Genomic DNA, 53,457 nt, shown 5'->3' with positions numbered 1-53,457 from the left:
CTCCAGATGCTCCAGGGCTGCCGGCAGATCGGCCAGCGCGTATTCGCTGTCGATCACAGGTTGCAGCTTCAGCCAGTCCACGGCACGCACCAGATCCTGCAGCGCACGCCGGTGTGCCACGCCGATGCCCTGAACGGTGGCGCGCCCCAGCAGCAGCGGATAGACCGAGCCGCGCAGCTCGTCACCCTGCAGATTGCCGATCACCGACACGCGGCCTCCCTGTGCCAGGGCCGATAGTGAGCGGCCGAAGTTATCCCCCCCGGCCAGTTCCAGCACATGGTCGGCGCCGCGTCCTCCCGTGAGGGCGCGCACCTCGGCGGCCCAGTCCGGCGTGCGGTGGCGGTGGATGCCGTTGTCTGCACCCAGCTGCGCAGCCCGCGCCAGCTTGTCGTCGCTGCCCGAAACCACCACCACGCGCGCACCCTGGGCATGGGCGATCTGCATGGCGAACAGCGCCACGCCGCCCGTGCCCATGATGACCACGGTGTCCCCGGGCCGCGTGGGCGCGGACTCGGCCAGCGCGAACCAGGCCGTTGCGCCCGCGCACGTCAGGGTGCTGGCCTGCGCAAAGTCCAGCTGCCGGGGCGCGGCGACCAGGTTGTCTTCGCCCAGCACCACGTATTCCGACAGCATGCCCGGCCCGGGCGAGCCCAGCGGCAGGCTGGTGCGCGGCTGCACGCCGTCCTGCCAGCCGCAGAAGAAGGTGCTGATCACGGCGTCGCCAACCGCGAACTCCGCGACGCCCGGGCCGATGGCGACCACCTCGCCAGCCATGTCCGAGCCGGGCACCAGGGGCAGGGCCGGCCCCATGCCCATGCCGTCGCGCAGGATCAGCAGATCGCGGTAGTTCAGCGATGCCGCATGCACGCGCACCAGTATCTGGCCCTGCCCGGGCTCGGGAATGGGGACTTGCACCAGCTGCAGGTTTTCATGGCCCAGGGCGGGCAGTTGCCATTGCTGCATGAATGGGGAAGACGCAGGCACGGTCATGGAAGGCGGTCCTTTCGAGGCAGATATCAAACAGGACTTCAGTCTATTGATTCCTCCATAATTGCATTGATTCAATTGAGGCTATGGTTTGTAGAATTTATGGAACCAATTGCAAATGACAGGCTGGCAGGCGTCAGCGCATTCGTCGCCTCGGCCGAGGCCGGCAGCTTCGCCCAGGCGGCCGAGCGCCTGGGCCTTACGCGCTCGGCTGTTGGCAAGGCCGTGGCGCGGCTGGAAGAACGCCTGGGCGCGCGGCTGTTCGTGCGCACCACGCGCAGCCTGGGGCTGACCGAGGACGGCCAGATGTTCTACGAGCGCTGCGCGCAGGCGCTAGAGGACCTGGATGCCGCCCGGCACATGCTGGAAGCCGGGCGGCGGGAAGTGGTGGGCCGGCTGCGCATCAGCGCACCCGTGGTCTTCGGCCGCCACCACGTGGCTCCCTTGCTGCTGGAGCTGGCGCAGCTGCATCCGCGCCTGCGCATCGAGGCCAGCTTCACCGACCGCCAGCTGGACTTCGCCGATGACGGCATCGACCTGGCCATACGCAGCGGGGAACTGTCTGACAGCGACTGGCTGGTTGCGCGGCGCCTTGGCATGCAAACCATGGTGCTGTGCGCATCACCCGCCTATCTGCAGGCCCATGGCGCGCCGCGCAGCGTGGCCGACCTGGCCGGGCATCGCTGTATTGCCTATATGCGCAGCGGCCGCGCCGCCCCCTGGAGGCTGGCCGGTGAGGATGGATCGCTGGCCGCGCCCGTGCTGGAGCCGGCGCTGGGCTTTGACGACATAGAAACCATCGCCACGGCCACGCTGCAGGGCGCGGGCCTGGCCCACATGCCGCTGTGGCGGGTGCGCAGCGCGCTGGACAGCGGGGCGCTGGTGCGCCTGCTGCCCGACGTGCCGGCTGCGCGCATTCCCCTGCATGTGCTGTGGCCGCGCACGCGCTTTCTGCCCTACCGGCTGCGCGTGACCATCGATGCGCTGCTGGCGGCGATCCCGCCGCTGCTGCAGGAGCAGTCCTAGGCGGCCAGCGCAACGGCCGGTTCCGTGCTCTGCCGTGCCGGCTCCTGGCCCCGGCCCTGCCTGTCCGCAAGAATCCAGCCGGCGGCCTTCTCCGCCATCATCAGCGTCGGGCTGTTGGTGTTGCCGCTGGTGATGCGCGGCATGGCGCCTGCATCGATCACGCGCAGGCCCTGTACGCCGCGCACGCGCAGGCGACTGTCGAGCACGGCCATGGGGTCGTCGGCACGGCCCATTCGCGTGGTCCCCACCGGGTGGAAGATGGTGGTGGCAATGTCGCCGGCCAGGCGGGCCAGGTCCTCGTCGCTCTGGTATTGCACGCCGGGCTTCCATTCCTCGGGGGCAAAGCGCGCCAGCGCGCTCTGGCTGACGATGCGCCGCGTCACGCGCAGGCTGTCGGCGGCCACCTGCCGGTCCTCGGGCGTGGACAGGTAGTGCGGCGCAATGGCAGGCGCCTGGCGGAAGTCCCCGCTGCGGATGCGTACCGTGCCCCGGCTGGTGGGGTTGAGGTTGCAGACGCTGGCCGTGAAGGCCGGAAAACCGTGCAGCGGCTCGCCGAAGGCGTCCAGCGACAGCGGCTGCACGTGGTACTGGATATTGGGGTGCGCCTGCTGGGGGCTGCTGCGCGTGAAGGCGCCCAGCTGCGAGGGCGCCATGCTCATGGGGCCGCTGCGGCGCAGCAGGTACTCCAGGCCGATGCCGGCCTTGCCCCACAGCGAATTGGCCATGGTGTTGAGCGTGCGCGCGCCCTTGATCTTGTAGACCGAGCGGATCTGCAGATGGTCCTGCAGGTTCTCGCCCACGCCGGGCAGGTCGTGGCGCACGGCGATGCCGTGGCCTTGCAGCAGCGCCCCCGGGCCTATGCCCGACAGCTGCAGGATCTGCGGGGAGTTCACGGCGCCCGCGCACAGCAGGACCTCCTGGCTGGCCTGCACATCGACCATTTCCGAGCCGGTCCAGACCTGTGCGCCGCTGCAGCGCAGGCCGCCGGCGGGCAGCGGCTCGAACAGCAGCCGGCTGACCTGGGCATGGGTCCACAGCTCGAAGTTGGGGCGGCCATAGCAGGTGGGCCGCAGGAAGGCCTTGGCGGTGTTCCAGCGCAGGCCGCCCTTCTGGTTGACCTCGAAGTAGCCCACCCCCTCGTTGCTGCCGCCGTTGAAGTCCTCGGTGGCCGGAATGCCGGCCTGCTGGGCGGCTTCGGCAAAGGCATCCAGGATGTCCCAGCGCAGGCGCTGCCGCTCCACGCGCCATTCGCCGCTGCCGCCTGTGCCCGTGCCGCCGTGCAGGGCGCGAAAGCGCGCATCGGCGTTGCCCCCGGCGTCCAGCCGCCAATGGCTTTCATGCTGGCGAAAGGCCGGCAGCACCTGGTCCCAGCGCCAGGCGTCGTCGCCGGTCAGCTCGGCCCAGCCGTCGTAGTCGCGGGCCTGGCCGCGCATGTAGATCATGCCGTTGATGCTGGAGCAGCCGCCCAGCGTCTTGCCGCGCGGATAGCGCAGGCTGCGGCCGTTGAGCCCTTCGTCGGGTTCGGTCTGGTACAGCCAGTCGGTGCGCGGATTGCCGATGCAGTACAGGTAGCCCACGGGGATGTGGATCCAGTGGTAGTCGTCCTTGGCGCCCGCCTCGATCAGCAGCACGCGGCTGCGGCCGTCGCGCGAGAGCCTGTTGGCCAAGAGGGCGCCTGCCGTGCCGGCGCCGATGACGATGTAGTCGAAGGTGGTATTGCTCATGGAGATGGGCGGGCGTCCGCTGCGGGCCGGAACGTCCTTGGGAGCCGGGGTTGGTGCTTCGGCCCATTGTGCGGACGGCATGCGCACTGTCGAGAGGGAAAGCGCGCTGGACTCCTTTTTTCGCAGCAGCGCATGCAGCAGCGATAGCGGTCCCGCTGGTTTTTTGATAAAAATTGCACGCGTAGGGCAAAGCCGTCGCGCACACGGCGTTGCGGGGCAATCTGCGGGCCGCGCCGCTCGGTTATCCTGCGGTCTTGGCGGGCGTGCCGCCTTGCCTGCCCACGCGCCTCGGCCTCGCCTTCGCAACCCCCAAGGACTTCCTGCACTTGTCTGCCCTCAACAATCCCCCCCAATGCAGCCTGCGCCGTGACAACGACGGCCAATGGGCGTTGCTGACCGGCTCCTGGGGCGCGGCCGAGCTGGGCCGGCGGGCGCAATGGCGCAGGCTGCGTGCACAGCTGGCTGACGCCAAGGGCGATGACCTGGGCTGGAACCTGCAAGGGCTGGACTGGCTGGACCACGTGGGCGCGCAACTGCTGTGGAACCACTGGGGCCGTCGCCTGCCCGCGCGCCTGGCGGCCAGCGACGCGCAGCGCGCCATGCTCGACCGCGTGGCCCGTTTTTCCAAGGAGCCTGCACCGCCGGCCCCGCGCCTGAGCCTGCTGGAGCACATCGACAGCCTGGGCTGCCTGGTCATCAACGCCTGTGGCCATTTCGCACAGCTGACGCGGCTCATCGGCCAGTTGCTGATCGACCTGGTGCGCTTTGCGCGTGCCCCGCACCGGGGGCCCTGGCGCGACATTTCCGGCCATCTCTACTCCATGGGCGCCACGGCCCTGCCCATCACGGCCCTGGTGGGCTTTCTGATCGGCGTGGTGCTGGCCTACCTGATGGCGCTGCAGCTGCGCCAGTTCGGGGCGGAATCCTTCATCGTCAACATCCTGGGCATCTCGCTGATCCGCGAGCTGGGCCCGCTGCTGGCGGCCATCTTGGTGGCGGGCCGCACGGGCTCGGCCATCACCGCCCAGATCGGCGTGATGCGCGTCACCGAAGAGCTGGACGCCATGCAGGTCATGGGCATACCGCACGGCTTTCGCCTGGTGCTGCCGCGTGCGCTGGCGCTGGCCATTGCCATGCCGCTGGTCTCGCTGTGGACCACGCTGGCCGCGCTGGCCGGCGGCATGCTGGCCGCCGACCTGACCATGGGCGTCACGGGCGCCTACTTTGCCGAGGCGCTGCCTGCCGCCGTGAAGATCGGCAACCTCTGGATCGCCATGGGCAAGTCCGTGGTCTTCGGCGCCCTCATCGCCTTGATCGGCTGCCACTGGGGCCTGCGCGTGGAGCCCAATACGCAGAGCCTGGGCAAGGGCACGACGGCCTCGGTGGTGTCGGCCATCACCATGGTCATCGTGGTGGATGCGATCTTCGCAATCCTTTTCAAAGATGTCGGAATCTGATGGCCATGGACACCGAAACCTCCTCCACGCCCGCAGCCGACGAGCCCATCGTGCGCATCGCCGGGCTGTGGAGCGTGTTTGGCGAAGGCGAGAACGCCTTTGCCGTGCACCAGGACCTGGACCTGGATGTGCAGCGCGGCGAGATGCTGTCCATCGTCGGCGGCTCGGGCACGGGCAAGACCGTGCTGCTGCGCCAGATGCTGGGGCTGCTGGAGCCCACCAAGGGGCGTGTCGAAGTGCTGGGCCGCCCGGCCAGCGAAATGGGCCGCGAGGGCGCCGCCAGCCGCGTGGGCATGCTGTTCCAGCACGGGGCGCTGTACTCGGCCTTCAGCGTGCTGGACAACGTGGCCTTCGCGCTGCGCGAGCAGGGCACGCTGCCCGACGAACTGGTGCGCGACGCGGCCCTGGTCAAGCTGCAGATGGTGGGCCTCAAGCCCGAGCATGCCTCGCGCATGCCGGCCGATCTCTCGGGCGGCATGATCAAGCGCGTGGCGCTGGCGCGGGCGCTGATCATGGACCCGCCCCTGCTGCTGCTCGACGAGCCCACGGCCGGCCTGGACCCCACCAGCTCCGACGAATTCTGCGAACTGCTGCGCGAGCTGCGTGCCGAGCTGGGCCTGACCGTCATCATGGTCACGCACGATCTGGACACGCTGTTCGCACTGTCCTCGCGCGTGGCCGTGCTGGCCGAGAAGAAGGTGCTGGTCAGCGGCCCGCCGCGCGAGGTGGCCGAGTTCAAGCATCCGTTCATCGAGCATTTCTTCCAGGGCGAGCGCGGCAGGCGCGCGATGAGCACGGTATGAGAAGCCCCCCTGAGTCGCTTCGCGCCTTCCCCCCTCTCGCTTTGCGGGGGGGAACGACACCCTCGCGGCGGGGCGGCCCTTGCCCGGTGTCCCTTGCCTTGGGGTGCGCCGGTTTTGAAGGCCGCGCTCTGAGTGCTGGCCCTGGGGGCTGTGGCCCCATGCCTTGTTTTGCTGGGCTCAACGTTATGGACCATTGATATGGAAAACAAATCACATGCCATGGCGGCCGGCATTTTCGTGCTGGTCGTGGCGGCCCTGCTGGCGGGGCTGGCGATCTGGCTGACGCGCGATACGCGGCAGTACAACGAGTACGAGCTGTCCACCAAGGACGGCATCAGCGGCCTGCAGGCCCAGGCTGCCGTGCGCTACAAGGGCGTGGCGGTGGGCAAGGTCACGCGGATCGGGTTCGATCCGCAGACCAATGGCAACGTGCTGATCCGCATCGCCATCGGTGTGAACACGCCCATCACGCCCACCACGTTCGCCGTGCTGGGCTACCAGGGCGTCACGGGCCTGGCCCATGTGCAGCTGGACGACGCGGACCAGCCGCAGCCCCAACTGCCACCGGGCCCCAGCGGTCTGCCGCGCCTGCCGCTGCGCTCTTCGCCCCTGAGCATGCTGGCCGACCAGGGGCAGGTGCTGCTGGAGCGCGCCGATGAAATCTCGCGCCGCCTCAGCGACATGCTGGACACCGACAACCAAAAGCGCGTGAGCCAGGCGCTGGAGAACATTGCGGCCGCTGCCGCAGGCGTGCAGCAGCTCACGCAGAACCTGGACCGCACGCTGTCCACCCAGGTGCCGCAGCTCGCCGCCGACGCCCACAACACCCTGCAGTCGCTGGAGAAGGCCAGCAACGGAGCCGCCGCCGTGGCGTCCGAGCTGCAGCAGACCGTGCGCCGCGTGAACGCGCAGGACGGGCCGCTGGAGCAGATCGCCCAGAGCACGCGCGCACTGACCCGCATGGCCGATTCGCTGGGCCGCAGCACGGTGCCGCACGCCAACCGAGCGGCCGATGATGTCTCGCGCGCCGCGCGCCAGATGGGCACGGCGGCCAGCCGCTTCAGCGACAACCCGCAGGCCGTGATCTACGGGCCGGGCCAGGCCCGTCCGGGGCCGGGCGAGCCCGGCTTCGTCGCCCCGTCTGCAGCCACCCAGCCCTGACCGAGGAACCCGCATGTCCCCATCTCGCAAGACCGCCGTGGCCAGCGCTGGACTGGCCGCCGCCCTGATCCTGCTGGCCGGCTGCTCGGCCCTGCCGCAGCCCCCCGCCCAGCCCGCGCGCTATGACTTCGGCCTGGCGCCGCTGTCCACGCCCGCGCAGTCCGCCACATCCGCCGCCCCGCAGGCACGCACGCCGCTGGCGCTGGCCGATGTGGAGGCCCCCGCCCTGTCCGACGGCAGCACGGCCATGTTCTACCGCCTGGCCTATGCCAACGGCCAGGAACTGCGCCCCTACCAGCTGGCGCGCTGGAGCCAGCCCCCTGCACTGCTGCTGCAGCAGCGCCTGCGCAGCCAACTGGGCCTGCAGCGCCCCGTGCTGGCCAGCAGCGAAAGCGTGGCCCAGCCGCGCCTGCAAGGCGCCGTGCCCACGCTGCTGCGCGTGGACATCGAAGAGTTCAGCCAGGTCTTTGATGCGCCCGGCTCCAGTGCCGGCGTGGTGCGCCTGCGCGCCACCCTGGTCGAGCAAAGCGGTGCCGTGGACCGCCTGCTCGGACAGAAGGTGTTCGAGGTGCGCAGTCCTGCAGCTTCGGGCGATGCGGCGGGCGGCGCCCAGGCCCTGGCCAAGGCCACGGATGCGGCCATTGCGCAGATCGATGCGTGGCTGGGGCAGCAGGGGCACTGAGCTGCTGCTGGATTTCCAGCCCATCCATTCTCTTGAGAACGGCTGGTGGGTGCATTGCATCCGCTGGCCGTTTTTTGTTTTCGGCAACTGGCTCTGCAAGCAAGTGGACTTTTTCTGCCCCTGCCGGATGGTTGCTTTTCGAGGCCGGGTCTCGGCCCGGCAGCCGACTGCCCTTTTCTTGATTCGCCAAGAAAGGTCAGATCACGAAGCAAGCCTGTCCTTCGGCAGGCTTGCAACCCCGCAACCGCCACGGCGCAGGTGCGGACATACGGGGAAAAGGCTGGGTACTCAGGGCAGGGGCGGGCCGCGCCTGACCCAGCGCTTCCCGCGCGTCCGTCAGGGGCTGTAGTCCCGATCCCACCGTCTCGGCTGCCCCTGGGACGACCGTCAACACTAGGTCCAGACTACGGCGCGCGGCGCGCAGGTTTTTTACAGTGGAACCGTCGCTGATGCAGATCGCGGCTTTGAAAAAACAAGGCCTGATTGCACGGCACGACTTCAACATCACTGAAAGGAACAAGCCATGAATGAAGACCGCATCAAGGGCAACTGGAAGCAATTCACCGGCAAGATCCGTGAGCAATGGGGCAAGCTCACCGATGACGATCTGGACGTGATCGCCGGCAAGCGCGAGCAATTCCTGGGCAAGCTGCAGGAGCGCCAGGGCCTGGCCCGCGACGCTGCCGAAAAGCAGCTGACCGACTGGCAAAAGCGCAACCCCGACTTCCGCTTCGAAGACTGACGAGGGTGGACTGCGGATGGGCTGGTCGCCCTGGCCGGCGCCCCCATCCGCTCCTCGACAGCCGGCATGCCCCCAGGGCATGCACCCAAGGCCCGCCGCCGCAGGCACCAAGGGCCACCTCAGTACAAATACAAGGAGTTCCATCATGCAAACACCGCAACGCTTTCGCCACATGCTGTCCGCCGTCGCCCTGGGCCTGATGGCCTCCGGCGCCATGGCCATGACCAATGCCGAGCACACGGCCGCCAAGAACCAGATCGAGGCCGACTACAAGGCTGCCAAGGAACAGTGCAAGCCGCTCAAGGACAACGCCAAGGACGTCTGCGAGAAGCAGGCCAAGGGCCAGGAAAACGTCGCCAAGGCTGAACTGGAATCGCGCCGCAATCCTTCGCCCAAGAACAGCGAAAAGGCACTCAAGGCCAAGGCTGATGCGGACTACGACATCGCCAAGGAAAAGTGCGATGACCTCAAGGGCGACGCCAAGGATGTCTGCGTGAAGGATGCCAAGGCTGCTCATGTGCGTGCCGTCGAAGCCGCCAAGGTGAACAAGGCCCAGGCCGAACCTGCCGCCAACTCTGCCGCCAAGGCCGCCAACGTGGCCGAGACCCGCAAGGACGCTGCCGAGGAAACCCGCGAAGCCGACTACAAGGCTGCCAAGGCCCGTTGCGACACCATGAGCGGTGACGCCAAGGATGCCTGCGTGGCTGATGCCAAGCGTAAATATGGACAGTAAGCTCCCCCTGAGCGGCTGACGCCGCTTCCCCCTCTCTACCCGCTTCGCGGGGGAGGGGGACGACGCCCTCGCCGCGAGGCGGCTCTTGCTTGGCGTCCCTGATGTTGGGGCGTGCCAGTTTTATCCGCCTTGACCAAGCCCCGCTCGCGGGGCTTTGCTGTTTTCGGGTTGGCTGATGTGGGTCAAACGGGTTGGGCGGTGCTGTTCCTAAGCTGCAGGCTTTCACGATGAAGGCAGGAGAAGCATATGGCCGTGCTGGAATGGAGCGGAGCGCTGGCATTGGAGTTGCCGGCCATGGACGAGGTGCACCAGGAGTTCGTGCTGCTGCTGGCCGAGGTGGAGGCGGCCGATGATGCGCAGCTGTGCGTGCGCTGGGACGAGCTGATCGCGCATACGCAAGTGCACTTCGACCAGGAAGACCGCTGGATGCAGTCCACGCGGTTCACCAGCACCAACTGCCACAGCCTGCAGCACAAGGTGGTGCTGCAGGTGATGCGAGAGGGGGCGGCCAAGGCGGCAGCGGGGGATCTGGCCGTGATCCGCAGCATGGCGGGCGAGCTGGCGGCCTGGTTCGTGCACCATGCGCAGACCATGGATGCGGCGCTGGCCCTGCATCTGCGCAGCGCGGGCTTCGATCCCGCCACGGGCTCGCTGGCCCACCCCGAGGCCTTGCCCGAGCAGCCCATCACGGGCTGCGGCGGTGCCTGCGACGGCAGCGCCGACCGCGCGCGGGCCGTGCCGGCCTGATCCGGCGGGCCTTCAATCGGCCAGCCAGCCCGCTCAGGGCACGATCGCGGGCGAGGCCAGGATGGGGAAGATCTTCACCAGCCCGCCCGCCATCACCTCCACGGCCAGGGCCGCGAGGATCAGGCCCATGAGCCGCGTCATCACGTTGATGCCGGTCTTGCCCAGCACGCGCGCAATCGGGTCGGCCAGCGAAAAGCAGACCATCACCACCAGCGCCACCACCACGCCATAGCCCACCAGCGCCAGGTGCTGCCAGATGGTGCGTGCCTGGTCGGCATAGATCACCACGGTGGACATGGAGGCCGGCCCCGTCAGCAGCGGAATCGTCAGCGGCACCACGGCAATGCTGTTGCCCATGGCGGCCTTTTCCGCGCCTGCCGCCAGCGTGGGCGCGTTGGGCCGTTCCTCGGCCGGGCGGGCGTTGAGCATGTTCATCGCGCTGATCAGCAGCAGCAGGCCTCCGCCCACCTGGAAGCTCTGCAGCGAGATGTTGAAGAAGTCCAGCACCTGCAGCCCGATGATGGCGCAGGCCGCAATCACGCAGAACGAGGCCAGCGCCGCCGTGCGAATGGTCTGCTGGCGCTGCTGGGCGCTGAATCCCTCGGTGTAGTGGATGAAGAAGGGGACGATGGCCAGCGGGTTGATGATGGCCACCAAAGTGATCAGCGGTTTGAGGTCCATGGTTGCCTTGGAGCTAGAGGTTGCCGCCCGAGATATCGACCAGGCTGCCCGTGGTGTAGTGCGAGCCGTCGGACATCAGCCAGAGGATGGCGTCGGCCACCTCCTCGGCCCTGCCGCCGCGCTGCATGGGCACGTTGGGCGCCAGGCGCTCGACGCGGTCGGGCTGTCCGCCGCTGGCGTGGATGTCGGTCTCTATCAAGCCGGGCCGCACGGCGTTCACGCGTATGCCCTGGGCGGCGACTTCCTTGGCCAGGCCCAGCGTCATCACGTCCAACGCGCCCTTGGCGGCCGCATAGTCCACGTACTGGCCCGGTGCGCCCAGCCGCGAAGCGATGCTGGAGACGTTCACGATGGCGCCTCCCCTTCCGCCATGGCGGGTGCTCATGCACCGCACGGCCTCGCGCGCGCAGATGAAGCTGCCGATGGTATTGACGCGGAACATGCGCTCCAGCCGCTGCACGCTCATCTCGGCCACGGTCTGCGCGCGGTCCACCACACCGGCGTTGTTGACCAGGGCATCCAGCCGGCCGAACTGCGCATCCACCGCACCGAACAGGGCCAGCACCTCGGCTTCGTCGCCCACATCGGCCTGCACGGCCAGCGCGCGGGTGCCGGCCAGTTGCACGTCGGCCACCACGGCCTCGGCCGCATCGCGCTGGTGCTGGTAGCTGATCACCACGTCCCAGCCCCGGTGCGCTGCCATGCGTGCCGTTGCGGCGCCTATGCCGCGGCTGCCGCCGGTGATGAGCACGACTTTTCGTTCCATCGAATGTCTCCTGTGAAAGAATTGCCGCACGGGCCGGCCCGCCGCCATTACAGCATTGCGGGGCGCGTCCGCCCACCGGGAAATCACAACAGGTTCTCAGACAGAAAGGAACGCGGACATGGGCAGTTTTGTGCAGTTGACTTCATTGGATGGCACGTCTTCGCCGGCCTGGGTGGCCCGCCCCGACGTGCCCGCGCGCGGTGCCATCGTCGTGCTGCAGGAGATCTTCGGCGTCAACGCCCATATCCGCGCCGTGACCGACCGGCTTGCGGCGCGGGGCTATGTGGCCGTGGCGCCGTCACTGTTCACGCGTGTGGAGCCGGGTGTGGACCTGGGCTACGGCGACGCCGACCGTGCCAAGGGCATGGCGCTGAAATCCGCCGCCGAGGCGCTGCCCCAGCCCGGCGTGCTGCCCGAGATCGAGGCCGCCATCGCCCATGCCGCCACGCTGGTGCCCGGCGGCAAGGTGGGCATCGTGGGGTTTTGCTGGGGCGGCCTGTGGGCCTGGCGCGCGGCCTGCAACCTGCCCAGCCTGTCGGCTGCAGCCTGCTACTACGGCGGCGGCATGACCACGCCGCTGGAGATGGGCCGCGAGCCGCTGTGCCCCGTCATCGCCCACTTCGGCCGGCGCGATGCGCACATTCCCATGGACGCCGTGCAGGCCTTCGCCCAGGCGCAAAAGCATGTGCAGGTGCACCTGTACGACGCAGACCACGGCTTCAACTGCGACCAGCGCAGCGCCTACGACGAGGCCAGCGCCCTGCAGGCGCGCGATCGCACGCTGGCCTTCTTCGACCAGCACCTGGCCTGATCTGCCGTGCCGGGCGTGGCCCGGCATGGAAAATCCAGGCATCGGGATTTCCGGGAGTGCTGCTTGAAACCCGGTGCCTGATGCAATAGGCTTTCCAGAAGTCTCAACAGGAAAGGATGTCCATGCGACCGTCCGTGGTACTCGACATGAATCGCAGCGCAGTGCGTGAAATGGCCAGCCGTTTCCGCACTGCGAACCCGCGCGTCTTCGGCTCCGTGCTGCATGGCACCGACCGGGACGGCAGCGACCTCGACCTGCTGGTCGATGCATTGCCGGGCGCGACGCTGTTCGACCTGGGCGGCCTGCAGGACGAGCTGGAATCGCTGCTCGGCCTTCGCGTTGATCTGCTGACGCCCGGAGACCTGCCGCTGAAGTTCCGTGCCCAGGTGCTTGCGGAGGCGCAGCCGATATGAACGGGCATCGCCTTCCCGATTACCTCGATCACATACAGCAGGCCGCAACGGATGCCTGTAGCTTCGTGGAGGGCTTGGCCAAGGAGGATTTCCTGGAGGACAAGCGCACCCAGCAGGCCGTCATCATGAGCCTCGTCATCATCGGCGAGGCTGTCACGAAGGTCATGGATGGCTATGCCGAGTTCGCCCAGACACACGGGCAAGTGCCATGGCGCAACATGCGCGGCATGCGCAACCGCATCGCCCATGGCTATTTCGACATCAACCTCGATCTGGTGTGGGACACCGTGCAGACGGCCTTGCCTGAATTGCTCAGGCAATGGCCATCCATTCGCCGGGATGCGGACGGCGCCAGGCCGGGCTGACCGGTGCTGCGCGAGTGTCCGCAACTGGCCTGATCAACCCCCGGGGTCCGGATCACAGGCCGGCCCCGGCGTCGCCTTGCGCGCCTGCACGGTCTGCAGCGTGCCCCGCAGCGCGCGCTGCTGCGCGGTCAGGAAGCTCATCAGCCCGCCCAGGTCGCTCAGTTGTTGGTCTGGGCCAGCCATGCAGCACAGGTCGATCACCAGGCCCATCTGGTGCATGCAGTCCTTGAGGCGATAGACCTCGTATTCGGAAATGGGGTAGTACAGGCTGGTTTCTTGACCGGGCGTGCACACAGGGGCGAAGGGAAAGGCCGGGGTGATTGTTTCGCCGGGGACGGTGGTGTCAGCCATGGCGGCTCCTTTGCGACAGGTGTAGAACCTGCCTCCCCCCCGCCAAGAGGGGTGGCAGGACTGTGCAGGTTGGCGGACCGGGCAAAGGAGCCGGCACCCCCTTGCGGAGGTCCCGCACAGCCCCGCCAAAACGGAACTGTGCCCAGCGCAGCACACTGGGAAGATGGAAAAGCCGCTGTCTCGTTGTAAAGACAAACGGCTGCTGCTCCTTTGCTTTCGGGCCGCCAAGCCCGTATCCCCCGAGGGGATCGCGAAATGGTACTCCAAATGCGCGTCCTGCCGCGCTCTGAAGCCAGGTTCAACCTTGGGGTTGCTGCGCGTGCAGCCCCATGTGGTACAGCCCCCAGGGCGCCTGCGCAAAACGTTCCTTGAGCGGCTTGCCTGCCAGATCGGCAATGCGGTCGGCGTCATACATGGCCCATTGCGGGCCCAGGCCGCCCAGGCCCAGGCGCCGGCCGTCCATGTGCGTGGCCAGCAGCATGCGCCATTGCAGGGCCTGCGCCAGCGGCAGCTGGGCGCGGTAGCCGTCGATGGCCTGCAGGGTGATCCACTGGCCCTTGGCCGCTGCGGCGGCGGTGTCCACGCCGGCCGCCTGCAGCACGGTGGCCAGCAGCGGGCCGCGCAGCCGGTGGGGCTGGCCGTCGTATTCGATATGGGGCGTGATCTCCACCGTGGGCAGGCGCTCCAGCGCACCGGCCCCTGTGGTCCAGGCCGTGTCGAAGGCCAGGCCATGGTTTTTCAGCAGCAGATCGGCTACCGGGTCCAGCGGCCCCCGGTTGCCGCGCACGCCGGGGCCGCTGATGGTGAGCACGGCGGCTTCGGTGCTTTTTCCGGGGGCGGCGGGGGCGGCCAGGGCGCTTTCGCACAGGGCCAGGCCGGTGGCTGCGCTGGCGGCCAGCAGGCTGCGGCGTGAAAGCGGGCTCCGGCTTGCGGATGCGGTCATGGGGAACTCCTGGGGGTGCGTGGCGATGTGCCATCGCCGATTTTCCGTGAAGTGCCCATCCTGCGCGACAACGCTGCGCCCGCTGCGGTCAGCAGGCCCAGCAGCGCAAGCCCCCCGGCGCCCAGCGCTGGAATGGGCGCCGCAGATGGTGCAGGGGCCGCCGTGACGGTCACGGTGTTGCTGTCCGAGCCGGAGGTATTGCCATCACCGGGCACATAGCGCGCCTGCACCGTGGCCGTGCCCGGTGGCAGCCGGGGCACGCTGCAGCTGGCCTGCCCGCCGGTCACCGGAACGCTGGCGCACAGCACCTGCGTTCCGTTCAAGAAATCCACCGTGCCGCTGGCGCCGGCAGGCAGCGTGACCTGGGCGCTGAAAGTCACGCTCTGGCCATGGCCTGGCGCAGCGGGGGAGGCCGACAGGTGGGCGCTGGTGGCTGCCGGGCCGATCACCACGGTCACGGCTGCGGGTTCGGTGGTGGCGCCGTTGGCATCGGTGGCGGTCAGCGTGAAGCTGTAGCTGCCTGCCGCCTGCGTGGCTGGAGCCGAGAGGGTGCCGGCGGCCTGGCTGAAGCCTGCGGGCAAACCGCCCACGCTGTAGCTGAACGGCCCCACGCCGCCGCCGGGCACGGGCGCCAGCGGCTGGCTGTAGGCCGTGCCGTAGGTGCCGGAGGGCAGGCTTGCCGTGACGCTGAAGGCCGTGAAGCTGGCCTGTGCGCTCCTGGCTGCATCGATGGTGACGCTGCACGTGGACGTGCTGCCGCTGCAGGCATCACCCCAGGTGGCAAAGGCATGGCCAGCGTCGGGCGTGGCGGCCAGGGTCACCAGGGTGGGCGCGCCTTCGAAGTAGCCATAGCCGGCCTGGCACAGGCCGCCTGGGCGGCCGCAGTCCTGTATGGCACCCGTGGCTGCAGGCGGGGAGGCCTGCGCCGATACGCCGCCCGCGCCGCTGGTCAGAACGGTCAATGCCGCCTGGAAGACGTTCGCCTCCACGGCGCCGATGTCGCACCGCGCACCCTGGGGCCTGACCACGCCGCGCTGGTCCGTGCCAGGTGCGGCAGTGCAGGCCACCCCGTCCAGTGCCGGGCTGCCGGTGGTGTTCAACATGGTCTGGGTGGGGCCGCCGTGGCTGGCCAGGGGGCCGAGCTGCGGGTTGCCCGTGGTGAAGGCCAGGGCGCTGATGTCGGCATTGTTCAGGGCCTGCGCCAGGCCCAGCAGATTGTTGCTGCCGCTGGCATCGCTGGTGCCGCCATTGCGCAGGTCCAGCACCACGTCCCTGCCAGCGGGCTGTTTGGTGGCCGGCTCGAACACGCTGTCCTGGACAATGCTGGCCTGCATCTGCAGCGAGGCACCGCTGCGGGTGCAGCTGATGTTGCCACCCGCACTGCAGGCGGCCTGGGAATCGCCCAGGCTATAGATGGCGCCGCCTTGCGCGGCCGGGTTGTCGTCGCCATTGGCCTGCACGGTATTGCCGGCCAGGGTGGAGAAACGGATGGTGAGCACGCCGTTGTAGTTGAAAACGGCGCCACCCAGGCCGGCGCCGCCGCCGCTGCTGTTGCCCAGCCCGCCGTGTGCACCGTTGCCAGCCAGGGTGACCTGGTTCAGCGTCAAGGTGCCTGCGTTGTTGAAAATGGCCCCTCCCATGCCGCCTGCGCCACCGCCAGCGTCGAAGGGGCCGCCCCCACCGTTGCCGGCGCCGAAGCCGCCACCGCTGCCACGACGGCCACCACCACCGCCAAATCCGCCACCGCCGGAGCCGCCGCCGCCACCACCGAAGCCGCCGTTCTTGCCGCTGGCGCTGCCACTGCCACCGCCCAGGCCGCCATCGTTCGGGCCGCCAGCGTTCGGCCCTCCCCCCGGGGACAAAGTCCCATCCTCGCCCACGCCGGCACCTGCAAAGGAGTTCAAGGAAAGCCTGCCTCCTTGCCCCCCTTGTGCGTGATTGCGCGTGAGCGTGCTGCGTTCGATGGTGAGCTGGCCCCGATTGAAGATGGCACCGCCCGCACCCAGCGCGCCGCCGCCAAAGCGGCTGGAGCCGCCTGTGGCCTGCCCCCCGGCCAGGGTCAGGCCGCGCAGGACCAGGCCACCCTGCGCATCGATGTCGAACAGCCGGAAACCGGGTGCGGTACCGAGGCGCTGCACGCTCACGCCCTGGGGCGTCAGGCCATTGGCGGTGGCATCGATGGTGATGTGCTTGCCGCTGATGAAGAAGGCGCTGGGGCCGAACTGCGAGACGTAGCCGGGCCAGCTGGCCAGCGGCAGGCAGGTGGCGCCGGCGGCCTGCCCGGTGTCCAGGCAGTTGGTAAAGCGGGTCAGCGAGATGGTTTGTCCATCCAGGGCCGCGCCGAAGACGATGGTGTCGCCATCGGCGGCATGGTTGATGGCGTCGCGCAGGGTGTCGCAGTTGCGGTCGCCTGCGGCAGGCGAGCATTGCGCACGAGACAGCGGCTCGGTGTCTGCAATCTCGCCGGCGGTGGTGACGGTGAGTGTGGCGGCCTGGGCCGCGGCGCCGGCAAGGGCCAGTGCCAACCCGACCGTCAGGCCCGGCAATGTCCGGACCCAGGGGCTTGGCGTGGGTATGGGTGGTACGTCGGCTGCAGCAGACGGGTGGATGATGGACATGGCGGACCCCCTCGGTAGGCACAGCATCTCGGTGATGTGCTGAAGAGGGCAAATCTATGGGGTGTCCGGCTTTCTGTATGTCCCCCGTTCGGGCTACATGGCCGATGAGAGGGGCGGGGTCGCCATGCCGCTCATGTCGCCCATGTCGCCTATCCGGGCGACATGACAGCGGTCTTGTTCCATGTGAACATGCGGCCCTCGCCACGCACTCCACCTCCATGGACACGCACACAGACCCTTCCTCTGCCGCCGCGACGGGTGGCGCCACACCCATCCGCGTGGCCGTGGTGGAGGACGACGCCGCCTGCCGCCACGCCCTGGTGGGCGTGATCAATGCCGCGAAGGACATGGTCCTGTGCTGGGCGGCAGCCAGCCGCACGGAGGCCCTGCACCAGCTCGGCCGGGCCGATGGGGCCGGTGCCATGGACGTGATGCTGGTGGACCTGGGCCTGCCCGACGGCAGCGGCCTGGAGGTGATTGCTGCCGTGCGTGCCCGCCATCCCGGGGCGGCGGTGATGGTCAGCACCATCTTTGGCGACGAGCAGCATGTGCTGGCCGCCATCGAGGCCGGCGCCATGGGCTATCTGCTCAAGGACCTGGCCGCCGACGCGGTGCTGGAGGAAGTGCGCAGCCTGCACGCGGGCGGCAGCCCCATCAATCCCATGGTGGCGCGCAAGCTGCTGCTGCGCCAGCAGCGGGCCGGGGCGGTGGCAGGGCTGGAACGGCCTGTGGAGCCGCAGGCCGCCGCGCAGGCGCTGTCTGCGCGCGAGCTGGAAGTGCTGCGCCTGGTGGCGCGCGGCCATACGCTGGACGAGGTGGCGCGCCAGCTGGGCGTGTCGCGCCATACGGTGCGCACCTTCGTGCGGCGCATCTACGGCAAGCTGCAGGTGTCCAGCCGCACGCAGATGATGCATGTGGCGTTGCAGCGCGGCTGGCTGGCCGAGGGGCGGCAATGAGCGCCGCCAGGGTGGGCAGATGACGCAGCCGCTGCTGCGGGGGAGGGTCTTGCTGGTTTCGGCGGGACTGGTGGCGCTGGCGATGCTGCTGGCGGGGGCGTTCGGGCTGCGTGGCCCCGCCGCAGGCGAAGCGGTGCAACTGCGCCAGGCGCAGCTGTGGCGGTCAGACAGCCCGCACTGGGCGCCGCCTGCGGCGCTTGCGTCGGCCGACGACGCGGTGCTGGATGCATCGACGCCGTGGAGCGATGTGGACCTGCCCTATGGGGGCGACAGGGCCGTGTCGGGCAGCGGCGACCTGGCCGCGGCGCCGCCCGAGGTGCGCTGGTTCCGCGCCGTGGTGCCGCCCGAGGCGCTGGCGCCCACGCCCCAGGGCGCGCGCCTGTACATCCCGCGTTGGCAGACGGTGGGTACGGTGGCGGTGTATGTGGACGGGGCGCTGGCCTGGCAGACGCGCGGCAGCCGGGTGTGGAACAGTTTCAACCGGCCGGTGTGGCTGGACCTGGGCGGGCTGGCGCAGCCGGGCAGGCCGCTGCAGGTGCATGTGCGCATGGCCAGCCAGCAGGGCGTGGGCGGGGCGCTGTCCAGCCTGTGGGCGGGGCCGGCCGAGTCGCTGCGCCTGTCCTGGCGGCTGCGCAGCCTGCTCCAGGCCGATCTGGTGGTCTACACAGCGGGCTCCTACCTGGTGCTGGGCCTGTTCGCGCTGGCGCTGTGGACGCTGCAGCGGCGGCGCGGGGATGTGGTGTTCCTGCTGTTCTTCCTGATGTCGCTGTGCCAGTTGCTGGGCTCGCTGCAGTTCATGGTGGACGGCGAGGGGCTGGCCCTGTCGGACGGCTGGTTCTCCTGGCTGACGCTGGCCGGCCTCATGGGCGCCACGGTGGCGGCCTTCCATTTCCTGTGCCTGATGCAGCGCAGGCGCCGGCCCTGGCTGGCCCGGGTGCTGCAGGGCTATGTGGGGACGGTGCTGCTGGTGGCGGTGCCGCTGTGGGGGCCGGCGCACGAGACCATCCTGCCGCTGCTGCGGCTGCTGATGGTGCCGCCGGAGATCCTGGTGCTGTGCATGGCCGTGGCGGGCGCCTGGCGCATGCGCGATGGCGGCAGCACCATGCTGGCGGTGTGGATGCTGCTGTCGTTTCCCATCGGCTTCCATGACCTGGCGCTGCAAAGCTACCTGATCAGCATAGAGAGCATCTACCTCACGCCCTATGTGTACCTGGGGCTGTTCACGCTGTTCCTGCTGGTGGCCTACCGGCGCTACAACGGCGCGCTGGCCGTGGCCGAGAACGCCAACCTGCATCTGGCGGAACGGCTCAAGGCCCAGGAGGCGGAGCTGGCCCAGGCCCATGAGCGCCTGCTGGCCGTGGAGCGCGAGCAGACGCTGATGCAGGAGCGCCAGCGCCTGATGCGCGAGATGCACGACGGCGTGGGCTCCTCGCTGATGAGCGCGCTGCGCGTGGTGGAGTTCAACCAGGCCGGCACGGTGGACATGGTGCAGCTGCTGCAGGAGTGCATCGATGACCTGAAGCTGTCCATCGACTCGCTGGAGCCGCTGGACTGCGACCTGCTGGCGCTGCTGGCCGGGCTGCGCTACCGGCTGGGGCCGCGCCTGGAGGGGGCGGGGCTGCGGCTGCACTGGGAGGTGAGCGACCTGCCCGCGCTGCCCTGGCTGGATGCGCAGGCCGCCCTGCATGTGCTGCGCATCCTGCAGGAGGTGCTGACCAACATCATCAAGCACAGCGGCGCGCGCGAGATTACGGTGCGCACGGCCCAGGCCCCCCTGGACGGCCGGGCCGGCGTGCAGGTGCTGGTGGAGGACGACGGCCACCCCTTCGACCGCGCCCAGGCACCCACCGAGGGCCGCAAGGGACTGGCGAACATGCGCACGCGCGCGCTGGCGCTGCAGGCGCGGCTGGACTGGGCGCCGCTGGCCGGCGGCAATCGCTTCACGCTGTGGATGCCGCTGGAGCGGGCGGGGTCCTAGTCCTGCGCCGTGCGCGCCATGTAGCGCTTGCGCCAGAAGAACACGGTCAGGCCCACGGCAATCGTCGTCATCGAGCCCATGGCCCACCAGAAGCCGTCCTGCTTGTGCACCAGGGGGATGAATTCGAAGTTCATGCCGAAGATGCCGGCAATCAGGTTCAGCGGCAGGAAGACGGCCGTCAGCGCGGTCAGCGTGCGCATGATGTCGTTGGTGCGGTTGCTCTGCACCGAAAAATGCATCTGCACCACGGTCTCGGTGCTTTGCTCCAGCCGCCGCACATGGTGGACCACGCGCTCTATGTGTTCCAGCACGTCGCGGCTGCGCACCTTGAGCAGGTCCAGCTCGCGCAGCGCCGCCGCGCCCTCGGGAGGCGCCCAGGTCTCCAGCGCGTCCGTCCAGTCCTGCACGGCGGCGCGCTGGTCTTCGCAGACTTCGTCCAGCTCATGCAGGGCCAGCCGTGCGTCCAGCAGCGCCCCCCAGTTGGCAAAGCGCGTGCGCGGGCGCAGCAGCTCGGTCTGCCAGTGGTCCAGCTGGCGAGACAGTTCGCGGCGCAGGTCGAGGAAGCCGTCCACGATGAGGTTGACCACGCGCAGCATGAGGTCGGCCGGGCTGGCCGGCAGCCGCGTGCCGGATGTGGGGTTCAGCCGTCCCTCGCGCAGATCGCTGGGCATGGCGGCCAGCAGCCGCGCGGCATAGGCGTCGCGCACGGTGCAGTCGTCGGGGTGCACGGACAGCAGCACCTGGTCGAACATGGCAAAGCCCACGGGGCTGGTGTCGATGTTGCGCAGCACGGGCGGGCCTGTGCGGCGCACGGGAGGCGAGGGGGGCGCCGCCTGCGCCGCAGGCGAAGAGGCCGTGCCGGCCTGCGCGGCGGCACGCGCCTGCCCGCTGGCCAGGCGGCGAAAGACCAGCAGGTCGTACTGCGAGGTGTAGTCGTAGCGCGATGGCAGCTGGGCGTTGAGCAGGTCCGAGACATGCAGGTCCACCAGCTGCTGGCCCGACAGCAGCTGCAGCGTGCGCTGCACCTCGGCCAGCCGCTCCTGCAAGGTGGCGCGGGTGCAGGAGATCCACAGGAAGCCCTGCGCGGGCGCCTGCCCGGGCAGGTCGGCCAGTTCGGTGGCGCCGCCCGGCTGCAGGTGGAAGATGCGCATGTTCCTGGCGTTCCCGGCTGGGGGAGCGGCTCCCGTGCCCGTGGGCGGCGTCACCGGCGGCATGCGTTCAGCCGCGCAGCTTGCGCGCGGCGTCGATGGCGAAATAGGTCAGGATGCCGTCGGCACCCGCACGCTTGAAGGCCAGCAGCGATTCCATCATCACCTGGTCATGGTCCAGCCAGCCGTTGGCGGCGGCGGCCTTGAGCATGGCGTACTCGCCGCTGACCTGGTAGGCGAAGGTGGGCACGCCGAATTCGTCCTTGACGCGGCGCACCACGTCCAGGTACGGCATGCCGGGCTTGACCATGACCATGTCGGCACCCTCGGCCAGGTCCTGGGCGACTTCGCGCAGGGCCTCGTCGGTGTTGGCGGGGTCCATCTGGTAGACGTTCTTGTCGGCCTTGCCCAGCGCGCCGCGCGTGCCCACGGCGTCGCGGAACGGGCCGTAGAAGGCGCTGGCGTACTTGGCGCTGTAGGCCATGATGCGGGTGTGGATGTGGCCGTGGGCCTCCAGCGCCTCGCGGATGGCGCCGATGCGGCCGTCCATCATGTCGCTGGGCGCCACCATGTCCACGCCGGCCTCGGCATGGGTGAGCGCCTGGCCCACCAGGACCTGCACGGTCTCGTCGTTGATGATGTAGCCGGACTCGTCGAGGATGCCGTCCTGGCCGTGGCTGGTGTAGGGGTCCAGGGCCACGTCGGTCATCACGCCCAGTTGCGGGAACTCCTTCTTGAGCGCCCGCACCACGCGCGGGATCAGGCCGTCGGGGTTGAGCGCCTCCTTGCCGTCGGGCGTCTTCAGCGAGGTCTCGATGGCGGGGAACAGCGCCAGGAACGGGATCTCCAGCTGCACGCACTGCTCTGCCACGGGCAGCAGCAGGTCCAGGCTCAGGCGGTCCACGCCGGGCATGGAGGGCACGGCCTCGCGCTGGTTCGTGCCTTCGTGCACGAACACGGGGTAGATGAAGTCATGGGCCGTGAGCACGTTCTCGCGCACCAGATTGCGCGTGAAGGCGTCGCGGCGCAGGCGGCGGGGGCGGTTGAGCGGGAAGGGGGTGGGGCTGGACAGATGCATGCCGAAAATTGTGCCCCATTCCCGCCGCAGGCCCCGCAACCCCGGCGACGACGCCGGCACGCGGGACTCGGCTTTTGCGCCTGCGCAGCCTGGCGCACCCCTGTACGCACGTACACTGCCCGCATGCTGTGGGTCAAAGCCTTTCATATCGTTTTCGTGGCAAGCTGGTTCGCGGGCCTGTTCTATCTGCCTCGCATCTTCGTCAATGTGGCCATGGTCACGCCCGGCTCGGTGGCCGAGCGTGAGCGCCTGCTGCTCATGGCACGCAAGCTGCTGCGCTTCACCACGCTGCTGGCCGTGCCCGCATTGGGCCTGGGCCTGTGGCTGTACCTGGGCTACGGCATCGGCAAGGGGCCGGGCAACGGCTGGATGCATGCCAAACTGGCCGGCGTGCTGCTGGTCATCGGCTACCACCATGCCTGCGGGCGCCTGCTGCGCAAGCTGATCGACAACCGGGACCAGCACAGCCACCGCTGGTTCCGCTTCTTCAACGAGGTGCCGGTGCTGCTGCTGGCGGCCATCGTCATCCTGGTGGTCGTCAAACCTTTCTGAGAAACCGTTCCAACGAAGAGGGAGGCAGGGCGTGGTGCAAAAGACTTCGGCCTGGCCGCTGGCACTGGTCTATGCGGTGCTCATCGTTTTCGCCAGCCTGTTTCCCTTCGATGGCTGGCGTGCCCAGGGCATTGATCCGCTGGTCTTCCTGACGGCAAAGATCCCGCCGCCGTACTGGACCTGGTTCGACGTCAATACCAATATCGTCGGCTACGCGCCGCTGGGCTTTTTCCTGGCGCTGGCCCTGGTGCGCAGCGGCAGCCCGCGCGCGGCCGTGCCGCTGGCGGCGCTGGCAGGCACCCTGCTGTCGCTGTCCATGGAGTTCCTGCAGATCTACCTGCCGCGGCGCGTTCCCTCCAATCTGGATCTGGTGCTCAATGCGGGCGGCACCTTGTTGGGCGCGCTGGTGGCGCTGCTGCTGGAGCGCCTGGGCGCCCTGGCGCGCTGGAGCGCCTTTCGCACCCATTGGCTGGGCGAGGATGGCGGCGGCGCCATGGTGCTGCTGGCGCTGTGGCCCTGGGCGCTGCTCTTTCCCGCCGCCGTGCCCTTTGGCCTGGGCCAGGTGCTGGAGCGGCTGGAGCAGGGGCTGCTGGATCTGCTCGAAGGCACGCCCTTTCTCATGTGGCTGCCGCTGCGCGAGTCGGCCCTGACGCCGCTGTCGCCCGTGACCGAGATGCTGTGCGTGATGCTGGGCCTGTGGGTGCCCTGCCTGCTGGCCTATTGCGTGATGCGCCACATGGGTCGGCGCGCCGTGCTGGCGGGCTCGGCCATTGTGATCGGCATCGCGGTCTCGGCGATGTCGGCCGCGCTGAGCTGGGGGCCTGCCCATGCCTGGGAGTGGGTGGACCTGCCGGTGCGCATGGGCGTATGGGGCGGCGTGGGCCTGGCCATGGTGGCCCTGCCGCTGCCGCGCCGCGCCTGTGCAGCCCTGCTGATGCTGGTGCTGGTGCTGCAACTGAGCATCCTGAACCAGGCGCCCACCAGTGCCTATTTCTCCGAGACGCTGCAGGCCTGGGAGCAGGGGCGTTTCATCCGCTTCTACGGGCTGGGGCAGTGGCTGGGCTGGCTGTGGCCCTATGCCACCCTGGTCTACGTGCTGCTCAGGGTGGCGCGCCGCGATGCAGGGCCGCTGCCGCCTGCACCTTCAGCGCCCCCGGCGCCTTCGGGGCAGCAGACGCAGGCCTAGAATCCGCTGCATGAGCGAAAACCCACGTCCCGGGGCCGAAGGCGGCCAGCAAGGCGCAGGCAACTACTATGCGCGCCACATCTTCTTTTGCCTCAACGAGAGGCCTGGCGGCGAGGACTGCTGTGCGCTGCACGGCGCCAAGGCAGGCTTCGACCACTGCAAGAAGCAGGTCAAGCAGCTGGGCCTGGCCGGCAAGGGCCAGGTGCGCGTGAACAAGGCCGGCTGCCTGGACCGCTGCGCGGGCGGGCCCGTGGCCGTGGTCTACCCCGAAGGCACCTGGTACACCTTCGTGGACGAGACCGATATCGACGAGATCGTCGAGTCCCATCTCAAGAACGGCCAGCCCGTGGAGCGCCTGCTGCTGCCGCCCGACGTGGGCCGCTGAGCACCGGCTGGAACTTTGGGCCTTTCCGGGCATCAGTGCTTTGTCAGCTTGGACTGGCTGCTACTACTAGGATAGCGATTGTGAATGCGCAGACCGAACGTTTGACCCTGACCGGCCTTGCCGGGGCCGTGGAGGCCCTGCGCGACGCGCCGGCCGCCGATGCGACTGCGCGCGGCGTGGCCATCATCGCCCACCCCCATCCGCTGTTTGGCGGCACCATGGACAATAAGGTGGTGCAGACCCTGGCGCGGGCTTTCGTGCAGTGCGGCTACACGGCCGTACGCTTCAACTTCCGTGGCGTGGGTGCCAGTGCCGGCGAGCACGACGCAGGCATCGGCGAGGCCGAGGACATGCTGTCCGTGGTCCGCCAGGTCGCTCCCGAAGGGCCGATCGCGCTGGCGGGCTTTTCCTTCGGCGCCTTCGTCACCAGCCATGTGCTGGCGCGCCTGTGGAATGAAGGCCGGGTGGAAAAGGCTGTGCTGGTGGGCACGGCGGCCAGCCGTTTCTCGGTGGCCCCCGTGCCGCCCGAAGCCCATGACCGGACATTGGTGGTGCACGGCGAGGCCGATGACACGGTGCCGCTGTCGGCCGTCATGGACTGGGCGCGCCCGCAGATACTGCCTGTTACCGTCGTGCCCGGGGGCGGTCATTTCTTTCACGGACAATTGCCGCTGCTCAAGAGTCTCGTGGTCCGCCATTTGCGCTCACTTCCCTAGCGGCCCGCGCCGCTGCTCAATAGGCCCGCCCCAGCCGGCGGGCATCTTCCGCCTTTCCTGCTTTACCTGCCCTTTAGCGAGAGTTTTCCTCATGAAGCCCATTTCCTCCACGCTGCGAGTCCTGGCACTGGCAGCGGCCATGGCGCCGGCCCTGGCGCTGGCGCAGATCACCCCGCCCCAGCCGCCCGAGATCGCGGCGCGCAACTATCTGCTGGTCGATGTCACCGCCAACCAGGTGCTGGGTGCCAAGGACATCGATGCGCCCATCGAGCAGGCCTCGCTGACCAAGCTCATGACCGGCTACCTGGTCTTCGACGCACTGCGCGCCAAGAAGATCACGCTGGAGCAGCGCCTGCCCGTCAGCGAGCGCGCCTGGAAGATGCCGGGCTCGCGCATGTTCATCGACCCCAAGATGCAGGTGCCGGTGGATGACCTGATCAAGGGCATGATCGTGCAGTCCGGCAACGACGCCACCATGGCCCTGGCCGAAGGCGTGGGCGGCTCGGCCGAGAACTTCGTGCGGCTCATGAACGAGCAGGCCAAGGCGCTGGGCATGAAGAACACCAGCTACAAGAACCCCGAAGGCCTGACCGAGCCCGGCCACCTGACCACGGCGCGCGACCTGTCCATCCTCGCGCAGCGCCTGATGCAGGACTTCCCCGAGTACATGCACTACTACTCGACCAAGAAGTACTTCTACCCGGGCACGCCGGCCTCCAACGGCACCAACCGCAACTCGCTGCTGTTCCGCGACCCGACCGTGGACGGCCTCAAGACCGGCCACACCGCTGCGGCCGGCTACTGCCTGGTGGCCACGGCCAAGCGCGATCTGCCCAACGTGGGCAGCCGCCGCCTGATCTCCATCGTGCTGGGCGCCGCCAGCGAGAACGCGCGCGCCAATGAAAGCCAGAAGCTGCTGAACTGGGGCTATGCGGCCTTCGACTCGGTCAAGCTGTTCGATGCCGAGCAGGCCGTGGCCACGCCCGAGGTCTGGAAGGGCAAGGCGGGCACCGTCAAGATCGGCCGCACCACGCCCATCGTGGTCACCGTGCCGGCCGGCAGTGGCGGCAAGCTGAGCACCGAAGTCGTGCGCCAGGACCCGCTGATCGCTCCGTTCACCAAGGGCCAGGCCATGGGCACGCTCAAGGTCAAGCTGGGAGCCGACACCGTGGCCGAAGTGCCGCTGGTGGCGCTTGAAGGCGTGGAGCAGGCTGGCTTCTTCGGCCGTGCCTGGGATGCGATCCGCCTCTGGATCAAGTAAGCCCCGCGCCTGTCGCGCAGGCCCTCGCGTACCGGCTTGAAGGGGGTGCAGTTGTGCGATCTCCTGCAAGCTGGTACAGTCGAGGGCTTTTCGGAATTTCCGAAGGGATTCACGTTTTCGCTTTTCGCAAGCAATTCACGTTTAGGGACGTTTATTAATGCCAACCATTAACCAACTCGTGCGTCAGGGCCGCACGGTCGAAGTTGTCAAATCCAAGAGCCCTGCTATGGAAAACTGCCCTCAGCGCCGCGGCGTGTGCACCCGTGTGTACACCACGACGCCCAAGAAGCCTAACTCCGCTCTGCGTAAGGTTGCCAAGGTGCGCCTGACCAACGGCTTCGAGGTCATCTCCTACATCGGTGGTGAAGGCCACAACCTGCAAGAGCACAGCGTTGTGCTGGTGCGCGGCGGCCGTGTGAAGGACTTGCCCGGTGTGCGTTACCACATCGTGCGTGGCTCCCTTGACCTGCAAGGCGTCAAGGACCGCAAGCAAGCCCGTTCCAAGTACGGCGCGAAGAAGCCCAAGGCCAAGTAAGCCCTGCGTTTTTTCGAAGAAGGTGCTGTATCCCGCGTGGCGCGAGATCCAGCGTAGTGACCCCAAACGCAAGTGTTTTGCGCGGGTCGAGTAAGTGGGAGTCCTGTTGGCTCTCGCGGTGTCTGAAAAGACGCCAACTGAAGCAAGATAGAGGTAAAAAATGCCACGTCGTCGCGAAGTCCCCAAACGTGAAATCCTGCCGGATCCCAAGTTCGGCAATGTCGAGCTGTCCAAGTTCATGAACGTGATCATGGAAGGCGGCAAGAAGGCGGTCGCAGAACGCATCATCTACGGTGCCCTGGACCTGATTCAAAAGAAGCACCCTGACAAAGACCCGCTGGAAGCCTTCATCGTTGCCATCAACAACGTGAAGCCCATGGTCGAAGTGAAGTCCCGCCGCGTCGGCGGTGCCAACTACCAGGTGCCCGTCGAAGTGCGTCCCGTGCGTCGCCTGGCCCTGTCCATGCGTTGGCTGAAGGAAGCTGCACGCAAGCGCGGCGAGAAGTCCATGGCCCAGCGCCTGGCCAACGAGCTGCTCGAGGCCACCGAAGGCCGTGGCGGCGCCATGAAGCGCCGTGACGAAGTGCACCGCATGGCCGAAGCCAACAAGGCGTTCAGCCACTTCCGCTTCTAAGAGCGCTTCGCTCCTGATCAGACGGGCCGCATGCATTTTTGCCTGCGGCCTTGTCTCGATTAGGAGCATCCCCAGATAAGACTGCTGTCCGTCTGCACCATGAGGCTGGAACGGGCAGAGACTCCCTCCATACGATCAATCAAGGATCCATCATGGCTCGCAAGACCCCCATCGAGCGCTACCGCAATATCGGTATCTCCGCCCACATCGACGCCGGCAAAACCACCACCACCGAACGTATCCTGTTCTACACCGGTGTGACCCACAAGCTGGGCGAAGTGCACGACGGCGCTGCTACGACCGACTGGATGGAGCAAGAGCAAGAGCGCGGCATCACCATCACTTCCGCTGCAGTGACTTGCTTCTGGAAGGGCATGGACCTGTCCTACCCCGAGCACCGTTTCAACATCATCGACACCCCCGGCCACGTGGACTTCACCATTGAGGTGGAGCGTTCCATGCGCGTGCTGGACGGCGCCTGCATGGTGTACTGCGCCGTGGGCGGCGTGCAGCCCCAGTCGGAAACCGTGTGGCGTCAGGCCAACAAGTACAAGGTGCCTCGTCTGGCCTTCGTGAACAAGATGGACCGTACCGGCGCCAACTTCTTCAAGGTCGTCGAGCAGATGAAGCTGCGCCTGAAGGCCAACCCCGTGCCCGTCGTGATCCCGATCGGTGCCGAAGAAAACTTCAAGGGCGTGGTCGACCTCGTCAAGATGAAGGCCATCATCTGGGACGAAGCCTCGCAAGGCATGAAGTTCGAATACCACGAAATCCCCGCCGAGCTGGTGGAGACCGCCAACAAGTGGCGTGAAAACCTCGTGGAAGCCGCTGCCGAAGCCAGCGAAGACCTGATGAACAAGTACCTGGAAGAAGGTACTCTGTCCGAAGAAGACGTGAAGGCCGGCCTGCGCGCTCGTACGCTGGCTACCGAAATCCAGCCCATGCTGTGCGGTACCGCCTTCAAGAACAAGGGTGTGCAGCGCATGCTGGACGCCGTGATCGACTACCTGCCGGCGCCTGTGGACATCCCTGACGTCACCGGTACCGATCCCGAAAACGAAGAAACCAAGCTCAGCCGCAAGGCAGACGACGGCGAAAAGTTCTCGGCCCTGGCCTTCAAGCTGATGACCGACCCGTTCGTCGGCCAGCTGACCTTCGTGCGCGTGTACTCGGGCGTCCTGACCAAGGGCGACACCGTGTTCAACTCGGTCAAGGGCAAGAAGGAGCGTATCGGCCGTATCGTGCAGATGATGGCCAACGAGCGCGTGGAAGTCGAAGAAATCCGCGCCGGCGACATCGCTGCCTGCGTGGGCCTGAAGGACGTGACCACCGGCGAAACGCTGTGCGCCGTCGAAGCTCCCATCGTGCTGGAACGCATGGTCTTCCCCGAGCCCGTGATTGCACAGGCCGTGGAGCCCAAGTCCAAGGCCGACCAGGAAAAGATGGGCATCGCCCTGTCGCGCCTGGCGGCCGAAGACCCGTCGTTCCGCGTGCGTACCGATGAGGAATCGGGCCAGACCATCATCGCCGGCATGGGCGAGCTGCACCTGGAAATCATCGTTGACCGCATGAAGCGCGAATTCAACGTGGAAGCCAACGTGGGCAAGCCCCAGGTGGCCTACCGCGAAACCATTCGCCAGAAGGTTACCGATGTGGACGGCAAGTTCGTTCGCCAGTCCGGCGGCAAGGGCCAGTACGGCCACGTCGTGCTGACCCTGGAACCCCAGGAAGCCGGCAAGGGCTTCGAGTTCGTCGACGAAATCAAGGGCGGTGTGGTTCCTCGCGAATACATCCCTGCGGTCGAGAAGGGCGTGATCGAGGCGCTGACTTCCGGCGTGCTGGCCGGCTACCCCGTGGTGGACGTCAAGGTGCGCCTGACCTTCGGTTCGTACCACGATGTGGACTCGAACGAAATGGCCTTCAAGATGGCTGCCATCTTCGGCTTCAAGGAAGGCGCCAAGAAGGCCAGCCCCGTCATCCTCGAGCCCATGATGGCCGTGGAAGTCGAGACGCCTGAAGACTACGCCGGCACCGTGATGGGCGACCTGTCCTCGCGTCGCGGCATGGTCCAGGGCATGGACGACATGGCCGGCGGTGGCAAGTCCATCAAGGCCGAAGTGCCGCTGTCGGAAATGTTCGGCTACGCCACTTCGCTGCGTTCGCAGACGCAAGGCCGCGCTACGTACACGATGGAGTTCAAGCACTACGCCGAAGCTCCCCGCAACGTGGCCGAAGCCATCGTGGCTGCTCGCGCCAAGTAAGGCTTTTTGTATAATCGAAGGCTTTTGAGTCGCAGCCCCTGAAAAGGGGCTGCGATTTTTGCCGGTCTGCGATCCCATGCCGTCCTGTCACCTGTGCGGGGCGACCAAGCAATGGGATGCAGACCTTAAACATCACACAGGTTTTGCTCTTTCGGAGAAATCATGGCAAAGGAAAAATTCGAGCGGACCAAGCCCCACGTCAACGTGGGCACCATCGGTCACGTGGACCACGGCAAGACGACCCTGACGGCTGCCATCGCCACCGTTCTGTCCAAGAAGTTCGGCGGCGAAGCCAAGGCTTACGACCAGATCGACGCAGCACCTGAAGAAAAGGCCCGCGGCATCACGATCAACACCGCCCACGTCGAGTACGAAACGGCCAACCGCCACTACGCTCACGTTGACTGCCCCGGCCACGCCGACTACGTCAAGAACATGATCACCGGCGCTGCTCAGATGGACGGCGCTATCCTGGTGTGCTCGGCCGCTGACGGCCCGATGCCCCAGACCCGCGAGCACATCCTGCTGGCTCGTCAGGTGGGCGTGCCCTACATCATCGTGTTCCTGAACAAGTGCGACATGGTGGACGACGAAGAGCTGCTGGAGCTGGTCGAAATGGAAGTGCGCGAGCTGCTGGCCAAGTACGACTTCCCCGGCGACGACACCCCCATCATCCGCGGCTCGGCCAAGCTGGCCCTGGAAGGTGACGCAAGCGACAAGGGCGAGCCCGCCATCCTGCGTCTGGCTGAAGCCCTGGACACCTACATCCCCACGCCCGAGCGCGCTGTGGACGGTGCCTTCGCAATGCCCGTGGAAGACGTGTTCTCGATCTCCGGCCGTGGCACCGTGGTGACCGGTCGCGTTGAGCGCGGCATCATCAAGGTCGGCGAAGAAATCGAAATCGTCGGTATCCGCGACACCCAGAAGACCATCGTCACCGGCGTGGAAATGTTCCGCAAGCTGCTGGACCAAGGCCAGGCTGGCGACAACGTGGGCCTGCTGCTGCGCGGCACCAAGCGTGAAGACGTGGAACGCGGCCAAGTGCTGTGCAAGCCCGGCTCCATCAAGCCCCACACCCACTTCACGGCTGAGGTGTACGTGCTGTCCAAGGACGAAGGTGGTCGCCACACTCCGTTCTTCAACAACTACCGTCCCCAGTTCTATTTCCGCACGACCGACGTGACCGGCTCCATCGAGCTGCCCGCCGACAAGGAAATGGTGATGCCTGGCGATAACGTGTCGATCACCGTCAAGCTGATCGCCCCCATCGCCATGGAAGAAGGTCTGCGCTTCGCTATCCGCGAAGGCGGCCGTACCGTGGGCGCTGGCGTGGTTGCAAAGATCATTGCGTAATTCTTAGAAAACTAGGAATACACAATGTCCAAGCAAAAAATCCGCATCCGCCTGAAGGCGTTTGACTACAAGCTGATCGACCAGTCGGCTGCTGAAATCGTTGACACTGCCAAGCGCACCGGCGCCATCGTCAAGGGTCCCGTGCCCCTGCCGACACGCATGAAGCGCTTCGACATCCTGCGCTCGCCGCACGTCAACAAGACCAGCCGCGACCAGTTCGAAATCCGCACTCACCAGCGCCTGATGGACATCGTTGACCCGACTGACAAGACGGTTGACGCTCTGATGAAGCTGGACCTGCCCGCAGGTGTGGACGTCGAGATCAAGCTGCAATAAGTACTTCACAGGTCCCTTGCGGGGCCGTTGAAGGGCTTTGATTTAACGCGAACTTGCTTGAAAAGGCAGTTCGCGTTAAAATTTGGGGCTTCGCCTTTCTTGAGCGAAGTTTTATCAACCTTCTTTCGTGCGCAAGGCCTTGGACATCTGGGGCGGGAGCGCAACGCTGGGCCAATTGCAGTTTCAGCGGCGGAAGTTTTGGAGCAAACAAATGAGTCTGAGCAACTCCCTCGGGTTGCTGGGTCGCAAGGTGGGCATGATGCGTCTGTTCACTGATGATGGGGACGCAGTGCCTGTCACAGTGGTGGATGTGTCGAACAACCGCGTGACTCAGGTCAAAACCCAAGAGAACGATGGCTACGTGGCCCTGCAGGTCACTTTCGGTTCGCGCAAGGCATCTCGCGTGACCAAGCCAGAAGCCGGCCACCTTGCCAAGGCAGGTGTCGAAGCCGGTGAAGTGATGGGTGAATTCCGCGTGACCGAAGAAACCGCTGGCAAGTACGCCGCAGGCTCCGTCCTGCCCGTCGCCGAGCTGTTCTCGGTGGGCCAGAAGGTGGACGTGCAAGGCACTTCCATCGGTAAGGGCTTCGCCGGCACCATCAAGCGTCACAACTTCCGCTCGCAGCGCGCCTCGCACGGCAACAGCCGTTCGCACAATGTTCCCGGTTCCATCTCGATGGCCCAGGATCCAGGTCGCGTGTTCCCGGGCAAGAAGATGACCGGCCACATGGGCGATGAAACCATCACCACCCAAAATCTCGACGTGGTTCGCATTGACGAAGCACGCCAACTGCTCTTGATCAAGGGCGCTGTTCCGGGCTCCAAGGGTGGCTTCGTGACGGTGCGCCCCGCCATCAAGGCCAAAGCTTCCAAGGGAGCGAACTAATGCAGCTCGAACTCCTGAATGAACAAGGCCAGGCCGCATCCAAGTTTGATGCGCCCGAGACTGTTTTCGGCCGTGAATTCAACGAAGACCTCGTCCACCAGATCGTGATCGCCTACCGTGCCAACGCACGCCAGGGCACTCGCGCTCAGAAGGACCGCGAGCAGGTTCGTCACACGACCGCCAAGCCGTTCAAGCAAAAGGGCACCGGCCGTGCTCGTGCCGGTATGTCCTCCTCGCCTCTGTGGCGTGGCGGCGGCCGCATCTTCCCGAATCTGCCTGAAGAAAACTTCACGCAGAAGATCAACAAGAAGATGTACCGCGCCGGCATGGTTGCCATCCTGTCGCAGCTGGCCCGCGAAGGCCGTCTGGCCGTGGTGGACTCGCTCAAGCTCGAAAGCCCCAAGACCAAGGTGCTGGCCGACAAGTTCAAGGCCATGAACCTGGAATCGGTCATGGTGATCGCTGAAGAAGTCGACGAGAACCTGTACCTGGCTTCCCGCAATCTGAAGAACGTGTTCGTGGTCGAGCCGCGCTACGCCGACCCCGTGTCGCTGGTGCACTACAAGAAAGTGCTCGTCACCAAGGGTGCGATCGACAAACTCAAGGAGATGTTCGAATGAGCACGCTCAAGTTTGACGAAGGTCGTCTGATGCAGGTGTTGGTTGCTCCCATCGTGTCCGAAAAGGCCACCATGGTTGCAGAGAAGTCCAACGCCGTGACGTTCAAGGTGCTGCAGAGCGCCACCAAGCATGAAATCAAGGCCGCCGTGGAACTGATGTTCAAGGTGGAAGTTGCTGGTGTCTCCGTGGTGAACATCAAGGGCAAGACCAAGCGCTTTGGCAAGACCACCGGCCGCCGCGACCACGTTCGCAAGGCCTACGTGATGCTCAAGCCCGGTCAAGAGCTGAACCTGTCCGGGGAGGCTGCGTAATCATGGCTGTTATCAAGCTCAAACCGACGACCCCCGGCCAACGCGGCACGGTCAAGGTCACGCGTGACCATCTGCACAAGGGTGCAGGTTTCGCCCCCCTGCTGGAGCCTCAGCACCAGAAGTCGGGCCGTAACAACAACGGTCACATCACCACCCGTCACAAGGGCGGTGGCCACAAGCACCACTATCGCGTGGTGGACTTCAAGCGCACCAAGGACGGCATCCCCGCCAAGGTCGAGCGCATTGAGTACGACCCCAACCGTACGGCCCACATCGCTCTGGTGTGCTATGCCGACGGCGAGCGTCGCTACATCATTGCTCCGCGCAACCTGGAAGTCGGCGCAACGATCGTCAGCGGTTCGGAAGCCCCGATCCGCGTGGGCAACACCCTGCCGATCCGCAACATCCCCGTGGGTTCGACCATCCACTGCATCGAACTGAAGATCGGCGCTGGCGCGCAGATCGCCCGTTCGGCAGGTACGTCGGCTACGCTGCTGGCCCGTGAAGGCATCTACGCCCAAGTGCGTATGCGTTCCGGCGAAGTGCGCAAGGTGCACATCGAATGCCGCGCGACCATCGGTGAAGTCGCCAACGAAGAGCACAGCCTGCGCCGTCTGGGCAAGGCCGGTGTGAAGCGCTGGATGGGTATCCGCCCGACCGTTCGCGGCGTGGTGATGAACCCTGTCGATCACCCGCACGGTGGTGGTGAAGGCAAGACCGGTGAAGGTCGTCACGCTGTTGACCCATGGGGCAACCTGACGAAGGGCTACCGTACCCGTAACAACAAGCGCACGCAGTCGATGATTGTGTCGCGTCGTAAGAAGTAAAGGGTAGCAAATGACTCGTTCTCTTAAAAAGGGTCCGTTTGTTGACCATCACTTGCTGGCAAAGGCCGAGAAGGCCGTCGCCACCAAGGACAAGAAGCCCGTCAAGACCTGGTCGCGTCGCTCCATGGTTCTGCCCGAGTTCATCGGTCTGACCATTGCCGTGCACAACGGCAAGCAGCACGTGCCCGTGTATGTGACTGACCAGATGGTCGGCCACAAGCTCGGCGAATTCGCGCTGACCCGTACCTTCAAGGGTCACCCGGCGGACAAAAAAGCCAAGAAGTAAGGAATAGAACATGTCTGAAACACGTGCTGTTCTCCGTGGCGTCCGCCTGTCTGTGGACAAGGGTCGCCTGGTCGCGGACCTGATCCGCGGCAAGAAAGTGGACCAAGCCCTGAACATCCTGACGTTCACGCAGAAAAAAGCTGCCGTGATCATCAAGAAGGTGCTCGAGTCCGCCATCGCCAACGCCGAGCACAACGACGGCGCCGACATCGACGAACTGAAGGTCAAGACCATCTTCGTCGAACAAGGCACCACGCTCAAGCGCTTCACCGCGCGTGCAAAGGGCCGCGGCAATCGCATCAGCAAGCCCACGTGCCACGTGTACGTGACGGTTGGCAACTGAAAGGCCTGGGAAGAATATGGGACAGAAAATCCATCCTACCGGCTTCCGCCTGGCTGTTAGCCGCAACTGGGCCAGCCGTTGGTACGCAAGCAACCGCGACTTCGCCGGCATGCTGGCCGAAGACATCAAGGTGCGCGAGTTCCTGAAGGCCAAGCTGAAGAACGCCGCCGTGTCGCGCATCCTGATCGAGCGTCCTGCAAAGAACGCCCGCATCACGATCTTCTCGGCACGTCCTGGTGTCGTGATCGGCAAGAAGGGCGAGGACATCGAGAACCTGAAGAAGGAACTCGCAACCCGTCTGGGCGTGCCCGTGGCTGTGAACATCGAAGAAGTGCGCAAGCCTGAAATCGATGCCAAGCTGATCGCCGACTCGATCTGCCAGCAGCTCGAAAAGCGCATCATGTTCCGCCGCGCCATGAAGCGTGCGATGCAAAACGCCATGCGTCTGGGTGCCCAAGGCATCAAGATCATGTCTTCGGGCCGTCTGAACGGTATCGAAATTGCACGCTGCGAGTGGTACCGCGAAGGCCGTGTGCCACTTCACACGCTGCGCGCCGACATCGACTATGGCTTCTCCGAAGCCAAGACGACCTACGGCGTGATCGGTGTGAAGGTCTGGGTCTACAAGGGTGACACGCTGGGTCGTAACGACCTGCCGGCAGCCGAGACCCCCCGCCCCGAAGAAGAGCGTCGTCCTCGCGGCCCCCGTCGCGATGGTCGCGGCGATGGTCGTCGTGACGGTGCTGGCCGTGGTGCCCGCCGCCCCGCAGGCGCTAACGCAGCACCTGCAGACGGCAGCGACAAGCCCGCCGGCGCTGGCGCTGATTCCGTTAAGCGCGTTCGCAAGACTGACGCGCCCGCTACAGCAGCGGACGGTAAAGGAGAATAAAGATGCTGCAACCTGCTCGCCGCAAATACCGCAAGGAGCAAAAGGGTCGCAACACCGGTATTGCAACGCGTGGTAACTCCGTTGCTTTCGGTGACTTCGGCCTGAAGTCCACTGACCGTGGTCGCCTGACGGCACGTCAGATCGAAGCGGCTCGCCGCGCGATCTCGCGTCACGTCAAGCGCGGCGGTCGTATCTGGATCCGCGTGTTCCCGGACAAGCCAATCTCTACCAAGCCCGCAGAAGTGCGTATGGGTAACGGTAAGGGCAACCCCGAGTACTACGTGGCCGAAATCCAGCCCGGCAAGGTGCTCTACGAAATCGTGGGCGTCCCTGAAGAGCTGGCTCGTGAAGCGTTCCGCCTGGCCGCTGCAAAGCTGCCGCTGCGTACGACCTTCGTGTCCCGTCAAATTGGTGCCTAAGGAGAACAACATGACGAAAGCTGCTGAACTCCGCCAAAAAGACGTTGCCGGCCTGGAAGCCGAAGTGAAGTCCCTGCAAAAGGCTCACTTTGGTCTGCGTATGCAGAAGGCCACGCAACAGCTGGGTAACACGAACACGCTGCGTACCACGCGCCGTGACATCGCCCGCGCCAAGACCATCCTTGCTGAAAAGCAAGCCGCCAAGTAATCAGGAAGCCGACATGACGGAAGCTAAAAAATCCCTCAAGCGCACCTTGATTGGCAAGGTGGTCAGCGACAAGCGTGCCAAGACCGTGACGGTCATGGTTGAACGCCGCGTCAAGCACCCGATCTATGACAAGATCATGATCAAGTCCAGCAAGTACCACGCTCACGACGAGCAAGGTGAGTACAAGCTGGGCGACGTGATCGAAATCACGGAAAGCCGCCCGCTGTCCAAGACCAAGAACTGGGTTGCTACCCGCTTGGTGCAAAAGGCTGCTCTGGTGTAAGCCTACCTAGGCCCACCGGCTGCAAAGCCACAGGAAACGACCCACAATGTGGGTCGTTTTTTCGTTTGGGGACCGCCATTTCGGCGGCCCCGGTTTTGCACCACAAAGGAGATAGAGATGATCAAAGTCGGAGATGCCCTGCCCGCTGCCACCCTGATGGAATACGTGGAAGTCGAAGGCAATGGCTGCAGCATCGGCCCCAACCCCGTGAAGCTGCCCGAAGCCGCTGCAGGCAAGACCATCGCGGTCTTCGCCGTGCCCGGTGCATTCACTCCCACCTGCTCGGCCAAGCATGTGCCCGGCTTCGTGGAGCAGGCCGAAGCCTTCAAGGCGGCCGGCGTGGACGAGATCTGGTGCCTGTCGGTCAACGACGCCTTCGTGATGGGCGCATGGGCCCGCGACCAGAAGACCGATGGCAAGGTGCGCATGCTGGCCGACGGCGACGCCGCATTCGCCAAGGCCACCGGCCTGACGCTGGATCTGAACGGCAAGGGCCTGGGCCTGCGCAGCAACCGCTATTCCATGCTGGTCAAGGACGGCAAGGTCGTCACGCTGAACGTGGAAGGCCCTGGCAAGTTCGAGGTCAGCGACGCGGCCACTTTGCTGGGCCAGGCCAAGGCCTGATCGCGCTGCAGGCCTTCTGGCCTGCGCACCGCGCTATTGCGAAAAAAGGCATTGCACCCGGGTGCAATGCCTTTTTGTATTGGGGGCGCTGGTTCAGCCAGGCCGGCCTAGAAAATATCGGCCTTGAGGTAGTGCGCCCCCGCGATGGGGTTGTGATAGTAGGGCGGGATTTCCTCGAAGCCCAGGTCGACGTAGAGGGCGCGGGCCGATTCCATGTCGTCCAGCGTGTCCAGCAGCACATGGTCATAGCCGGCCTGGCGCGCCACATCAAGCATGGCTTCGGCCAGTTGCCGACCCAGTCCGAAACCGCGAAAGGCCTTGCGCACGAACAGGCGCCTCATCTCGGCGGCATTGGCGTAGTCGCAGTTGTCCAGGGGGCGCAGGGCGCAGCAGCCGGCCACTGCGCCATCGACCCTGGCCAGCAGGATGTGGCCGCGCGGCGCAGCGTAGTCGCCGGGCAGATCGGCGATCTCGGCCTCGAAATCTTGAAATTGCAGATCGACATCCAGGCTTGCAGCGTACTCCCGGAAGATCTGGCGGACTTCGTCCCAGTCTTCCGCGGGATTCGGCGCCAGCAAGGCGACAGCAGGCTTGTCCACGGGCACTCAGCTAAAACGACGGAAAGCGCAGTGTAGCGGCAAGCGGCCCACCTCTGGCTGCGCCGTCAGAAAGCGCCACCAAGCTGCTGTACCCACCATGCCGCAGCGCCCGCCCCGAAGGCCAGGGCCAAGGCCAGCCAACGGCTACCTGCCGTGTCGCGTGAGGCGGGTACTGGCGCGGACAACTGTTTGTCCCCGGTCACCATGGCTCGCACCAGGCCGCGCCCGCGCCAGGCATAGAACACGATGGCCAGAAGATGCAGGCCCACCAGTGCGTACAGCAAATACTGTCCCCAATGCGCGTGATAGGCCGTGGCCTGCGCCACCGTGTCGCCCGATGCGAAGCGGCTCAGCGGCCCGGAGAACGCAATCTCGTCATCGCTGAGCAATCCGCTGCCTACCTGGGCGATCAGCACCGCCAGCATGGCCAGCACGGACAGAGCGCCCAACGGGCTGTGGCCTGCGCTGTCGCTCTCCGCTCCTTGTCCGCGCAGATGGCGCAGCAGGGCGGAAGGTGCATGGATGAAGCTGGCAAAGCGCGACCAGCGGCCACCCACCAGGCCCCACAACAGGCGAAACAGCAGCAAGGCCAGCATGACATGGCCCAGCAGCAGATGCCAGTTCATGGCATTGCCGCCCAGTTTGGCCGTCACGACCAGGGCAATCACGGTTGCGGCCAGCAGCCAGTGAAACAGCCGGGTGGGCAGGTCCCAGATGCGGACCTTGTGCTTGGCGGCGCCTTGTGCGGTCGGTTCTTGTGCCATGGCATGAGCGTGTGGGTGGGAATGAGTGCATTGTGCCGACCTGCATTCCGGAGCCGGCAGTCAATGCACCCTGGCTGCGGTCAATCAAAGCTGCGCCCGCAAGGCGTCACTGCCATACTGACCCGGCAGATTTCCCCACACTCGAAAAGGAAAACCACGATGAAGAAAGTTTCTGCATGGGCGCTGGCCGCCCTGGTGGCCGCTACCGCGCTGCCGGCTTCCGCCCAGTTTGCCAAGTCCGAGGACGCCATCAAGTACCGCCAGGGCGCGCTGGCCGTGCTGGGCCAGCACTTCGGTCGCCTGGGTGCGATGGCGAACGGAAAGATCCCCTTCGATGCCAAGGCGGCCCAGGAAAACGCCGAGGTGGTGGCCTTCATGGCCAAGCTGCCCTGGGCAGGTTTCGGCGCAGGCACGGAGGGTGGAAAGGCCAAGCCTGAAATCTGGAAGGAGCAGGCCAAGTTCCAGGATCTGTCGGAGAAGATGCAGGCCGAGACGGTCAAGCTCGCTGCTGCGGCCAAGTCCGGCAACCTGGACCAGCTCAAGGCGGCCTTCGGCCCGGCCGCTGCCAGCTGCAAGGCCTGCCACGACAGCTTCCGCAGCCGCTGATCGGCATGCAGATGCAAAAAAACCGGCGTGATGCCGGTTTTTTTCTGGGCTTGCCTGTGCCGTATCAGGCTTCGGCCAGCAGTTTCTCGATCAGCCGGTGCAACTCGGCGAAGTCAGGCGCTCCCACATAGCGCTTCACGATGTCGCCGCGCTTGTTGACGATGTAGGTGGTGGGCGTCAGCTGCACATCGCCCCAGGCGCGGGCCACGGCGCCGGTGTTGTCCAGCGCCACCTTGAACGGCAGCTTGCGCGAATCGGCGAAGTTCACCACATAGCTGGGCGGGTCGTAGCTCATGGCCACGGCCAGGGTCTCGAAGCCCTGGCCCTGGAATTTCTGGTGGGTGGCGACGATCTCCGGCATCTCGGCCACGCAGGTGGTGCAGCTGGTGGCCCAGAAATTGACCAGCGTCACCTTGCCCTTGAAATCGGCCGTGGTCTGCTTGCTGCCATCCAGCAGCACGAAGGTCGATTGCGGCGCCGCCGTCTGGCCTGCGCCCGAATACACCCATGCGCCCATTCCGGCGGCTGCGGCGATCACCACGCCTGCGATCCAATGTTTGCTTGCCATAGCGACGATTGTGCCCAAAGTTGTGCCCGTAGGCCTGCACGCATGCCGTGCACCGCGTTTCGATGCGCGGCAAGGGCAAAAGTTCGGGTCTCGGTCAAGCGGGCCGTGTCGATAATGCCGGCATGACATTGATGGAAAGCTTTTTGATCCCCATGGCAAGGCTCCGCGCTCCTGCCATGCGGCTTGCTGCCGCTGTGCTGGTGTTGACGCCCTTGGCCGCATGCAGTCCCCGGCTGGATTGGCGGCAGGTTGCGGTCGAGGGCACGCCACTGCGTGTGCTTTTGCCTTGCGATCCGCAATCGGCCACCCGGCCGGTGGAACTGGGCCAGGGCATGGGCACGGTGCAGATGTCCATGATGGGATGCGACGCCGATGCGTCCACCTACGCGGTTTCCCACTTCCTGGTCAGCGAGCCCTCCAGGGCCGCCGAGATGCTGTCGTACTGGCAGGCGGCCGTGCTCGGTCAGATGAATCCGGGTGCGCCGGGACAGGCGCCGGCCGGCGCCAAGCAATTGCGCTCCAAGGAAGATGGCTCCTTCGTGCCTGCAGGCGCCTTGAATCTGCCGCAGTCGCTGCGCACCACGTTTGAAGGCGTGGGCCCCCAGGGCTGGAAGCTCACGGCCCATGGCGTGTGGTTTGCACGAATGGAGCCGGCGGGCGCGCGCCTCTACCATGCCGTGATCTACAGCGACAAGCCGCGCACAGACGAGGCCAACAACTTCTTCGCCAGCCTGCAACTGCAGTAGCAACAGGTTTGGAGCCACGGATGCGGGAGGCAACTGTGGCATGGAGCGCAGCGCAGGCGCGCCGTTTGCCCTGCATGCGCCTTCGCACGCCATAATCGACTCCGAACCCTGTGACTTCATGACCACGCGCATCCTTTTGTTCACCCACGCACCTTTGGCCCAGGCACTGCGCGAATGCGCCCTGCATGTGTTCGCCGACAGTGCCGAGGACGTCCTTGCCCTGGATGTGCCCGCTCAGGAGCCGCCCGAGGCCACCCTGATGCGTGCCGAGCAGTTGCTTGAAGACCATGGCGGCCTGCTGGGGCTGCCCACGCTGGTGCTGACCGACCTCTTTGGTGCGACGCCCTGCAACGTGGCGCAGCGCCTTGTGGCGCAACTGCCTGCCGGGCGGCTGGTGGCCGGAGTGAACTTGCCCATGCTGCTGCGCTCCATAGGCTATCGCCACGAGGCGCTGGAAGCCGTGGCCGAGCGTGCCTTGGCGGGAGGCAGCCATGGGGTGATGCAGGTGGGCGTGAACACGCCTCAGAACCAGAGTCCGCGACCATCCAATGATCAAGACCCCTATCACCATCAGCAATAAACTGGGCCTGCACGCCCGCGCCTCTGCCAAGCTCACCAAGCTTGCAGGCAGCTTTCCCTGCGAAGTCTGGATGAGCAAGGGCGAGCGGCGCATCAATGCCAAGAGCATCATGGGCGTGATGATGCTGGCTGCCGGCATGGGCTCCGAGGTGCTGCTGGAGACCGACGGAGCACAGGAGCAGGAAGCCATGGATGCGCTGACCGCCCTGATCAACGACAAGTTTGGCGAAGGCCAGTAATGTGCCTTTGCGGCGCTGGCAGACGGTGAGCGCAACAGAGCAACACGCGCTGGAACTGGACGATGCCGCATTGCGACGGTCCGGGGCCTGCGCAGCAGCAGGCAAAGGACAGGCGCAATGACGTTTGCAATCCACGGACTGGCCGTGTCACGGGGTATCGCCATAGGGCGTGCGGTGGTGGTGGCCTCCAGCCGCATGGAGGTGGTGCACTACTTCATCCGGCCCGACCAGGTGGACGCGGAAATCGACCGCGCCCGCAGTGCGCGCAATGCCGTCATCGACGAGCTGCGCCGCCTGCAGGATGAAATGCCCAAGGATGCGCCGGGCGAGCTCGATGCCTTGCTCGACGTCCACCTGCTGCTTTTGCAGGACGAGGCCCTGGCCGCCGCCATCAAGCACTGGATATCCGATCGCCTCTACAACGCCGAATGGGCGCTGACCACGCAGCTGGAGGTCGTCTCGCGCCAGTTCGACGAGATGGAGGACGAATACCTGCGCGAGCGCAAGGCGGACCTCGAGCAGGTGGTCGAGCGCATCCTGCGCCATATGAAGGGCATGGCCAGCCCCGTGCCCGCACCGGCCGAGCTGTTGGCAGTCGAGGCAACGGGGGAGGGCACGCCGCCGCAGCAGCCGCTGCTGCTCGATGGCGCCACCGAGGCGCCGCTGGTTCTGGTGGCGCAGGACCTGTCGCCAGTGGACATGCTGCAGTTCAAGAGCCGGTTGTTTGCCGGCTTCATCACGGCCGTGGGTGGCCGCACTTCGCACACGGCCATCGTGGCGCGCAGCATGGACATTCCTGCCGTGGTCGGCGCCCGGGCTGCGGGGCAACTGATCCGCCAGGACGACTGGATCATCATCGACGGCAATGCAGGGGTCGTCATCGTCGATCCCTCACCCATCATCCTGGCCGAATATGGCTTTCGCCAGCGCCAGAACGAGCTCGAGCGCGAGCGCCTCTCGCGCCTGCGCCACACGCCTGCGCTGACGCTGGACGGAGAGCGTATCGAGCTGCTGGCCAACATCGAGCAGCCCGGCGACGGGCCTGCGGCCGTGCATGCGGGCGCGGTGGGCGTGGGGCTGTTCCGCACGGAATTCCTGTTCATGGGGCGTGGCGGCAACCTGCCCGGCGAGGAAGAGCAATACCGGGCCTACCGCGAAGCCGTGGATGGAATGCAGGGCATGCCCGTGACCATTCGCACGCTGGACGTGGGCGCCGACAAGCCGCTGGACAAGGCCCAGCCCAAGGACTACTACCTGAACCCCGCGCTGGGTCTGCGCGCCATCCGCTGGAGCCTGGCCGATCCGGCCATGTTCCGCACCCAGCTGCGCGCCATCCTGCGTGCTGCCGCGCATGGGCAGATCCATCTGCTGTTCCCCATGCTGGCCCACCAAAGCGAGATCGAGCAGACCCTGGCCCAGGTGAGGTTGGCGCAAAGCGAGCTTGACGCGCGCGGCGTGGCGCACGGCCCGGTCAAGCTGGGCGCCATGATCGAGGTGCCTGCGGCAGCGCTGATCGTGCGCACCTTCCTGCGCTATTTCGACTTCCTGTCCATCGGCACCAACGACCTGATCCAGTACACGCTGGCCATCGACCGCGCCGACGAGACCGTGGCCCATCTCTACGATCCCCTGCATCCCGCCGTGCTCAAGCTGGTGGCGGATGTGATCGCCGAAGGAAGGGCGCAAGGCAAGAGCGTCTGTGTCTGCGGGGAGACCGCCGGCGATGTGGCCATGACGCGCCTGCTGCTGGGCCTGGGCCTGCGCAGCTTTTCCATGCATCCGGCGCAGATCCTGGTCGTCAAGCAGGAAATCTTGCGTGCCGACACACGCAAGCTGGCCGCCTGGGCGCAGGAAGTCCTTCGTTCGGACAGCCCGGCAGCGCTGCTGAGCCCATGACTTCGGTCAAGTGAAGGCGCGAGGCAAAAAAATCACAACTTCAGTTGCGATTGATTCTCATTCGATGTTATGATCCGCTCCAATGCAGCAAGAAGCTCTCTGGTGGGGAATTCGAGCTGCAAGCTTTTTCAGTTTCATCGTGGGGCGACTCGCCAGGCCTGTTCAGCCTGCAGCAAGTCGGTTTGCCAGCCAGCGGTCTGCCGGTTAGCCAGGCTTTTTTTCTACGTGGAACGGGAAAGCACGATTGCATTCAATTCAAGCAGGGCATGCACGTTGGCCCTGCTTTTTTATTGCCTTCAACTGCGTCGGCATCAGTTGCTTTCCGGCTCAGGATGGCCTCGCACGACAAAGCGCCGCGAAAACCCCAGGGGGCGCGTGACGGCGCGCGGATCGCCAAGAAATGGCAGCCGGAATCCAGGTTCCTGCAGGATTTCGACACTCCAGTCCGTATTTCCCATGAATCGAAATCGCACCAGCGATCGTTCGTCCGATGGCAGCAACGAGAAGCTGCCCGTGGAATACATGCTGCCTATCACGGCCTTGTCGAGTGCCTGCAAATTCTCGTCGAGCAGCGTGATCCGCAGCATCTCCTCCATGGGCGTGTCATCGGTGGTGAACAGAAGGTAGAGGTCGTTCCATTGAAAGGCTGCCTCGAGAATGCTGCCGTCCACCAGAATGGGCGTTGCATTCCCGTTGAGCACCAGGCGGCTTTGCGGTACCTGCCCTGCAGGATGGGATGCGGCGGGCTGCAGTGACAACTGCCGGTCGGAGAGGATGCGCATCTGTTGTCCTGAAGTGTCACCAGAGGAATTCGACGCCTATGGCAGCCAGTGCCCCGCCGACAAAAGCGCCGACCACCACGCAGGCAGGTGCCCCGGGCCCGCAGGCCAGCCCGGCCAGGGCACCACCTGCCATGCCTCCACCGATCCCGGCACCTGTGACGGCCAATTCCTTGCCGGCGGCCTCCACCTTGTTGTCTGCGTTGGCGATGGTGTAGACCGATACCGCAATAGAGAAGACCAGGAGGCCGCGTCCTGCCCGGGAGAGCGTGCGCATTCTCTGGGTGATGGCGGCATTGGACTTGCCGGCGGATTTGACGATTTCGCCATACACGGCGTTTTGCTGGACCGCCGTGAGGCGATCGAACCGCACGTTGGGGCCGTGCAATTGCTGGGCCTTGCGGGCAATCAGCTCATTGAGCGTCTTGCCCTCGCTCTTGATGCGTTGCGCCATGGCTCTGCCCACGGGGGTGCTTCGGCCTCGGATGATCTCCATGATGACATTGCGCGCCTCCTGGGCCTGTTGTGCAGCCTGTCCCCAGGTGATGCGACCGCTCGTGGCCTGCAACTGAAGCTCGTTGGCCATGGCCTGAATCTGTCGGGCATAGGCCAGGCGTGCAGATGAGTCCAGCGAGAGATGCACCCCGGCATTGGCAACCTCTGCTTTCAGTGCCTGTATGGCGGCATCGAATGCTGCACGGTCCTTTTGCTCGTCATTGGCCATATGCATTTATCCCTTTGTCAATGGATCGGCGCCCGAACCCCCGAAATCCTGGATTTCATGTCGTTGAGCCGCATTCCGGGGTCGTTCGGATTTTTTTGAATGCAGAAAGCATTCGGAAAATCGGCATCATAAAGAGATCGGGAAATTCATCAACCGAGATGCCAGTGACACATGGCATCGATTGTTTGTTGCTGAATGTGTATTCAGGTCAAAACCGGCGCCTGAATGCCATGCCTCCAGACATGAAAAAGGGGATGGCCTGCAAAGGCCATCCCCGAAGTGCGTGAAGAAGGCCGCCCTGCAGGCAGGCGGCCATCGCCGGCTCAGACGCCGGCGGCGTGTGCCTGCTGGTCCGCGTGGTAGCTCGAGCGCACCATGGCGCCCACGGCTGCATGCGTGAAGCCCATCTTGTACGCCTCTTCCTCGAACATCTTGAAGGTGTCGGGGTGCACGTAGCGACGCACCGGCAGGTGGCTGTTGCTGGGTGCCAGGTATTGGCCGATGGTCAGCATGTCGATGTCATGCGCACGCATGTCGCGCATGACCTGCAGGATTTCCTCATCGGTCTCGCCCAGGCCGACCATGATGCCGCTCTTGGTCGGAACCTTGGGGTGCAAGGCCTTGAACTTCTTGAGCAGGTTCAGCGAGAACTGGTAGTCCGAGCCGGGACGCGCTTCCTTGTACAGGCGCGGTGCGGTCTCCAGGTTGTGGTTCATCACATCGGGAGGCGCGGCCTTGAGGATTTCCAGCGCACGGTCGTCGCGGCCACGGAAGTCGGGCACCAGGATCTCGATCTGGGTCAGTGGCGAGAGCTCGCGGATGTTCTTGATGCACTCGACGAAGTGGCCCGAGCCACCATCGCGCAGGTCGTCGCGATCCACGCTGGTGATGACCACGTATTTCAGGCGCAGCTCGGCAATCGTCTTGGCGAGGTTGAGCGGCTCGTTGGTGTCCAGCGGGTCGGGGCGGCCGTGACCCACATCGCAGAACGGGCAGCGGCGCGTGCACTTGTCGCCCATGATCATGAAGGTGGCCGTGCCCTTGCCAAAGCACTCGCCGATGTTGGGGCAGGAGGCTTCCTCGCAGACCGTGTGCAGCTTGTTGGCGCGCAGGATGTCCTTGATCTCGTAGAAGCGCGTGGTGGGGCTGCCCGCCTTGACGCGAATCCACTCGGGCTTCTTGAGTGCTTCGCCATGCTCGACCTTGATCGGGATGCGCGAAAGCTTCGCTGCCGCCTTCTGCTTGGCCAGCGGGTTGTACTCGGCTTGTGACTGCGCTTCGCGCACGACGGTGTTGGTGGTCATGGTTCTGGATTCAGGGGGCTAGGCGGCGCTGCAACTGTCGTCCCAGCACGCGCGCGGCTTCGTCCCAGGTTGTCTGAACGCCGATTGTAGAAAGGTCCACCGTTTGCAGCCCTGCGTAGCCGCAAGGGTTGATCCGGCCGTAGGGTTCCAGGTCCATGGCGGCGTTCAATGCAACGCCGTGGTAGGTGCAATGCCGGCTGACCTTGATGCCCAGGGCTGCAATCTTGCCCAGCCCCGAAAAATCGGGTTGGGGCGCGGGCGAGCCGGGTGCGCGCAGTTGCGGGCGCTGGGGCAGCATGGCATGGCTGCGAGGGTCGTCGAGGCGCACGTAGATGCCGGGGGCGCTTTCCACGCGGTGGCCGGTGATGCCGAAATGCTCCAGCGTGCGGATGACCGCATCCTCGATGCGGAACACGTATTCCTTGACGAAGTAGCCCAGGCGCTGCAGATCCAGCAAGGGATAGGCGACCACCTGGCCCGGGCCGTGGTAGGTGACCTGTCCGCCGCGGTTGGTGGCCACCACGGGAATGTCGCCAGGGCTCAGCAAGTGGTCACTTTTGCCGGCGAGGCCTTGTGTGAAATGCGGGGCGTGCTCGCAGATCCAGAGCTCGTCGCGCGTGCCGGCATCGCGTTGGCTGGTGAAGGCCTGCATGGCCTGCACCGTGGCCTCGTAGTCCGTGCGGCCCAGCAGGCGCAGGTCCAATGACTGCGACTGCTGCGCGTCAAGGGTGCTCACAGCACCACTTTCACCAGCGGATGCGAGGTGAAGGCGCGGTACAGATCGTCGAGTTGTTCGCGGCTGGTCGCCGTCACCGTGACGGTGACGCCCAGGTATTTGCCGCTGCTGCTGGGGCGCAATTCAATGGTGCTGGCGTCAAAGGCAGGGTCGAAGCGTTGGGCGATCTGGGTGATCTCGTGCACCAGATGCTCGGCCTTGACGCCCATGACCTTGATGGGGAACTGCGACGGGTACTCGATCAGCGAATCCTTGCGCGGGTCCGCGCCCGGCTCGGTGGCTGGGGTGGGGGTAGGGGTGGAGGCGTCGGTCATAGGTGAATCAAGGTTAATCGCTTGGCGTTGGAGGCGATTGTGCGCTATCGTTCGCGGCCATGTCGCAGCCCGGGGCTGCCGCGTCGTCCGCCACGAGAACTCCACACACAACAAACAAGTGGCCTGCGGCGCGAGGCTGGCGCTGTTGGCCGGCTGCCACACAGCCCGGTCGCCGCCTCCGTTTTGGGCATGCCCGTAACAACCCCTATCGTTCGGCAGGGGTTTTTACTTATAATCAGAGGCTTTGTGAAAAAGTCTTGTCTGGTCTGCGGCCTTAGAGAATTCAATGAAAAACTACGCCGCCGACACAGACGCTGACAGGGAACTTGAGGGCGAGGATTCCGACTTCAAGCCCCTGACCTCCGAGGAGGCTCAGGAGTGGCGCACGCGAAACCCGCAGATGTCTGTGTGGCGTTTCGTGGTGGTCCAGGCGGTGGTGGGCGTGCTGGTGGCACTGGTCGCATGGCTGGTGACGGGGCGCGCCGAGGTCGGATGGTCGGCTGCCTACGGTGCCTTGTCGGTGGTGTTGCCGGCAGCGCTGTTTGCGCGTGCCGTCGTACGAAAGAGGCCGGGCGGCGCTGCAGCCGCCATGGTGGGAATTTTTGGCTGGGAACTGGTGAAGCTGGTGCTGTGCATTGCCATGCTGGCGGCTGCACCCAAGCTGGTCCCGGGGCTGAGTTGGCTGGCGCTGCTGGCGGGCTTGGTAGTCGTCATGAAAACGTATTGGGTCGCGCTGATAGTGCGATCCAGTGTCCGAAAAACCGATTGATATTTGAAGAGAAGTTGACCGATGGCCGCAGACGCGCACGCACCTACTGCAAGTGAATACATCGTTCACCACCTGCAGCACCTCCAGAACATCAAGCAAAAGTCGATCATCGACTTTTCGGTCATCAACCTGGACTCGATCGTCGTCAGCGCCACGCTGGGCGTGCTGAGCCTGTTCGTGCTGTGGCTTGCCGCGCGCAAGGCCACATCGGGCGTTCCGGGGCGCTTCCAGGCGGCTGTAGAGCTGCTGGTCGAGATGGTGGACAACCAGGCCAAGGCCAACATCCACAACGCGCAAAGCCGCAAGTTCATCGCTCCCCTGGCACTGACCGTGTTCGTGTGGATCTTCATGATGAACGCCATGGACATGCTGCCGGTGGACCTGCTGCCGGTGCTGTGGCAGGGCTTCCAGGGTGACTCGCACGCCTACCTGCGCGTCGTTCCCACGGCTGACCTCTCGACCACGCTGGGCCTGTCCTCGGCCGTGCTGATCCTGTGCTTCTTCTACAGCATCAAGATCAAGGGCATGGGCGGCTGGGCCCACGAACTGGTGACTGCCCCGTTCGGCACCAGCAAGAATCCCGTGTTTGCACTGATCCTGGGTGTCGTGAACCTGGCCATGCAAATCATTGAATATGTCGCCAAGACGGTTTCGCATGGCATGCGACTGTTCGGCAACATGTACGCTGGTGAGTTGGTGTTCTGTCTGATCGCTCTGATGGGCGGTGCGGCTGCCATGTCGCTTTCCGGTGTGTTGCTCCCCTTGGGGCACATCATTGCAGGCTCTATCTGGGCGATCTTCCACATTCTGATCATCACCCTGCAGGCCTTCATTTTCATGATGCTGACGCTGATCTATCTCGGCCAGGCGCATGAAGCCCACTGACCATTTCCTTTCCCTCTCAACCTTTCTCTTTCTTTAATCTCAGGAGTCATCATGGAAAACATTCTCGGTCTCGTCGCTCTGGCTTGTGGTCTGATCGTTGGTCTGGGCGCTATCGGCGCTTCGATCGGTATCGCCCTGATGGGTGGCAAGTTCCTGGAATCGTCGGCACGTCAGCCTGAGCTGATCAACGAACTGCAAACCAAGATGTTCATCTTGGCCGGTCTGATCGACGCTGCCTTCCTGATCGGTGTGGCCATCGCTCTGCTGTTCGCTTTCGCCAACCCCTTCGTCCTGGCCTAAGCTCCGATCAACGCCCTAGATAGAAAGGTGTTGCCGTGAGTATCAACGCGACCCTGTTCGTCCAGGCCATCGTTTTCCTGATCCTGGTGCTGTTCACGATGAAGTTCGTGTGGCCCCCGATCGCGAAGGCGCTGGATGAACGAGCTCTGAAAATCGCCGATGGCCTCGCTGCTGCCGACAAGGCCAAGACCGACCTGGCCGCTGCCAACAAGCGCGTCGAGCAGGAACTGGCCCAGACGCGCAACGAAACGGCATCGCGGCTTGCGGACGCCGAACGCCGTGCCCAGGCCATCATCGAAGAAGCCAAGGCCCGTGCCTCCGAAGAAGGCAACAAGATTGTTGCTGCTGCCCGCGCCGAGGCCGAGCAGCAGACAATCCAGGCCCGTGAAGCCCTGCGCGAGCAAGTGGCTGCGCTGGCCGTCAAGGGCGCCGAGCAGATCCTGCGCAAGGAAGTGGATGCCGGCGTCCATGCCGACCTGCTGAACCGCCTGAAGACCGAGCTGTAAGGAAGAGCAAACATGGCAGAACTCGCCACCATTGCCCGTCCTTACGCAGATGCCCTGTTCAAGGCCAGCACCCAGCAGGGTGCTGACCTGTCCGGCACTGTTGCCTGGGCGGAGGAATTGGCGGCGATTGCCGCCAATCCGCAATTGCGCCAGCTGGCCGACGACCCCAAGGTGACCGACGAACAACTGTTCGACGTCATCAGCGGCGTGGCCGGCTCGGCATTGCCCGATGCCGCACGCAACTTTCTGCGCGTCATCATTGAAAACGGCCGACTGCAAGCCCTGCCAGAAGTGGCGGCCCAGTTTCGCAGCCTCGTGAACCGCGCCGGTGGCTCGTCCGACGCCGTGGTTCAAAGCGCATTCCCCATAGATGCTGCCGCACTGGCCGCACTCGGGACTTCGCTGGAGAAGCGTTTCGGCCGAAAGCTGAACCTGTCGGTGCAGCAAGATCAGTCCCTGATCGGTGGCATCCGCGTCGTGGTGGGTGATGAAGTTCTTGACACCTCCGTCAAGGCCCGCCTGGAACAAATGAAAGCGGCCCTCATTGCGTAACAACGCGACTGAGGTCTCGGCTAACCAAAGCTAAAGAAGGAAAGAGTCATGCAACTCAATCCCGCAGAAATTTCTGAACTGATCAAGAGCCGCATCGAGGGTCTGGCTGGCAGCAGCGACATCCGTAACGAAGGCACCGTGGTTTCGGTGACCGACGGTATCGTGCGCGTGCACGGCCTGTCGGACGTGATGCAAGGCGAAATGCTGGAATTCCCCGCAGGCAAGGACGGCCAGCCCTCCTTCGGCCTGGCGCTGAACCTCGAGCGCGACTCCGTCGGCGCCGTGATTCTGGGCGAGTACGAGCACATCTCCGAAGGCGACACCGTCAAGTGCACGGGCCGCATTCTGGAAGTGCCCGTCGGCCCCGAACTCATCGGCCGCGTGGTCAACGCCCTGGGTCAGCCCATCGACGGCAAGGGCCCGATCAACGCCAAGATGACGGACGTGATCGAGAAGGTTGCTCCCGGCGTGATCGCACGCCAGTCCGTGGACCAGCCCCTGCAGACCGGCATCAAGTCCATCGACTCGATGGTGCCCGTCGGCCGTGGCCAGCGCGAACTGATCATCGGCGACCGCCAGACCGGCAAGACCGCCGTGGCCATCGACGCCATCATCAACCAGAAGGGTCAGGGCGTTACCTGCATCTACGTTGCGATCGGCCAGAAGGCTTCCTCGATCAAGAACGTGGTGCGTGCCCTGGAGCAGGCCGGCGCGATGGAATACACCATCGTCGTGGCTGCCACCGCTTCCGAATCCGCTGCCATGCAGTACGTGTCGGCCTACTCGGGCTGCACGATGGGCGAGTACTTCCGCGACCGCGGCGAAGACGCGCTGATCGTCTATGACGACCTGTCCAAGCAGGCCGTGGCCTACCGCCAGGTTTCGCTGCTGCTGCGCCGTCCCCCGGGCCGCGAAGCCTTCCCCGGCGACGTGTTCTATCTCCACAGCCGCCTGCTCGAGCGCGCAGCCCGCGTGAATGCCGACTATGTCGAAGCCTTCACCAAGGGTGAAGTCAAGGGCAAGACGGGTTCGCTGACGGCTCTGCCCATCATCGAAACCCAGGCGGGTGACGTGTCGGCCTTCGTGCCCACCAACGTGATCTCGATCACGGACGGCCAGATCTTCCTGGAAACCAGCCTGTTCAACGCCGGTATCCGCCCCGCCATCAACGCCGGTATCTCGGTGTCGCGCGTCGGTGGTGCTGCACAGACCAAGCTGGTCAAGGGCCAGTCCGGCGGTATCCGTACCGACCTGGCGCAATACCGTGAGCTGGCTGCCTTCGCGCAGTTCGCCTCCGACCTGGACGAAGCCACCCGCAAGCAGCTCGACCGCGGTGCCCGCGTGACCGAACTGCTCAAGCAGGCCCAGTACAGCCCCCTGTCCACCGCCCTGATGGGCGCTTCGCTGTTCGCAGTGAACAAGGGCTACATGGACGACATCCAGGTCAAGCAAGTGCTGGCTTTCGAGTCTGGTCTGCACCAGTTCCTGAAGACCAGCCACGGCGCCCTGATCGACAAGCTGAACGCTTCCAAGGCCATGGACAAGGATTCCGAAGCCGAATTGAACGCCGCCATCGTTGCGTTCAAGAAGTCGTTCGCTTAAACCGGACGAGGAGCCATCATGGCAGCAGGTAAGGAAATTCGCGGCAAGATCAAATCGGTGGAAAACACCAAGAAGATCACCAAAGCCATGGAAATGGTGGCCGCATCCAAGATGCGCAAGGCGCAGGAACGGATGCTGGCTGCACGCCCGTACAGCGAAAAGATCCGCAACATTGCAGTCCATCTTGGCCAAGCCAACCCCGAGTACGTGCACCCGTTCATGCAAGTGAACGGTGATGCCAAGACTGCCGGCGTCATCGTTGTGACGACGGACAAGGGGTTGTGCGGCGGCATGAACACCAACGTGTTGCGTGCTGTCACGGCCAAGCTGCGGGAGCTGCAGGATCAAGGCGTGTCGGCAGAAGCGGTGGCCATTGGCAACAAGGGTCTGGGCTTTCTGAACCGTGTCGGCGCCAAGGTGGTTTCGCACGCGACGGGTCTGGGCGATACGCCCCATCTGGAAAAGCTGATCGGCCCTGTGAAGGTGCTGCTCGATGCGTACGCAGCGGGCAAGCTGAGCGCGGTGTACCTGAGCTACACCAAGTTCATCAACACCATGAAGCAGGAATCGGTGGTGGAGCAGTTGCTGCCCCTGTCGTCCGAGAGCATGCAGGCCGAGAAGACGTCTGGCCATAGCTGGGACTACATCTACGAACCCGATGCGCAGTCCGTGATCGACGAGCTGCTCGTGCGTTACGCAGAGTCCCTGGTCTACCAAGCGGTTGCAGAAAACATGGCGTCCGAGCAATCGGCGCGCATGGTGGCCATGAAGGCCGCGACCGACAACGCCGGCAACGTCATCAGCGAGTTGAAGCTCGTCTACAACAAGACGCGTCAGGCAGCCATCACGACCGAACTGTCGGAAATCGTGGCTGGCGCCGCTGCGGTGTAAACGGCTTTAACAGACAAACTAATTGGAGCAAAAAATGGCTCAAGTGCAAGGCAAGATTGTTCAATGTATTGGCGCTGTGGTGGACGTCGAGTTCCCCCGCAACGCAATGCCCAAGGTGTTCGATGCCCTGAAGCTCGACGGCTCGGCCCTGACGCTGGAAGTGCAGCAACTGCTGGGTGACGGCGTTGTGCGTACCATCGCCCTGGGCTCGTCCGACGGTCTGCGTCGTGGCCTGATGGTGTCCAACACCGGCAACCCCATCACCGTGCCCGTGGGCAAGGCGACGCTGGGTCGCATCATGGACGTGCTGGGCAACCCCATCGACGAACGCGGTCCCGTGGATCAGGCCCTGACGGCCCCCATCCACCGCAAGGCACCGGCTTATGACGAGCTGTCGCCTTCGCAGGAACTGCTGGAAACCGGCATCAAGGTGATCGACCTGATCTCTCCCTTCGCCAAGGGCGGCAAGGTGGGTCTGTTCGGTGGCGCCGGCGTGGGCAAGACCGTGAACATGATGGAACTCATCAACAACATCGCCAAGGGCCACGGTGGTCTGTCGGTGTTTGCCGGTGTGGGTGAACGTACCCGTGAAGGCAATGACTTCTATCACGAAATGTCGGACGCCGGCGTGGTCAACCAGGAGTCGCTGAACGACTCCAAGGTCGCCATGGTCTACGGCCAGATGAACGAACCCCCGGGCAACCGTCTGCGCGTGGCGCTGACCGGCCTGACCATGGCCGAAGCCTTCCGTGACGAAGGCAAGGACGTGCTGTTCTTCGTGGACAACATCTACCGCTACACGCTGGCCGGTACCGAAGTGTCCGCTCTGCTGGGCCGCATGCCTTCCGCCGTGGGCTACCAGCCCACGCTGGCCGAGGAAATGGGCCGCCTGCAAGAGCGCATCACCTCGACCAAGGTCGGTTCGATCACTTCCATCCAGGCCGTTTACGTGCCTGCCGATGACTTGACCGACCCCTCGCCTGCCACGACGTTCGCCCACTTGGACTCCACCG

At 65.3% G+C, this 53,457-nt stretch carries 64 protein-coding genes (2 of these 64 running past the window's edge); 47 read left to right on the top strand and 17 right to left on the bottom strand.

The window, feature by feature from the left end; all coding sequences use genetic code 11:
• Positions 1-990, bottom strand: the 5' portion of a protein-coding gene (locus AC5I49_RS00550) for a zinc-dependent alcohol dehydrogenase family protein (RefSeq protein ID WP_495788686.1). 39 nt of this gene lie to the left of the window's left edge; only the first 990 of its 1,029 coding nucleotides appear in the window; its start codon is at positions 988-990; its stop codon lies beyond the left edge, outside the window.
• A 99-nt stretch (positions 991-1,089) separates the two neighbouring features.
• On the opposite strand from AC5I49_RS00550, the gene AC5I49_RS00545 reads away from it, so the two are divergent.
• Complete coding sequence (locus AC5I49_RS00545; protein WP_279493990.1) at positions 1,090-2,013, top strand: LysR family transcriptional regulator; 924 nt, start codon at positions 1,090-1,092, stop codon at positions 2,011-2,013.
• On the opposite strand, the gene AC5I49_RS00540 is transcribed toward AC5I49_RS00545, so the two are convergent.
• Positions 2,010-3,737 carry a GMC family oxidoreductase gene (locus AC5I49_RS00540; protein ID WP_016448538.1) on the bottom strand — a complete coding sequence of 576 codons (1,728 nt, stop codon included), beginning with the start codon at positions 3,735-3,737 and terminating at the stop codon, positions 2,010-2,012. The genes AC5I49_RS00545 and AC5I49_RS00540 overlap by 4 nt on opposite strands.
• 326 nt (positions 3,738-4,063) lie before the next feature.
• Between AC5I49_RS00540 and AC5I49_RS00535 the strand changes: the two genes are divergently transcribed.
• The 7 genes from AC5I49_RS00535 (at position 4,064) to AC5I49_RS00505 (ending at position 10,062) form a co-directional block, all read left to right on the top strand.
• Positions 4,064-5,194 (top strand): MlaE family ABC transporter permease, encoded by a 1,131-nt coding sequence (locus tag AC5I49_RS00535; protein ID WP_016448537.1) that lies wholly within the window; start codon positions 4,064-4,066, stop codon positions 5,192-5,194.
• The gene (locus AC5I49_RS00530; RefSeq protein WP_016448536.1) at positions 5,194-5,997 is read left to right on the top strand and encodes an ABC transporter ATP-binding protein; all 804 of its coding nucleotides are present in this window, start codon (positions 5,194-5,196) and stop codon (positions 5,995-5,997) included. Before AC5I49_RS00535 ends, AC5I49_RS00530 begins: the two co-directional genes overlap by 1 nt.
• A gap of 198 nt (positions 5,998-6,195) precedes the next feature.
• Positions 6,196-7,158 (top strand): MlaD family protein, encoded by a 963-nt coding sequence (locus AC5I49_RS00525; RefSeq protein WP_016448535.1) that lies wholly within the window; start codon positions 6,196-6,198, stop codon positions 7,156-7,158.
• A gap of 13 nt (positions 7,159-7,171) precedes the next feature.
• Positions 7,172-7,840, top strand: a complete 669-nt coding sequence (locus AC5I49_RS00520; RefSeq protein ID WP_016453581.1) for an ABC-type transport auxiliary lipoprotein family protein — start codon at positions 7,172-7,174, stop codon at positions 7,838-7,840.
• A 523-nt stretch (positions 7,841-8,363) separates the two neighbouring features.
• Entirely contained in the window at positions 8,364-8,582 is a 219-nt protein-coding gene (locus AC5I49_RS00515; protein WP_012202308.1) for a CsbD family protein, read from the top strand.
• Positions 8,583-8,727: 145 nt separating this feature from the next.
• The gene (locus AC5I49_RS00510) at positions 8,728-9,315 is read left to right on the top strand and encodes a hypothetical protein (protein ID WP_016448533.1); all 588 of its coding nucleotides are present in this window, start codon (positions 8,728-8,730) and stop codon (positions 9,313-9,315) included.
• Between the two features lie 246 nt (positions 9,316-9,561).
• Positions 9,562-10,062, top strand: a complete 501-nt coding sequence (locus AC5I49_RS00505; RefSeq protein ID WP_016448532.1) for a hemerythrin domain-containing protein — start codon at positions 9,562-9,564, stop codon at positions 10,060-10,062.
• A 33-nt stretch (positions 10,063-10,095) separates the two neighbouring features.
• On the opposite strand, the gene AC5I49_RS00500 is transcribed toward AC5I49_RS00505, so the two are convergent.
• Together AC5I49_RS00500 and AC5I49_RS00495 are read right to left on the bottom strand one after the other, a co-directional pair.
• Positions 10,096-10,743, bottom strand: a complete 648-nt coding sequence (locus AC5I49_RS00500; protein ID WP_016448531.1) for a MarC family protein — start codon at positions 10,741-10,743, stop codon at positions 10,096-10,098.
• A 13-nt stretch (positions 10,744-10,756) separates the two neighbouring features.
• Complete coding sequence (locus tag AC5I49_RS00495; protein ID WP_043791099.1) at positions 10,757-11,509, bottom strand: SDR family oxidoreductase; 753 nt, start codon at positions 11,507-11,509, stop codon at positions 10,757-10,759.
• 118 nt (positions 11,510-11,627) lie between these two features.
• Here AC5I49_RS00495 and AC5I49_RS00490 point away from each other — a divergent pair, with 118 nt between their 5' ends.
• The 3 genes from AC5I49_RS00490 (at position 11,628) to AC5I49_RS00480 (ending at position 13,098) form a co-directional block, all read left to right on the top strand.
• A complete protein-coding gene (locus tag AC5I49_RS00490; RefSeq protein ID WP_209803125.1) occupies positions 11,628-12,320 on the top strand; it encodes a dienelactone hydrolase family protein in 693 nt (230 codons plus the stop codon).
• 122 nt (positions 12,321-12,442) lie between these two features.
• A complete protein-coding gene (locus tag AC5I49_RS00485) occupies positions 12,443-12,733 on the top strand; it encodes a nucleotidyltransferase family protein (protein WP_013800234.1) in 291 nt (96 codons plus the stop codon).
• Complete coding sequence (locus tag AC5I49_RS00480) at positions 12,730-13,098, top strand: HepT-like ribonuclease domain-containing protein (protein ID WP_013800235.1); 369 nt, start codon at positions 12,730-12,732, stop codon at positions 13,096-13,098. The genes AC5I49_RS00485 and AC5I49_RS00480 overlap by 4 nt, the downstream gene beginning before the upstream one ends.
• 33 nt (positions 13,099-13,131) lie before the next feature.
• On the opposite strand, the gene AC5I49_RS00475 is transcribed toward AC5I49_RS00480, so the two are convergent.
• From AC5I49_RS00475 to AC5I49_RS00465, 3 genes are all read right to left on the bottom strand, one after another.
• Positions 13,132-13,449 (bottom strand): hypothetical protein, encoded by a 318-nt coding sequence (locus AC5I49_RS00475; protein WP_017405501.1) that lies wholly within the window; start codon positions 13,447-13,449, stop codon positions 13,132-13,134.
• 298 nt (positions 13,450-13,747) lie between these two features.
• The gene (locus tag AC5I49_RS00470) at positions 13,748-14,392 is read right to left on the bottom strand and encodes a molybdopterin-dependent oxidoreductase (RefSeq protein WP_043791101.1); all 645 of its coding nucleotides are present in this window, start codon (positions 14,390-14,392) and stop codon (positions 13,748-13,750) included.
• A complete protein-coding gene (locus tag AC5I49_RS00465; protein WP_495788685.1) occupies positions 14,389-17,010 on the bottom strand; it encodes a choice-of-anchor Q domain-containing protein in 2,622 nt (873 codons plus the stop codon). The genes AC5I49_RS00470 and AC5I49_RS00465 overlap by 4 nt, the downstream gene beginning before the upstream one ends.
• 218 nt (positions 17,011-17,228) lie before the next feature.
• On the opposite strand from AC5I49_RS00465, the gene AC5I49_RS00460 reads away from it, so the two are divergent.
• A complete protein-coding gene (locus AC5I49_RS00460) occupies positions 17,229-17,966 on the top strand; it encodes a response regulator (RefSeq protein ID WP_272206874.1) in 738 nt (245 codons plus the stop codon).
• 19 nt (positions 17,967-17,985) lie between these two features.
• Positions 17,986-19,944 (top strand): sensor histidine kinase, encoded by a 1,959-nt coding sequence (locus AC5I49_RS00455; protein WP_495788684.1) that lies wholly within the window; start codon positions 17,986-17,988, stop codon positions 19,942-19,944.
• Here the strand turns inward: AC5I49_RS00455 and AC5I49_RS00450 are convergent.
• Both AC5I49_RS00450 and hemB read right to left on the bottom strand, forming a co-directional pair.
• Positions 19,941-21,158, bottom strand: coding sequence for a magnesium transporter CorA family protein (locus tag AC5I49_RS00450; protein ID WP_495788683.1), 1,218 nt, complete (start codon positions 21,156-21,158; stop codon positions 19,941-19,943). The two genes, AC5I49_RS00455 and AC5I49_RS00450, sit on opposite strands and share 4 nt — an antisense overlap.
• Before the next feature lie 4 nt (positions 21,159-21,162).
• Complete coding sequence (gene hemB / locus AC5I49_RS00445) at positions 21,163-22,170, bottom strand: porphobilinogen synthase (protein ID WP_034347899.1); 1,008 nt, start codon at positions 22,168-22,170, stop codon at positions 21,163-21,165.
• A gap of 123 nt (positions 22,171-22,293) precedes the next feature.
• On the opposite strand from hemB, the gene AC5I49_RS00440 reads away from it, so the two are divergent.
• From AC5I49_RS00440 to AC5I49_RS00340, 21 genes are all read left to right on the top strand, one after another.
• Entirely contained in the window at positions 22,294-22,722 is a 429-nt protein-coding gene (locus AC5I49_RS00440; RefSeq protein ID WP_016453572.1) for a CopD family protein, read from the top strand.
• A gap of 31 nt (positions 22,723-22,753) precedes the next feature.
• Positions 22,754-23,908, top strand: coding sequence for a VanZ family protein (locus AC5I49_RS00435; protein ID WP_074922622.1), 1,155 nt, complete (start codon positions 22,754-22,756; stop codon positions 23,906-23,908).
• 10 nt (positions 23,909-23,918) lie between these two features.
• Entirely contained in the window at positions 23,919-24,293 is a 375-nt protein-coding gene (locus AC5I49_RS00430) for a (2Fe-2S) ferredoxin domain-containing protein (protein ID WP_016448519.1), read from the top strand.
• A gap of 80 nt (positions 24,294-24,373) precedes the next feature.
• Positions 24,374-25,009, top strand: a complete 636-nt coding sequence (locus AC5I49_RS00425) for an alpha/beta hydrolase (RefSeq protein ID WP_495788682.1) — start codon at positions 24,374-24,376, stop codon at positions 25,007-25,009.
• A 91-nt stretch (positions 25,010-25,100) separates the two neighbouring features.
• Positions 25,101-26,270 carry a D-alanyl-D-alanine carboxypeptidase family protein gene (locus AC5I49_RS00420; protein ID WP_016453570.1) on the top strand — a complete coding sequence of 390 codons (1,170 nt, stop codon included), beginning with the start codon at positions 25,101-25,103 and terminating at the stop codon, positions 26,268-26,270.
• Between the two features lie 157 nt (positions 26,271-26,427).
• Positions 26,428-26,805, top strand: a complete 378-nt coding sequence (rpsL, locus tag AC5I49_RS00415) for a 30S ribosomal protein S12 (protein ID WP_003059441.1) — start codon at positions 26,428-26,430, stop codon at positions 26,803-26,805.
• A gap of 160 nt (positions 26,806-26,965) precedes the next feature.
• Positions 26,966-27,439 carry a 30S ribosomal protein S7 gene (gene rpsG / locus AC5I49_RS00410; RefSeq protein ID WP_016448516.1) on the top strand — a complete coding sequence of 158 codons (474 nt, stop codon included), beginning with the start codon at positions 26,966-26,968 and terminating at the stop codon, positions 27,437-27,439.
• A 152-nt stretch (positions 27,440-27,591) separates the two neighbouring features.
• Positions 27,592-29,700, top strand: a complete 2,109-nt coding sequence (fusA, locus tag AC5I49_RS00405; protein ID WP_016448515.1) for an elongation factor G — start codon at positions 27,592-27,594, stop codon at positions 29,698-29,700.
• 162 nt (positions 29,701-29,862) lie between these two features.
• Entirely contained in the window at positions 29,863-31,053 is a 1,191-nt protein-coding gene (gene tuf / locus AC5I49_RS00400) for an elongation factor Tu (RefSeq protein ID WP_016448514.1), read from the top strand.
• 24 nt (positions 31,054-31,077) lie between these two features.
• Positions 31,078-31,389 carry a 30S ribosomal protein S10 gene (gene rpsJ, locus AC5I49_RS00395; RefSeq protein WP_003059431.1) on the top strand — a complete coding sequence of 104 codons (312 nt, stop codon included), beginning with the start codon at positions 31,078-31,080 and terminating at the stop codon, positions 31,387-31,389.
• Between the two features lie 211 nt (positions 31,390-31,600).
• Positions 31,601-32,275, top strand: coding sequence for a 50S ribosomal protein L3 (rplC, locus tag AC5I49_RS00390; RefSeq protein WP_012202329.1), 675 nt, complete (start codon positions 31,601-31,603; stop codon positions 32,273-32,275).
• The gene (gene rplD, locus AC5I49_RS00385; RefSeq protein WP_012202330.1) at positions 32,275-32,895 is read left to right on the top strand and encodes a 50S ribosomal protein L4; all 621 of its coding nucleotides are present in this window, start codon (positions 32,275-32,277) and stop codon (positions 32,893-32,895) included. Before rplC ends, rplD begins: the two co-directional genes overlap by 1 nt.
• Complete coding sequence (rplW, locus tag AC5I49_RS00380; RefSeq protein ID WP_012202331.1) at positions 32,892-33,206, top strand: 50S ribosomal protein L23; 315 nt, start codon at positions 32,892-32,894, stop codon at positions 33,204-33,206. The genes rplD and rplW overlap by 4 nt, the downstream gene beginning before the upstream one ends.
• A gap of 2 nt (positions 33,207-33,208) precedes the next feature.
• On the top strand, positions 33,209-34,033 hold the full coding sequence (rplB, locus tag AC5I49_RS00375) for a 50S ribosomal protein L2 (RefSeq protein WP_012202332.1): 825 nt from the start codon (positions 33,209-33,211) through the stop codon (positions 34,031-34,033).
• 10 nt (positions 34,034-34,043) lie between these two features.
• Entirely contained in the window at positions 34,044-34,319 is a 276-nt protein-coding gene (gene rpsS, locus AC5I49_RS00370) for a 30S ribosomal protein S19 (protein ID WP_012202333.1), read from the top strand.
• A gap of 10 nt (positions 34,320-34,329) precedes the next feature.
• Entirely contained in the window at positions 34,330-34,662 is a 333-nt protein-coding gene (gene rplV, locus AC5I49_RS00365; RefSeq protein ID WP_012202334.1) for a 50S ribosomal protein L22, read from the top strand.
• 16 nt (positions 34,663-34,678) lie between these two features.
• Positions 34,679-35,551 carry a 30S ribosomal protein S3 gene (gene rpsC / locus AC5I49_RS00360; protein WP_012202335.1) on the top strand — a complete coding sequence of 291 codons (873 nt, stop codon included), beginning with the start codon at positions 34,679-34,681 and terminating at the stop codon, positions 35,549-35,551.
• Positions 35,552-35,553: 2 nt separating this feature from the next.
• Positions 35,554-35,970, top strand: coding sequence for a 50S ribosomal protein L16 (gene rplP / locus AC5I49_RS00355; RefSeq protein ID WP_012202336.1), 417 nt, complete (start codon positions 35,554-35,556; stop codon positions 35,968-35,970).
• Positions 35,971-35,980: 10 nt separating this feature from the next.
• On the top strand, positions 35,981-36,178 hold the full coding sequence (gene rpmC / locus AC5I49_RS00350; protein WP_012202337.1) for a 50S ribosomal protein L29: 198 nt from the start codon (positions 35,981-35,983) through the stop codon (positions 36,176-36,178).
• A gap of 13 nt (positions 36,179-36,191) precedes the next feature.
• Complete coding sequence (rpsQ, locus tag AC5I49_RS00345; RefSeq protein WP_016448513.1) at positions 36,192-36,461, top strand: 30S ribosomal protein S17; 270 nt, start codon at positions 36,192-36,194, stop codon at positions 36,459-36,461.
• Positions 36,462-36,578: 117 nt separating this feature from the next.
• Complete coding sequence (locus AC5I49_RS00340) at positions 36,579-37,085, top strand: peroxiredoxin (RefSeq protein WP_016448512.1); 507 nt, start codon at positions 36,579-36,581, stop codon at positions 37,083-37,085.
• A gap of 107 nt (positions 37,086-37,192) precedes the next feature.
• On the opposite strand, the gene AC5I49_RS00335 is transcribed toward AC5I49_RS00340, so the two are convergent.
• Positions 37,193-37,684 carry a GNAT family N-acetyltransferase gene (locus AC5I49_RS00335; RefSeq protein ID WP_016448511.1) on the bottom strand — a complete coding sequence of 164 codons (492 nt, stop codon included), beginning with the start codon at positions 37,682-37,684 and terminating at the stop codon, positions 37,193-37,195.
• A 65-nt stretch (positions 37,685-37,749) separates the two neighbouring features.
• Entirely contained in the window at positions 37,750-38,448 is a 699-nt protein-coding gene (locus AC5I49_RS00330) for a cytochrome b/b6 domain-containing protein (protein WP_313283786.1), read from the bottom strand.
• Between the two features lie 159 nt (positions 38,449-38,607).
• Between AC5I49_RS00330 and AC5I49_RS00325 the strand changes: the two genes are divergently transcribed.
• Positions 38,608-39,054, top strand: a complete 447-nt coding sequence (locus AC5I49_RS00325; protein ID WP_016448509.1) for a c-type cytochrome — start codon at positions 38,608-38,610, stop codon at positions 39,052-39,054.
• 64 nt (positions 39,055-39,118) lie between these two features.
• On the opposite strand, the gene AC5I49_RS00320 is transcribed toward AC5I49_RS00325, so the two are convergent.
• Positions 39,119-39,622 (bottom strand): TlpA disulfide reductase family protein, encoded by a 504-nt coding sequence (locus AC5I49_RS00320; RefSeq protein ID WP_017403794.1) that lies wholly within the window; start codon positions 39,620-39,622, stop codon positions 39,119-39,121.
• A gap of 275 nt (positions 39,623-39,897) precedes the next feature.
• Between AC5I49_RS00320 and AC5I49_RS00315 the strand changes: the two genes are divergently transcribed.
• The 4 genes from AC5I49_RS00315 to ptsP all read left to right on the top strand — a co-directional run bounded on the left by AC5I49_RS00315 (position 39,898) and on the right by ptsP (position 43,082).
• Positions 39,898-40,368 (top strand): hypothetical protein, encoded by a 471-nt coding sequence (locus tag AC5I49_RS00315; RefSeq protein ID WP_227468475.1) that lies wholly within the window; start codon positions 39,898-39,900, stop codon positions 40,366-40,368.
• A 118-nt stretch (positions 40,369-40,486) separates the two neighbouring features.
• Positions 40,487-40,948: a PTS sugar transporter subunit IIA gene (locus AC5I49_RS00310; RefSeq protein ID WP_026061990.1), complete on the top strand. Its 462-nt coding sequence runs from the start codon at positions 40,487-40,489 to the stop codon at positions 40,946-40,948.
• Complete coding sequence (locus AC5I49_RS00305; protein ID WP_016448505.1) at positions 40,917-41,186, top strand: HPr family phosphocarrier protein; 270 nt, start codon at positions 40,917-40,919, stop codon at positions 41,184-41,186. Before AC5I49_RS00310 ends, AC5I49_RS00305 begins: the two co-directional genes overlap by 32 nt.
• Positions 41,187-41,303: 117 nt before the next feature.
• Positions 41,304-43,082 (top strand): phosphoenolpyruvate--protein phosphotransferase, encoded by a 1,779-nt coding sequence (ptsP, locus tag AC5I49_RS00300; protein ID WP_016453564.1) that lies wholly within the window; start codon positions 41,304-41,306, stop codon positions 43,080-43,082.
• Positions 43,083-43,393: 311 nt separating this feature from the next.
• Here ptsP and AC5I49_RS00295 read toward each other — a convergent pair whose 3' ends face one another.
• From AC5I49_RS00295 to AC5I49_RS00275, 5 genes are all read right to left on the bottom strand, one after another.
• Positions 43,394-43,864 carry a hypothetical protein gene (locus AC5I49_RS00295; RefSeq protein WP_016453563.1) on the bottom strand — a complete coding sequence of 157 codons (471 nt, stop codon included), beginning with the start codon at positions 43,862-43,864 and terminating at the stop codon, positions 43,394-43,396.
• A 16-nt stretch (positions 43,865-43,880) separates the two neighbouring features.
• A complete protein-coding gene (locus tag AC5I49_RS00290; RefSeq protein WP_016453562.1) occupies positions 43,881-44,591 on the bottom strand; it encodes a hypothetical protein in 711 nt (236 codons plus the stop codon).
• Positions 44,592-44,908: 317 nt separating this feature from the next.
• A complete protein-coding gene (lipA, locus tag AC5I49_RS00285; protein ID WP_013800257.1) occupies positions 44,909-45,889 on the bottom strand; it encodes a lipoyl synthase in 981 nt (326 codons plus the stop codon).
• A 10-nt stretch (positions 45,890-45,899) separates the two neighbouring features.
• On the bottom strand, positions 45,900-46,625 hold the full coding sequence (gene lipB / locus AC5I49_RS00280) for a lipoyl(octanoyl) transferase LipB (protein WP_495788681.1): 726 nt from the start codon (positions 46,623-46,625) through the stop codon (positions 45,900-45,902).
• The gene (locus AC5I49_RS00275) at positions 46,622-46,939 is read right to left on the bottom strand and encodes a YbeD family protein (protein WP_016448499.1); all 318 of its coding nucleotides are present in this window, start codon (positions 46,937-46,939) and stop codon (positions 46,622-46,624) included. Before AC5I49_RS00275 ends, lipB begins: the two co-directional genes overlap by 4 nt.
• Positions 46,940-47,225: 286 nt before the next feature.
• On the opposite strand from AC5I49_RS00275, the gene AC5I49_RS00270 reads away from it, so the two are divergent.
• The 8 genes in view from AC5I49_RS00270 to atpD are tightly spaced (at most 51 nt apart) and all read left to right on the top strand, a layout consistent with a single transcriptional unit that may run on beyond the window.
• The gene (locus AC5I49_RS00270; RefSeq protein ID WP_016448498.1) at positions 47,226-47,708 is read left to right on the top strand and encodes an ATP synthase subunit I; all 483 of its coding nucleotides are present in this window, start codon (positions 47,226-47,228) and stop codon (positions 47,706-47,708) included.
• Between the two features lie 21 nt (positions 47,709-47,729).
• Complete coding sequence (gene atpB / locus AC5I49_RS00265; RefSeq protein WP_016448497.1) at positions 47,730-48,593, top strand: F0F1 ATP synthase subunit A; 864 nt, start codon at positions 47,730-47,732, stop codon at positions 48,591-48,593.
• Between the two features lie 51 nt (positions 48,594-48,644).
• The gene (atpE, locus tag AC5I49_RS00260; protein ID WP_011803767.1) at positions 48,645-48,893 is read left to right on the top strand and encodes a F0F1 ATP synthase subunit C; all 249 of its coding nucleotides are present in this window, start codon (positions 48,645-48,647) and stop codon (positions 48,891-48,893) included.
• Positions 48,894-48,928: 35 nt separating this feature from the next.
• On the top strand, positions 48,929-49,399 hold the full coding sequence (locus tag AC5I49_RS00255; RefSeq protein ID WP_016448496.1) for a F0F1 ATP synthase subunit B: 471 nt from the start codon (positions 48,929-48,931) through the stop codon (positions 49,397-49,399).
• A 12-nt stretch (positions 49,400-49,411) separates the two neighbouring features.
• On the top strand, positions 49,412-49,951 hold the full coding sequence (locus tag AC5I49_RS00250; protein ID WP_012202354.1) for a F0F1 ATP synthase subunit delta: 540 nt from the start codon (positions 49,412-49,414) through the stop codon (positions 49,949-49,951).
• A gap of 48 nt (positions 49,952-49,999) precedes the next feature.
• Entirely contained in the window at positions 50,000-51,553 is a 1,554-nt protein-coding gene (atpA, locus tag AC5I49_RS00245) for a F0F1 ATP synthase subunit alpha (protein ID WP_016448495.1), read from the top strand.
• 18 nt (positions 51,554-51,571) lie between these two features.
• Entirely contained in the window at positions 51,572-52,444 is an 873-nt protein-coding gene (gene atpG, locus AC5I49_RS00240; RefSeq protein ID WP_012202356.1) for a F0F1 ATP synthase subunit gamma, read from the top strand.
• 34 nt (positions 52,445-52,478) lie between these two features.
• Positions 52,479-53,457 carry the 5' portion of a F0F1 ATP synthase subunit beta gene (atpD, locus tag AC5I49_RS00235; protein WP_012202357.1) on the top strand. The gene runs 431 nt beyond the window's last position, so 979 of the gene's 1,410 nt are visible here — the first part of the coding sequence; its start codon is at positions 52,479-52,481; its stop codon lies off the right edge, out of view.

This window comes from Delftia sp., from assembly GCF_059499305.1.
Note: the sequence above shows the minus strand (reverse complement) of the source record. Positions and strands in the feature narration are given on the sequence as shown.

Coding starts and splice junctions, on each gene's coding strand:
- AC5I49_RS00270 (WP_016448498.1), top strand. CDS start 47,226: ATGAAAAACTACGCCGCCGACACAGACGCTGACAGGGAACTTGAGGGC.
- rplD (WP_012202330.1), top strand. CDS start 32,275: ATGCAGCTCGAACTCCTGAATGAACAAGGCCAGGCCGCATCCAAGTTT.
- rpmC (WP_012202337.1), top strand. CDS start 35,981: ATGACGAAAGCTGCTGAACTCCGCCAAAAAGACGTTGCCGGCCTGGAA.
- AC5I49_RS00340 (WP_016448512.1), top strand. CDS start 36,579: ATGATCAAAGTCGGAGATGCCCTGCCCGCTGCCACCCTGATGGAATAC.
- AC5I49_RS00290 (WP_016453562.1), bottom strand. CDS start 44,591: ATGCATATGGCCAATGACGAGCAAAAGGACCGTGCAGCATTCGATGCC.
- atpA (WP_016448495.1), top strand. CDS start 50,000: ATGCAACTCAATCCCGCAGAAATTTCTGAACTGATCAAGAGCCGCATC.
- rplC (WP_012202329.1), top strand. CDS start 31,601: ATGAGTCTGAGCAACTCCCTCGGGTTGCTGGGTCGCAAGGTGGGCATG.
- AC5I49_RS00450 (WP_495788683.1), bottom strand. CDS start 21,158: ATGCCGCCGGTGACGCCGCCCACGGGCACGGGAGCCGCTCCCCCAGCC.
- AC5I49_RS00530 (WP_016448536.1), top strand. CDS start 5,194: ATGGCCATGGACACCGAAACCTCCTCCACGCCCGCAGCCGACGAGCCC.
- atpB (WP_016448497.1), top strand. CDS start 47,730: ATGGCCGCAGACGCGCACGCACCTACTGCAAGTGAATACATCGTTCAC.
- AC5I49_RS00525 (WP_016448535.1), top strand. CDS start 6,196: ATGGAAAACAAATCACATGCCATGGCGGCCGGCATTTTCGTGCTGGTC.
- AC5I49_RS00505 (WP_016448532.1), top strand. CDS start 9,562: ATGGCCGTGCTGGAATGGAGCGGAGCGCTGGCATTGGAGTTGCCGGCC.
- hemB (WP_034347899.1), bottom strand. CDS start 22,170: ATGCATCTGTCCAGCCCCACCCCCTTCCCGCTCAACCGCCCCCGCCGC.
- rplV (WP_012202334.1), top strand. CDS start 34,330: ATGTCTGAAACACGTGCTGTTCTCCGTGGCGTCCGCCTGTCTGTGGAC.
- rpsC (WP_012202335.1), top strand. CDS start 34,679: ATGGGACAGAAAATCCATCCTACCGGCTTCCGCCTGGCTGTTAGCCGC.
- AC5I49_RS00545 (WP_279493990.1), top strand. CDS start 1,090: ATGGAACCAATTGCAAATGACAGGCTGGCAGGCGTCAGCGCATTCGTC.
- AC5I49_RS00460 (WP_272206874.1), top strand. CDS start 17,229: ATGGACACGCACACAGACCCTTCCTCTGCCGCCGCGACGGGTGGCGCC.
- ptsP (WP_016453564.1), top strand. CDS start 41,304: ATGACGTTTGCAATCCACGGACTGGCCGTGTCACGGGGTATCGCCATA.
- rplP (WP_012202336.1), top strand. CDS start 35,554: ATGCTGCAACCTGCTCGCCGCAAATACCGCAAGGAGCAAAAGGGTCGC.
- AC5I49_RS00510 (WP_016448533.1), top strand. CDS start 8,728: ATGCAAACACCGCAACGCTTTCGCCACATGCTGTCCGCCGTCGCCCTG.
- AC5I49_RS00490 (WP_209803125.1), top strand. CDS start 11,628: ATGGGCAGTTTTGTGCAGTTGACTTCATTGGATGGCACGTCTTCGCCG.
- AC5I49_RS00420 (WP_016453570.1), top strand. CDS start 25,101: ATGAAGCCCATTTCCTCCACGCTGCGAGTCCTGGCACTGGCAGCGGCC.
- atpG (WP_012202356.1), top strand. CDS start 51,572: ATGGCAGCAGGTAAGGAAATTCGCGGCAAGATCAAATCGGTGGAAAAC.
- rplW (WP_012202331.1), top strand. CDS start 32,892: ATGAGCACGCTCAAGTTTGACGAAGGTCGTCTGATGCAGGTGTTGGTT.
- atpE (WP_011803767.1), top strand. CDS start 48,645: ATGGAAAACATTCTCGGTCTCGTCGCTCTGGCTTGTGGTCTGATCGTT.
- AC5I49_RS00430 (WP_016448519.1), top strand. CDS start 23,919: ATGAGCGAAAACCCACGTCCCGGGGCCGAAGGCGGCCAGCAAGGCGCA.
- AC5I49_RS00520 (WP_016453581.1), top strand. CDS start 7,172: ATGTCCCCATCTCGCAAGACCGCCGTGGCCAGCGCTGGACTGGCCGCC.
- AC5I49_RS00320 (WP_017403794.1), bottom strand. CDS start 39,622: ATGGCAAGCAAACATTGGATCGCAGGCGTGGTGATCGCCGCAGCCGCC.
- AC5I49_RS00455 (WP_495788684.1), top strand. CDS start 17,986: ATGACGCAGCCGCTGCTGCGGGGGAGGGTCTTGCTGGTTTCGGCGGGA.
- AC5I49_RS00250 (WP_012202354.1), top strand. CDS start 49,412: ATGGCAGAACTCGCCACCATTGCCCGTCCTTACGCAGATGCCCTGTTC.
- AC5I49_RS00500 (WP_016448531.1), bottom strand. CDS start 10,743: ATGGACCTCAAACCGCTGATCACTTTGGTGGCCATCATCAACCCGCTG.
- rpsL (WP_003059441.1), top strand. CDS start 26,428: ATGCCAACCATTAACCAACTCGTGCGTCAGGGCCGCACGGTCGAAGTT.
- lipA (WP_013800257.1), bottom strand. CDS start 45,889: ATGACCACCAACACCGTCGTGCGCGAAGCGCAGTCACAAGCCGAGTAC.
- rpsQ (WP_016448513.1), top strand. CDS start 36,192: ATGACGGAAGCTAAAAAATCCCTCAAGCGCACCTTGATTGGCAAGGTG.
- AC5I49_RS00275 (WP_016448499.1), bottom strand. CDS start 46,939: ATGACCGACGCCTCCACCCCTACCCCCACCCCAGCCACCGAGCCGGGC.
- AC5I49_RS00540 (WP_016448538.1), bottom strand. CDS start 3,737: ATGAGCAATACCACCTTCGACTACATCGTCATCGGCGCCGGCACGGCA.
- AC5I49_RS00295 (WP_016453563.1), bottom strand. CDS start 43,864: ATGCGCATCCTCTCCGACCGGCAGTTGTCACTGCAGCCCGCCGCATCC.
- AC5I49_RS00465 (WP_495788685.1), bottom strand. CDS start 17,010: ATGTCCATCATCCACCCGTCTGCTGCAGCCGACGTACCACCCATACCC.
- fusA (WP_016448515.1), top strand. CDS start 27,592: ATGGCTCGCAAGACCCCCATCGAGCGCTACCGCAATATCGGTATCTCC.
- AC5I49_RS00310 (WP_026061990.1), top strand. CDS start 40,487: ATGACCACGCGCATCCTTTTGTTCACCCACGCACCTTTGGCCCAGGCA.
- AC5I49_RS00330 (WP_313283786.1), bottom strand. CDS start 38,448: ATGGCACAAGAACCGACCGCACAAGGCGCCGCCAAGCACAAGGTCCGC.
- AC5I49_RS00515 (WP_012202308.1), top strand. CDS start 8,364: ATGAATGAAGACCGCATCAAGGGCAACTGGAAGCAATTCACCGGCAAG.
- AC5I49_RS00470 (WP_043791101.1), bottom strand. CDS start 14,392: ATGACCGCATCCGCAAGCCGGAGCCCGCTTTCACGCCGCAGCCTGCTG.
- rpsJ (WP_003059431.1), top strand. CDS start 31,078: ATGTCCAAGCAAAAAATCCGCATCCGCCTGAAGGCGTTTGACTACAAG.
- AC5I49_RS00440 (WP_016453572.1), top strand. CDS start 22,294: ATGCTGTGGGTCAAAGCCTTTCATATCGTTTTCGTGGCAAGCTGGTTC.
- rpsG (WP_016448516.1), top strand. CDS start 26,966: ATGCCACGTCGTCGCGAAGTCCCCAAACGTGAAATCCTGCCGGATCCC.
- AC5I49_RS00495 (WP_043791099.1), bottom strand. CDS start 11,509: ATGGAACGAAAAGTCGTGCTCATCACCGGCGGCAGCCGCGGCATAGGC.
- AC5I49_RS00480 (WP_013800235.1), top strand. CDS start 12,730: ATGAACGGGCATCGCCTTCCCGATTACCTCGATCACATACAGCAGGCC.
- AC5I49_RS00305 (WP_016448505.1), top strand. CDS start 40,917: ATGATCAAGACCCCTATCACCATCAGCAATAAACTGGGCCTGCACGCC.
- rplB (WP_012202332.1), top strand. CDS start 33,209: ATGGCTGTTATCAAGCTCAAACCGACGACCCCCGGCCAACGCGGCACG.
- AC5I49_RS00475 (WP_017405501.1), bottom strand. CDS start 13,449: ATGGCTGACACCACCGTCCCCGGCGAAACAATCACCCCGGCCTTTCCC.
- rpsS (WP_012202333.1), top strand. CDS start 34,044: ATGACTCGTTCTCTTAAAAAGGGTCCGTTTGTTGACCATCACTTGCTG.
- tuf (WP_016448514.1), top strand. CDS start 29,863: ATGGCAAAGGAAAAATTCGAGCGGACCAAGCCCCACGTCAACGTGGGC.
- AC5I49_RS00485 (WP_013800234.1), top strand. CDS start 12,443: ATGCGACCGTCCGTGGTACTCGACATGAATCGCAGCGCAGTGCGTGAA.
- AC5I49_RS00325 (WP_016448509.1), top strand. CDS start 38,608: ATGAAGAAAGTTTCTGCATGGGCGCTGGCCGCCCTGGTGGCCGCTACC.